The following is a 54,746-nucleotide window of genomic DNA, read 5'->3' on the forward strand; positions in this document are numbered from 1 at the left end:
GTGCGTCCCGACCGGGTACCGTCCGCTGGTCGACGATCTGTCCCTCGTAGTACGGCCGGTCCCGGAGCCACGAAATCGTATCGTCCACAGGCCGTATACGTGGACGAGAGGTATCGGTGTTGCTGTTTCTGCCGGAACTGGCTCGGCTGGCGGTGGACTCAGTCAGTGGTCGACTGATTGAGTGGCGGTGTCGCGTCGGGCTCCGCCGCGGACGGCAGGGACGCGACTGCCGCAGGGAGCGCAGCCAGCGGCACGGTGTCGTGACCGTTGCTGGTGTAGGCGCTCTCGTCTGTCTCGACGGCGAGACGGGGGCTACCTGCCTCAATAACCGCACTGTTTCCGTCACCGGTTTCGCCCGCTATCACGACGGCATCGGCCGCAGCGGCGAGGTCGGCGGCGCGCTGGCGTGCCGCGTCGTCGATGCCGGCGAAGGCCGGGACCGTGACCGCCTCGCAGTCGAGATCGGCGGCCCGCTCGGCAGCTGTGTCACCGGCGGGGACGACGCCGATGCTGACCCGACAGCCGGCCCCGACGAGCTTCGAGACGGCGGCAGCCGCTGGCGTGCCGGTCCCGACGACGTGGACGCGACGGGCGACCGACTCTTGTTCGGCCAGCGGGGTCACGAGCGGCGCGTCGGTGCCGGGCTGGGTCGTCACCAGCGTCTCCGCGTCGAAAGCGTCACGGAGCGTGTCGCTCGTGAGCACGTCCGCGGGGCGGCCCGCGGCGCGGACCCCGCCGCCGGCGAGCAACACCAGTTCGTCGCAGTACCGCGCGGCCAGGTTGAGGTCGTGAATCGCGGCGACGGCCGTCTTCCCGTCGTCGACGAGCGCTCGGACCAGTTCGAGCGTGCGGACGGCGTGGTTGATGTCGAGGCTCGCCGTCGGTTCGTCGAGCAGGAGGGCCGGTGTCTCCTGTGCAAGCGCCCGAGCGAGGAGGACCCGCTGGCGCTCGCCGCCCGAGAGCGAGGTGAACGGCCGGTCGGCGAACTGGGTGACGCTCGCACGCTCCATCGCTGTTTCGACGGCGTTCCGGTCGCTCTCGTCCATTCGGTCGAACCGGCCGAGATGCGGTGTCCGGCCCATCTCAACGGTCTGCCTGACGCTGAAGTCGAACGACAGCGCAGTGCCCTGTGGCGTGCTCGCGACGAGGCGGCTCACTTCCTTCGCGGACTTCCTGTGGATGGGTTCGCCGTCGACACGGACTGTGCCGGCGTCCGGGTCGAGCGTCCCTTTCACCGTCCGCAGGACGGTCGTCTTGCCCGCGCCGTTGGGACCGACGAGACCGACGAGCGACCCGCGGTCGACGCTGAACTCGACGCCCGAGACGACAGACTGGTCGCCGAAGGACACCGCGAGGTCGGACACGTCGAGCATCGGCCCGGAGCGGTCCCGTCCCGGGTCCCCACCGTTCGATGTAGCCGGCCCGCTCACAGCTCGTGCACCTCCCGCTTCCGGAGCAAGTACAGGAAGAACGGCGCGCCGAGGACGGCGGTGACGATGCCGACTGGGACCTCGGCGCTGCCCGAGCGTGCTAGCGTGTCCGTCGCGACGAGGAACGACGCGCCGGCGAGCGCCGCCGTCGGGAGCAGTATCCGGTGGTCCGGCCCGACGAGCAGCCGCATCACATGGGGGACGATGAGGCCGACGAAGCCGACGATGCCGGCGACGGCGACACCCGCCGCCGTGATGACTGCCGACAGCGCGAGCAGGACCCGCTTGGTCCGTTCGACCTCGATACCGAGGCTCTGAGCGTCCTCCTCACCGAGTAGCATGACGTTCAGATCGCGTGCGTAGGCGAGCAACACGACGAACGGGATGGCGACGAGCACGACGCTGCTGGTCACTTCGGGCCACGACGCGCCCTTGAGATGGCCCATCAGCCAGTACAGCGCCCGGCGGATGCTCTCGCCGCTGTGGAGCAACAGGAAGGAGACGACAGCGCCCAGAAACGTCTGTATCGCCACGCCGGCCAGCAACAGCGTCGCGACCGGCGTGCGGCCGTTTCGCGTCGCGATGAGATAGACGCCGAAGGCCGCGACCAGCGCACCCACGAAGGCCGCGCCGCGGAGGCCGAGTCCGAACGGGATCACGACCGGCGCGACGATGAAGCCGACCGCGCCGACCGCTGCGCCGGAGGAGACGCCGATAATAGAGGGGTCGGCCATCGGGTTCCGGAAGATCCCCTGCATGATCGTCCCCGCGGCGGCGAGCGAGAAGCCGACGACCGCGCCCAGCAGTATCCGGGGGAGCCGGACCTGCATCACAATCTGTGTCTGGAGGTCGCTCACGGCGTAGGAAAACACGTGGGCCGTGGTCACGTCGACGGCAGGGCCGGAAATCGAGACGCCAGTCGGGACGACGACGGCGTTGAGCAGCACTTTCCCGACGATTTCGGGTGGAATCCACACCGGGCCGATACCGGCGCTCGTCGTCACCACGGCACAGAGGACGGCGACGAGCCCCGCCGACCACCCGACAGTCCGACCCGCGAAACGCATGTATGAAAGCCCAGTTGCAGTAGATAAGTATTTATTGCTCCTGACACCCGCCTAGAGCATGCGACGACTTTCTCTCGTCTGCGTCTTTGTCTTGCTCGTGGGCTCGTCCGCAGGTGTGACTTCGGCCGCAGCAACAGCCGACACGCAGGCGGACGACTGCTCGTTCCCGGTCACGATGACCGACGCGACCGGGACCGAGGTCACTATCGAGGAGCGCCCGGAGCGAGTCACGACGACCAACCCATCGGCGGCACAGACGATGTGGGAGATCGACGGCCGCTCCCAGGTGGTCGGGCTCACCCAGTACGCGAGCTATCTCGACGGTGCTGAGAGCCGGGCGAACGTCTCGGCGAGCTTCGGCGTCAACGTCGAGCGCGTCGTCGGCACGAACCCGGACCTGGTGATTGCACCGAACGCCAGCGCCGGTGACGTGGCACCGCTTCGGCAGGCCGGTCTCACGGTGTATCACCTCCCCGCCGCGACAACTATCGAGGACATTCGAGCAAAGACGGCGACCATCGGTCGCCTGACCGGCAACTGCGAGGGCGCGAGTGAAGCGAACGCCTGGATGGACGCGAACGTCGACGCCGTTCGGCAGGTCACTGCGGACGCCGAAGACCGACCGACGGCGCTGTACCCGCTGGGCGGGGGGTACGTGGCGGCGGGCAACACCTTCGTCACGTCGCTCATCGAACTCTCGGGCGCGGAGAACGCCGCGGCCCGCAACCACACCCAGTACCCACAGCTCAGCAACGAAGTCATCCTCCAGTTAGATCCGGACGTGCTCTTTGTCACCGAGAACACGGCGACCATCGCGGAGACCGAGCCCTACGCCAGCACGACCGCGGGCGAGACCAACTCGACGGTCGCCGTACAGGTGCGGAACATCAATCAGCCCGCCCCGCGGAGCGTGGTCTCGTTCGCACACAACGCCACCGCACAGCTCTATCCGGACCGCTACGACGCCGACAGCTACGTTCCCCGGTCGGCTGTGACGCCGGCCGAGACCAAAACGAGCGAGCCCACACCCGCGGACCACACGCCGAGTACTGACCAGTCCACGACCGACGCCAGCGGTCCCGGGTTCACCGCCGTCGGGGCGCTTGTCGCACTGCTGGCGCTGGTCTGCACACAGCAGTTCCGCCGCCGGAGGCCGTAGCGCCATGGACAAGCAAACTATCCGCGAAACGGTCTGGGACGCGCTGGAAGAGCAGGGTATCGCCCGGTTCCCGTTCCCGCCCCACGACCGGATTCCGAACTTCGAGGGCGCAAGCGAGGCTGCACAGCGCCTGACCGAGACGGCGGTCTGGGACGCCGCAGAGACGGTCAAGGCGAACCCGGACTCGCCACAGCTCCCGGTCCGACGGGCGGCGCTGCGGGCCGGCAAGACGGTGTATATGGCCGTGCCACGGCTCCGGGACGAGCGGTGCTTCTACGAACTCGACCCCGACGAACTCGACGACATCGAGGCGGCACCGGCTATCTCGAACGTCGCGGACCACGCGCGACAGGTCGGCCCCGAGGCGGTCGGGAGCGTCGACCTCGTGGTGTCGGGCTCAGTCGCGGTCACCGAGGACGGCGCGCGAATCGGGAAGGGCGAGGGGTACAGCGACCTCGAATACGCCGTCCTCCGGGAACTGGGGCTGGTCGACAAGACGACGCCGGTCGTGACGACGGTCCACGAACTCCAGATTGTGGGCGGTCCAGAGGGCGTCGTCGATACTACCGTGCCCGTTGACGACCACGACGTGCCGATGGATTGGGTCGTGACGCCGGAGCGAACTGTCGAGACGGAGACCACGCACACGACACCAGCGGGCGTCGACTGGGACGCGCTTTCGACGGACCGCATCGACGAGATACCCGTACTTTCGACCCGCCGGCCCGACTGAGATTGTAGCCGCTATAGCTGGGTTAGAACCCTGGTAATGGAAGCTTACCGGCGGTACAACTTTACACCCACATGCCCTGAAACGAATATGGATACACCCGTGGCTACGCCGAACCGTCACGGGGCCGATGGGACCGCCGGTCGAGTGCGTGTCCTCTACGTCGACGAGGACTGCGACGACATCACGGCGGTCAAGGAGGCGCTGACTGGTAGCACTGACGAGTTCACGGTGACAGTGTGTGAGACGGCGGATGACGCGATCAGAACTATCGAGAACGCGTCGTACGACTGCGTCGTTAGTGAGTATCAACTGCCGGACCGAGACGGAATCGAACTGTTACGGGCCGTCCGGGACCGGTCCTTTGACCTCCCGTTTCTGCTCTTCACTGACGACGGCGACGAGAGCGTGGCCAGCAACGCAATCTCTGCCGGGGTCACGGACTACGTGACGAAGACACCCCTTTCGGAACAGACGGAACTGCTCCGACAGCGAATCACCGCTGCTGTCGCCCGCTATCAGGAGGACGCGGACATTCTCGACCGGATGACCGACGCGTTCTTCGCGGTGGACGAGAACTGGGAATTCACGTACGCCAACGAACGCGGCAGACGTGTCATCGGCCGTGCGATGGCGGTGGACGGAGATACCACCGACCTGCTGGGGCGAAATCTCTGGGAGGCGGTTCCGTCTCTGGAAGGCACGGAGTTCAGCAAGCAGTACCGGCAGGCGATGACACAGCAGGAGCCAGCATCCTTCGAGTCGTACTTCGAGCCGCTGCAGACGTGGTTCGAGGTGTCCGTGTACCCGTCCCCAACTGGGATTTCGGTGTACTTCCGCGATATCACTGAGCGCCACAAGCACGAGAAGGAGATCAGGGGCAGAGAGCGGACGCTCCGAGAGATTTACCGGGTCATCTCCCGCAAGGACCTCGATTTCGAGGACAAGGTCGAGCGCCTGCTCGAAATCGGGCAGCACGCCCTCGGGACCGAAACGGCCGCCCTCTCGCGCATCGATGGCGACATGTACGTCTTCGAAATCGTTCGCGACCGGACGGGGGCCATCGAGGCGGGCGATGCAGTCCCGCTGGACGCGACGAACTGCGAGCGGGCCGTCGTCGAGGAGAAGACGCTGGTGCTCGCTGATATCGCTGAAGACCGGCCAGAACTGACCGACAGAGCGGGCTACACCGAGATGGGCGTCTCCTGTTACCTCGGAACGCCCGTTGTCGTCGACGGCTCGGTGTACGGCACGTTCTGCTTCTACGGCACGGAGCCCCGCGATTCCTTTTCGGAGTGGGAAGTCACGCTCGTGGAGTTGATGGGGAACTGGGTCAGCTACGAACAGGAGCGCGAACGGCGCGAGCAGGAACTCACACGCGAGCGAAATCGTCTAGAAGAGTTCGCCAGCGTCGTCAGCCACGACCTCCGGAACCCGCTCAACGTCGCGTTCGGCCGGCTCACGCTCGTCGACGAGGCGTACGACGGGGACCCGGAGCACGTCGAGGCGCTCCGGCGGTCGCTCGAACGGATGGACGAACTCATCGACGACGTGCTCGCGCTCGCCCGTGGCGGTCACAAGGTCATCGACGCGACCGAAGCGTCGTTAGACGATATCATCACGGCCGCCTGGGATACCGTCGAGAGTTCGGACGCGACGCTGGAACGGCGCGACACGAACGTGCGAATCACGGGCGACCAGACCCGCCTCCAGCAACTGTTCGAGAACCTCTTCCGAAACAGTGTGGAACATGGTTCCACAAGCAGTCGGACGGAGTCCGACGACAGCGTGGAACACGGGCACAGTCTGACGGGGGCCGACGACAGCGACAGCGACGAACATGTGACCGTCCGAGTCGGGACGCTCTCGGACGGACGGGGGTTCTACGTCGCCGACGACGGCCCCGGAATTCCCGAGGACGAACGCGACGAAGTGTTCGAGCGCGGCTACACCACGAGCGACGAGGGGACGGGATTCGGGCTGGCAATCGTCTCCGAAATCGTCGACGCCCACGGTGCCCGAATCACCGTTTCAGAAAGCGAGGACGGCGGCACGCGCTTCGATGTCATCGGTATTCCGGTTGAACGACTATAGCTGGCTGACGCAGTCCCGGATGAGGCCGTCGACGTTTTCGGGGAGCGTCGGGTGGTAGGCCCGGTCCGGCAGGTCACGCACGTCGAGTCCCAGCTCGACGATAATCTGGAACGCCTTGGCGAAGCTGTCCGCGTGGTAGTGCATGCCCTGCCAGCCGAGCACTGTCCCGTCGTCGGCGTCGACGACGAGCTTCGCCAGCCCCTCGGGCACGTCCTTCGATTTGAACACGCCGTCGTCGCTGGCCTGTCGCGTCGCCGTGACGACGTCGTAGCCAGCCTCTTTCGCCGTCTCCTCGTTGTGGCCGACGCGGGCGAACGGGTAGACCCCCAGCCCGGAGAAGATGACGTGGTGGTGGACGTTCCGGTAGTCCTTGAGCGAGCCCCCGGCCTCCTGCCGGACGATGTTCTCGGCCGCGGTGAAGCCCTGCTCCTTGGCGACGTGGAGAATCGGCTCCTTGCCGTTGACATCGCCGACGCCGTAGATGTGGTCGGCGTCGCGGGTCTGCATCGTATCCTTTGCCCAGTCGCCCTCGACCGAGACGGACGTGTTCTCCAGGCCCAAACCGTTGACAGTCGGCCGGCGGCCGGTGAAGAGGAACAGCTGGTCGGCCTCGAACGTCTCCTCGCCCCCGTCGTCGTACTCGACGGTGAGGCGGACGCCGCCGTCCTCGGTCTCTTCGAGTTCCTGCTCGTAGCAGTTTGTCGGGATGGTCACGTCCCAGTTGTCCTCGTAGATGTCGAGTGCCGCGTCGCCGAACTCGGGGTCGCCTTCGTCAATTGGCCGGTCGTCGTGCTCGATGACGGTGAGTTCCATCCCGCCAGCCTCCGCCAGATACGGGACCATCTCCATCCCGATGTATCCGAAGCCCATCACGATGCCGGAGTCGGGGAACTCCGTGGCGTCGAGCACTTGGTCGCTGGTCATGAAGTCGACCTCGTCGATGCCGGGCGTGTCCGGGACGTTCACGCTGGACCCGGTCGCGATGACGACGTAGTCGGCCTCGTGCTCCTCGCCGCCGGCCCGGACCGTGTGCTCGTCGACGAACGTGGCAGTGTCGTGGATGAACGTCACGTCGTCGCGCTCGGCCATCTCGTGGATGGAGTCCCGCCGGTGGCCGGCCCAGTCGAGTACATGGTCGTCCTTGCGCTCGACGACGGCTTCCAGGTCAACCTCGGGCACGTCACCGACGAGCCGTTCGTCGTGGCGCGCCTGGAAGCGGTGGGCTCCCGCCGAGAGGACTTCCTTGGACGGCATACAGCCACGAAGAATACAGAGGCCGCCGCCGGGCTCGCCGTTGTCGACGAGCGTGAGTTCGATGTCTTCCTCCTCGACGAGGTCGCCGGCGACTGCGGCCCCGGCACTCCCATACGCGCCGATAATAACGACGTGAGTCATACCAGTGCTAGGACGATGCCAGCAAATAAAGGCTTCAGTGGCGTGTTTTGCTCGAACACGACCGGCGGTAGTTCTGCCGCCAGGGCCGCGGACTCAATCGTCGCCTTCGACGGGCGCGGGCGGACGCGACCGCCCGAACCCGAGTAGGCCACGAACCGACCAGTCAGCGTTGAACACCCGGTCCCAGACGACGAGGGCGGAGGGAATCACCAGGAGGGACGCGAGGAAGGCGTACCCGATTGATAACGCTGTCAGAATGCCGAACTGGCCGATCGCAGGGAACACAGCCAGGCCGAGCACACCGATGCCAAACGTCGTGGTGAGCATACTGCCAAACAGCGCGCCGCCGGTCCCGCGGACGGTCCGGTCCAGCGCCGTTTCGAGGTCGTTTTCGTCGAACTCGTCGGCGAACCGGTGGGTGACGTGGACCGAGTAGTCGACCCCCAGCCCGATAGTTATCGCCAGCATCGTCGCTGTGAGCGCGTTGAACGGGATGCTGAGCAGCCGCATTGTCCCGCCGAGCCACGCCACTGTGACGACGACGGGGATGATGTTCACGAGACCGAGCGACGGCCGCCCTTCCAGCATATTGTAGATGAGGACCAGAAACACTGACGCGCCGATAAGCGCAATCGCCAGGGACTGGATTGCGGACTCCAGAATCAGGTCCGAGACGGCCTGGAACACGACGACCGAGCCGGTTGCCGTCGCCTCGTACCGGAAGTCGTCGGCAACGTTTCTTGTATCGGCGGTCACCTCTGCGTCGGTTGCGTCCGATTCGACTGTGTAGACGACACGCGCGCTCCGGTAGTCCTCGGTGATGTACTCTAGCGCCGTACTACGGGCCGGCGAGTCGAGCAGATACTCGTAGATCTCTTCGAGGTTATCGTCCGGGACGCCGTTGTCGTTCTGGTCGTTGCGCTCGACCATCCGACGGAACTCGGGGTCGCGTTCCGCCTGGTCCTGAATGACTGTCACGATGGATGTCGAATCGGCGCGCCCGTCCTCGCGGACAAACGAGTCCGGCGGGTTGTTACCCGCCCGATACATCTGTTCGAGCGCCGCATCGTTCCGCATTGGCCCCTCTACGTACACCGTCGCCTGACTGGACTGGGTCGTGTCGAATCGCTCATCGAGGAAGTTCGTCACCTCCGTTACGGTGTATTCGCTCGGGGCGAACGGCTCCGGCAGGGCCTCGACGAAGTCCGGGTTCTCCTCGGGCGGCAGGAAGTCCTCCTGACTGAACGACGTCGAGACGCCGGTGGCGTAGTAGCTGGCGCCGACCGTGGACACGAGGATGAGAACGAGGAAGATGATCGGGGCGCGGTTCGCGATGACGACGCCGCCGCGCAACACGTCACTGAGTGCGGAATCCTCTGCACCCAGCGGCGTCTCGCTGAACGTCGGGATGGGGTAGGACTGTCTGAGCCGGTCCAGCTCCACCTTCGCGGCGGGCAGGAACACCCCGAAGATGAGGAACGTGAAGGTGATACCGACAGAGGCCACGTAGCCGAAGTCCTGAATCGGCGGCAGCGCGCTGGTGAGGTTCGCGGCGAACCCGATGACTGTCGTCCCGGTAACGATGAAGAAGGCGACAAGCAACTGGTCGGTCGTGATTCGCATCGACTTCTGGATGGACGCCCCGGTCTCGCGCTCCTCGCGATACCGGTTGACGGCGTGAATACCGAAGTCGATCCCGACCGCCAGCAACAGCGGTGGCACGGCGATGAGCATCTGCGAGAAGGGGATACCGGCAAGCCCCATGAAGCCGAACGTCCAGACGACGGCCATAAACAGCGCGAGCAGGCCAAGCGCCATGTCCGCGAGGTCGCGGTAGGCAATCGTCAGGAAAAACAGGATGAACAGCACTGCCGCGGGCACGGTCAGGATGAGCGAGTCGCCGACGACGTTCGAGAACTCGTCTGCGACGATACCGCTGCCGAACAGGGTGATGCCACCGTGGTCAGCGCTGGAGACAGTGAACCCGGCCTGTTTCTGGATGCTCGTCAGCGGACTCGAACCGCCCTGGCCTGACCCGGAGGAGATTCCGGCCGGGACCTCGTGCGTGACGACCCCGATGGTCGCCGACGCCGAGGCGGCTTTGCGGTTGAAATCCTTGCTCAGTAACGATTTGAACCGGGGGCTCTGCTCGGCCGCGCGCCCGACAGCGGAATCGATCTCACCCGGCGTCGCTGATTCGACAGCGTAGATCTGTTGTTCAGTCGTCGTCGCTTCCGGGTCTAGCTGCTGGGCGACAATGCTGGCGGCGCTTGCGGTCGACGTGACACGGAGTGCTCCGTGCTGTTCCAGCCGATGCTGTGACCTGAGCATCCGGAGCAGCGCCGGCTTCGAGAGCACGTTGTTCTCCTGCTGGATGAGCTGTGTGCTCCCTGTATCCGGCGAGAAGGTCGGCGAGAACTTGTCGTTGACCTCCTGCAGTGCCTCCTCGGCCGGAAGCCCGGTCGTAAACTGTGACGTCCCGGAGTTGGTCGAGACGCTCCCGAGGCCGGCGCTGAAGACCACCGTCACGATCAGGAAGAGGAGCACCACCTTCCGTGAATCGTGGACGATTCGGTCGTCCGCCCAATCGATGTAGCGCTGGTAGTCCATGCGTTAGCGGAACCTGAAGTAGCCGCCGATGGCCAGGGCGGCCACGAGTGCGACGCCGATAATCGCCGTCAGCGGCGAACTGCCACCGCCGGAGTTAGTCACGGAGACCGGAAGGCGGTAGGTGTCGGACACCGGCGTATCTCCGTCCGGCTCCTCGTACTGGAAGTCTACCGAGACGGGGTAGTTTTTCGTCATCGCGGCACCGCTTGCGCTGATACCGAACTCGATGGTCGTCGACTCGCCCTGGTCGAGGCTGTCGACGTACGCTTGGTCGTCCGACACGGAAATCGGTGACTCGGCGAACAGCTTTGCCTCGATATCGGTCAGTCGCTCGCCGGCGTCGTTGGTGATCGTCACTTCGAGTGTGCTGGATCCGCCAACGTCGACGGACGCGTTCGTCGTCTCGACGATGAACTCGTCAGCGCTGCCGTCGACGCTCTGCCGGATTTCGAGCGTGTCGCTCTCGCGCTGGTCGCCCTCGCTGTTGCGGTAGTTGGCGACGAAATCGAACTGTCGTGGGCCGGAGTTCGCGTTGTCCGACACGTCGGCGTCGAACGAGACGGTCGTGGACTCGCCCGGTTCGAGGTCGCCGACCGCGTACTGGGTCTCCTTCGGCGAGATGTTGTCGTGGGTGCTCGCCCAGTTCAGGACGACGTTACGGACTGTTCGGTCGCCGGTGTTGGTCAGTGACGCTTCGATGGTTCCGTCATCGCCCGCCTGGAGGGTCGACTCCACGTCGCCCATGGCGAAGGACTGTTCCGGCTCGGGCGTGAGTCCGAGCGAGATGTCGTCAGCGACGCCGGCATCGCCTTCGGGGTCGTCGTAGCTTACCGACGCCGACAGGGCGTAGCTCTGTGTCTTGGCGTCGTCGCTGGCGCTTGCGTCGACGCTCACCGTTCGCGTTTCACCGGGCTCCCAGGAGCCGACGAACTGCGACGTGGACTCGGACTGCCCGAACGTAATCGCGGTGTTCTGCGTGGCAAGCGACACTGTCGCGTCCGAGACCGTGACAGGACCGTCGTTGCGCAGCGTCACGTTGTACGTCCCGGAATCGCCGACAGCGACGTCACTGTCGGTACTTTCGACGGTGAACGTTTGCTCGGGGTCGGGCGTAATACCGAGGGAGGAGGCGGTCGTGCTCTTTCGCACCCCGTCCGTGTCGTCGAAGTCGACTTGGAGGTCGAACTGATACGGTTCGGCTCTCGTATCACCGCTCGCACCGACGCGGTACCGGAGGGTACGCTGTTCACCGGCCTCCCAGGTGTCGATAAACCGGGAGCTGCTGGCGTCGCCACCGACTGTGAGTTCGGAGTTCGTCGATTTCAGCGTTACCGAGGATTCTCGGGCCGGCTCGTCACCGGTGTTCTCGACAGTGACTGCGACCGTGCCGGTCGAGTCGACGCGCGCGTCGGAGTCGACGCTTACCACGTCAAAAGCCGCGTCGTCGTCGATGTCGAGTTCGAGTTCGATTCGTTCGGTGGTGGTCTCTTCGTCCCGTGCACCGTCGCTTTCCGAAATGTAGCTCGTGTACTCGTATTCGACGATGACAGGAACAGTGTAGCTCCCGGGACTTGCGTCGTCAGCGACGCTGATGTCGAATGAAATGGGTTGGGTCTTCCCTTCCGGGACGGAACCCACAGCCTGTTTGCTCGTTGTCACCGTAATCGGGGCGTCACCGTCGTTGACTTTGACTGTGGTCCCGCGGGCGGTCGTCACCTCGCTGCTCTGGACACCCTGGGTCGAAGACCCGGAGTCGATCGTGCCGCTGTTGACGAGGACGACGTCGAGTGTCGTCTCCTCACCGGGCGTGACGGTATTATCGACGAACGTTGCGTCGAAGTCGGGGCTCCCGGTTACGGCGGCGATCGCCGTTCCGGATGCCATGAGCAATGCGACAACTGCCAGCGTCAGTAATGTTCGTGGTTTCATGCGTAGGGACACTTCGGACATTCCTTGCCGTTGTTTCTGTCTGGAGCGGACGTCATGCTTGGGAGATCGGGATATGTACCCACATACGTCTGTGCAGACTCCCGCCCGAACCGTGTACATCGAACGAACGTTCGGTCGCCTATCAACGTTGTGGTTCCGTAACAGTGGGAAGATATTTACTGCCCGAACGAATATTCGGTCGGGATGACTGATGGAATTCCGTTCGCCGGGGAGCCAGCGGACTCGCACGAGGCGATAATGCGGGCCACGTTCCGTGCCCTCCGGGAATACGGGTACGCCGGACTTTCGATACAGCGAATCGCGGACGAGGCCGACCTCAGCAAATCGACGTTTTATCACCACTTCGACGGCAAGGAGGACCTCCTGCTGTCGTTCCAGGAGTTCATCCTCACGGAATTTAACCGCATCTTTCAGGTCGAATCGACCGGCGACCCCGAACAGGACATCAAGACGTTTGTCAGCCTCGTTCTCGACGATTTCCCGGACTGCGTCGAAACGCCGGACAAGAACGCCGTCCTCGGGTCGTACGTCGAGATGCGCGCCCAGGCGGTCCAGAACCCGGACTTCCGCGAGAAGTTCACTGAGACGGACGAGCTGTTCGCCCGGCAACTCGTACAGATCATCGAGGACGGCATCGAACAGGGCGTCTTCGCCGACGTCAACCCCGAGACGGTGTCGCGGTTCATGATTACGATACTCGACGGCGTGATTCTCCAGAGCGCAACTCGCAACGACAACCCTGTCGCCGAGGTTCGGGACACTATCGACGAGTATATCGAAGAGACGCTGATTCTCGGTACCTATAGTAGCCATTGAAAATCAATGCACACCTGATCGCGCGACGGCAGTGCGATCAGTGTGTACATCGTTTCAATTGTTACTATAGCTTCGGCTGATCGACTGGTACGTCTCTTTCAGCTCCTCGAAATCGTCGTTCTCGGCGTGCAACACCCACTCCAGTTCTCTGGCCCGCTCTTTCAGCCTGGTGTACTCGTCGCTCGCCTCCAGTTGTGACGTGGATTTCTCTCGTTCCAGCACGGAGAGTTTCGAGGAGATCCGGAAGTACTCGTCGAGCCTGTCGTCCTCGTCGGGCCTGTCGAGGTGCTGGTCGAGCGCCGACAGAAGCGTCGACTGGTCGACCGGCTTCTGGAGGTAATCGTCGAAGGGCATCTCCAGAATGTTCAGGTCGGCGTCGACCGCGGTCAGCATGATGATGATGCCGTCGTACCCCCGCTCGCGCAACCGCGAAAGCACGTCGTCACCGTGCACGTCGGGCATGCGCCGGTCGAGCAACACGGCGTCGAACTCCGGGCCGGCAGCGTCGAGCGCGGCCTGGCCACTGTACGCGACAGTCGTCTCGTAGCGCTCGCCGAGTTTCAGGGCCTGCGTGTCGGCGACGTCGTGCTCGTCGTCGACGACGAGCACCCGCGGCGGGCCGCCTGTAGTTCTTGACACGGTATTACACCGTTCTAGGGCTGGCAACTGTATATGTTTTATCGGCAGCCGCCTCTCGAAAAGCGTTAACCGATGGCCCATCGAGTGTGTACTGATGAGCAAGTCGTCGGCGGGCACAGGCGGTCGACATCGCCTTGGGAGCCTCGCGGCCGTGGTCGGTTGGATAGGGGCAGGAGCGGTCGTGCTCGCCACCGTCGCGCTGGTGGTGCAGTCGGTGTTCTCGCTCGGGCTCTCGGAACAGGTCACCGTGGGCCTCGGCCTGGCGCTCGGTGGAGGACTGGGTGGCGTCTCCTATCTCCTGGTGACTGATTCGCCCGGCGAGACGACCGACGAGACGATGACGGTGTCGGCAGATGTCGACCGAACACCGGAGCCACAACCGGTCGATCTCTTCGACGGTCATCCGGACCCGGTGTTGTACTTCGCCGACGAGGGCCACGGCCCGGTCGTGCGTGCGGCCAACGAGGCGTTCGGGACCACGTTCGACGTGCCGTCCGACCGCCTCGACGGAACGGCGCTCTCCGAGGCGCTGCTCGTGGCTGGTATCGACGAAGTGGACGCCGAGACAGTCAGTACAACTGACCTCGATGTCGTGGCCCTCTCGACGGCACTCGACGAACCGAGGCAGTTCCGGCTGCGGACGGCCGGCGTCCCATCGACCGGCTACCTCCTGCTCACACCATTGGGGACGGCGAGCGATTGAACGGTCGAACGCCGCCCGCAGGTCGGCGGCGTAACGGAACTTTAAAGATTCCATCCCGGCGAAATTCTGGATAGGAATGCTCGCGTCACCGCTGCAACTCATCGATAGTTTCCTGCTGAACTACACCATCGGTGATGTCCTGCTACTCGGCTTTGTCGGTGGGCTCGTCGCAATTCTCCCACAACGGTCGCTCCGGATGCTGGGGCTGCATACGATTGCGCTGGGCGCACTGCTCGTGATTACGCCGGCGTCGGCGATGGAACCAAGCAGTGCGAGCGTCCTCGCGTCGTCGTTCCAGTACAAACTGTTCGGCCTGGTGCTGCTCGTCCTCGCACCGGTGCTGTACGCCGTCGGTCGGCGTTAGGCTAGCTTGTCCAGTGCGGTGAAGAAGTCAAGCGGCGGCCCGGCGAGCCGGACCGGTTCGCTCGCACGCGAGACCGTAATTCGCTCCGGCGGGACCACGTCTTCTCTGACCCGTCCGTCGCTGACGACGACGCCACTGTCGGCGTCTCTGAGTTCGACGACGATTTCGCTGTCGACGTCGACGACCAGCGGCGGCGTCCCCATTTCGTCTGCCATCCCGGTGATGATGAGGCCGGCCACGTCGGGATGGACGAGCGGGCCGCGTTCGCTGAGGTTGTACGCCGTCGAGCCGGTGGGTGTCGCCACCAGCACGCCGTCGGCGTGACCGGACGTGTACAGCGAGTCGTCGATGTACACGTCGAGCGTCGCCCCGCCGCCGTGACCGCGGCGCTCGCCCTGGACGACGACTTCGTTCAGCGCCGGCGATAGCTCCCAGTCGTCGCCGCTGGCCTGGAGCCGCGGCTTGGCCCGCGTTCTGGCGCTGCCGGTCTTCTGGATGTGTTCGACCTCCGCGACGACTGTCTCGACGGCTTCTTCGGGTGCGATAGCGTTCAGAAAGCCGACCTCGCCGAGATTGACGCCCAGGATCGGCGTCGACCCCGCGCCGCGGGCCGCGTACAGAAACGTCCCGTCGCCGCCGATGCTCACGACGAGGTCACAGGCGGACATCTCATCGACCGGGGCCGAATCGGGTACGGCGGCCTCCCACGCGTCGTGGTCTCCCAGCGCCCCGGCGGTCGTTTCGTCCACCACGACGGCCGCCGACGTGGCGCGCAGTCGGTCACACAGTGTACTCGCAAGCGACATGGCCCGGTCGTTGTCCCGCTGCGCGACGATACCGACAGTCATTGCCGGACGTTCCCGCCGGCCGCATATAAACCCTCTACGACGGCAATTATATCCGTCCCGACGCGTATCCACTTCCATGAGCCGTTCGTGTGGCTGGTGGTCGTGCGTATGAGCGGGGACGACGGGTCCGACGACGACTGGTTCGAAAGTGCGCTGGACGACGAGGACGGCGACAGCGAACAGACGGATACCGACGATACTTCGGCGATACAACCCGAAAGCGACGCAGCGGAGTCCACATCCGCGGACACTGGGCCGTTCGACGCCGACGGCGACGACGGGCAATCCAAGCGCAGTGGTGGCGACAGCCCCTTCGACGACGATGGGGGCACTCCCTTTAGCGAGGAGAGTGACAGCAGCCCGTTCGACGACGGCGGCGATGACCCCTTCAGTAGCGAGAGTGGTGCCTCCGATACCGACGCCGGGTCCTCCGGTGACGACGGCGGCGGTGGACTCTTCGACGACGACTTCGCCACCGCGTTCGAGTCTGCCGGCAGCGGTGACGGTGACAGCGGTAGCGACTTCGAGGAGGAGTTCGAGTCCGACATCCCGCGGGTCGACATCGGTATCGAGGGGCTCGACCAGATGATTCAGGGCGGGATTCCACAGCGCCATCTCATCGTCACTATCGGCTCGGCTGGAACCGGGAAGACGACGTTCGGGCTGCAGTTCCTTCACCACGGCCTCCGGAACGGCGAGAACGCGGTGTTTCTGACGCTCGAACAGTCCCACGACGCGATACTGGACACTGCCAGTGAACGCGGCTGGGGGTTCGAGGAGTACGAGGAACAGGGCCAGCTAGCGATTGTCGACCTCGACCCGGTCGAGATGGCGAACAGCCTCGACAACATCCGGGGCGAACTGCCGGCGCTCATCGAGAAGTTCGGCGCCGACCGGCTGGTGCTTGACTCCGTCTCCCTGCTAGAGATGATGTACGACGACCAGTCCCGGAGACGCACCGAAGTGTTCGATTTCACCCGGTCACTGAAACAGGCCGGCGTGACGACGATGCTCGTCTCCGAAGCCAGCGAGAACAACCCCTTCGCGTCCAGACACGGTATCATCGAATACCTGACTGACGCGGTGTTCATCCTTCAGTACGTCCGGTCGGACACCGGCGAGACGCGACTCGCCGTCGAGATTCAGAAGATACGGAACGCGAACCACTCGCGGGAGACGAAACCCTACGAGATAACGAACGACGGTATCTCGGTCTACCAGCAGGCCAACATCTTCTAAGCCGTCGCCGTCCCGACCGACTCCGGTTCGTCCCGCTCGTCGAGTGCGGCGTTGTAGCCGCCGGCCCAGAGGTCCGTCGCGACGACCAGCACGTAGAAGGTGGCGAACGGGCTGAGAATCACGGCGAGGAGCGAACCGAGGAACGGTATCACATTGAGCAAGTTCACCACGACGTTGACGGCGATGAACAGCGCAATCGAGACCAGCCACGGCGTCGCGTACTTCGGGGACAGGACTAACTTCCGTAGCGTCCCGAAATCGAACCCAGCACCGAACTCGCCGGTACAGGCGAAGTGGATGATGGCGGCCGTCGCCACGTAGCCGAACACCAGCGACAGGACGAACGAGATCACCAGCCCGCCGAAGAGGCCGGCCAGGCCGGCACCCGCTCCGGCGCGGGTCCCCGTCGCCATCGCGAACAGGCTGCCGCCGACGGTCACCCCGAACACGACGAGCGGGACGAGCATGTACACGATGCCGATGACCCAGGCCTTGAGGCCGCCGACGAACAGTTCGCCCCAGTCCTCGAACGCCGGCGGCTCTGTCGCCCCGTCTGCCCGTTCGCGGACTGCCTGAACGAGATAGCCGTACACGAGGATACCGGGTACGAGGAGAAAGGCGAGGAGGCTGAGAACGCCGCCGATGAGAACGGTCACGGTCCAGTCGTCGTCTTCCATGGGATATCTGAGTGTCTCTTCGAGTGATTCCATGTGTCTTGGTCACGCCCTACATAATTAGTTACAGACACCTTGCCGGGTTATTCGCTCGGCTTACCGCAGGACTGCGATGTGTCGATTCCAACACGATTCCACTCAAATCGCGCCAGCTTGCGGAACCAATAAATCACAACCGGGCGACAGGAGGGATATGGTACTACTCGTGCCCTTCGACGGTTCGGACCTGTCGAAAGCCGCGCTAACGCGGGCGATGGAGTTCGCGGACTATCGCGACGAGGACATCACTGTGCTGTCCGTTATCCCGGACGATGCGGCGTACGCGCGGGAACGCGGCTGGATCGATGCGGACGAGGTGTTCGATACTGGGACCGTCGCCGACCGAATGCGAGAGCAAGCCGAGTCGGTCGCCCCGACGGCGTCGTTCCGCTACGAGGTCCCGGAAGACGTGAGCTCGATGGCATCGACGACGACGGACATCACCCGGACCATCAGAGAAGTCGCTCACGAAGCGGGGGCCTCAATCGTGTTTATCGGCAGTGAGAACGCCGGACGGGTGTCGACACCGGTCTGTAGTGTCGGCTCACCGGTGTCGGAAGACCCCGAGTACGACGTCCATATCGTCCGGCACCCGTAGCACTATCTGACGACGGTTACGGGGACGGACGCTCGTCTGACGACGATTTCGGCGACGCTGCCCAGCAGGATGCGGGACATCCCCGAGCGGCCGTGGCTTCCCATGACGATCTGGTTGATGTCGTGTTCGTCCGCGTACTCCACGATGACCTTCGTCGGTCGCCCGACCTCGATGACGCGTTCGACGGACTCGACACCGGACTCGGCCACTTCAGCTTCGAGTTCGTCGAGCAGGTCCTCCGCTGTGGCTTTCTGTTTTTCGTACCACTCCTCGGAGAAGGATGGAATCGAGGCCTCCGCGCTGTAGCCGGCCTCTGCGGGGTTGATGACGTGCAGGAGAACGACCGTCGCGTCCGGATACTCCTCGGCCGCGAATTCACAGGCTACTGTTGCTTGATCTGAACTGTCGACCGGAACGAGGATTCGCTTTGCCATATGCCCACTTCCGCTGGGGCCGGTTTGAATCTTCGGCCCGCTGCAATCGGTGAGCGGGCCGTCGGTTTGTCAGTCTCGCCCGTGACGGGTCACACACGTCGACAGACCGATCAGTTCGACCGGTTCGGAGTTATCCGGCGAGTAGACGACCCGCTGGCCCTTCTCCATATAGGGAACCTTCGATTCGAGGTTGCTGGGAATGTTTACCGCCGAGATGGCGTCTTCGTCGCCGAGATTGAGCACCATCGTCGTGTTGATCTGCTTGAACACCGGGTCGGCGATGTCCTGGGGGTCCTGCGTGATGAGGTACAGGCCGAGGCGCTCCTTCCGGCCCTGTTTGGCGGCCTCGGTGAACTTCCCGATGACCTTGCGGCCCTGGACGCTGTCGGCGTCGGTGAGGAAGTTGTGGGCCTCGTCCATCCCGAGCACGAGCGGCGTCTCCTTGATGCGGTCGTAGTCCGGGTCGTTCGAGAGCTTCTGATCGATGAGCAGGCTGGAGACGGCCAGCACGATGGTCGATGCGGTCCGGGAGTCCGTGATGTGGTACGTCGGGATGACCGTCAGCCCGCCGTCGCGGACGAACTGCGATATCTGGTCGGTGATGGGGCGGGCGTCCTGGTCGAAGACTGCGCCGAAGCCCTGAACGCGGCGCTTGACGGCGTCGAACGTGGCCTCGTGCACGTCGCCCGCCTCGTCCAGTTCCTCCTTGAGTGCGGGGTCCCCGAGGAAGGTCCGGAAGTCGCTGTACGTCCCACTCTCGCCGTATTCGCGCTCGAACCGCGGGAGCAGCGTGTTCACCAGCGCGCCGTACTGGTTGTCGTTCAGGCTGGACCCGGCGATGAGCCAGGGGTTGTCGTGGACGAGCGAGAACGGGATGGTGAACTCCACCTGCTCGGCGCGGTGGTGGCTGGCGTTGTAGTCGGCCCCGGCCACCTTCGGAACGAAGGCGATAGTGTCGTCGTGCCCGCCGTAGGCGACGCCCTCCCGCTCGCAGCGGCGCTCAAACTCGTCGGTCATCGCGGGGTTGTCGTCGTGCATCTGGGCGTACTCGTCCTGGGGGTCGAACTGGACGACGGCGAGTTCGGGCGTGCGGCCGTCGCCCATCTCGTAGGTCCGGCCGAGATACTGCCGCAGGACGTTCTTGGAACTGTGGGTCTTCCCGGAGCCGGTCCCGCCGGCGACGAGGGTGTGGCGGAACACGAGCGGGTCGCCGGCGTCGTAGTCGTCTTTCAGCCGGTAGTCGATGGTCGGTGGTTCGGCGGCCGTTCGGACCTTCTCGCCGCCGACGGCGAGATGGCCCAGGAAGACGCCGTCCTCGGGAATCTTCAGGCCGGTCTTGATCTCGGATTTGTCGGTGGCCTCCCGGACGACGGTTTCGGGTTTGGGCACCCGGTCAGTCATCCGCCGCTTGAGTTCGCCACCGTCGCTGTACAGCACTGCAACCGGCTCAAGCTCGGCGATGAATTTGAAATCCCGCTCGTCGATGCCCCGCTCGCGCATCGCTCGCCGGGCGTGGATTTCGGTCGCGTCGTCGGCGTGGAACTCCTGTGCGTACTCCAGGGCCTTGATGCGACAGAACAGGCGCTCACCGCCTGGGTATGGGACGAGTAGATACGTGCCGATGCGCAGACGCGAGCGGTTCCGCGCGGTGACGTACGCCCGGAGGACCGTTTCCTCCGCTTCCTCGCTGATTCGGAGGCCGTTCGCCGCCGAGAGGACACCGAGGCCGGTGTCTGTGCCGGCCGGTGTCACGTCCATATCTTCGAAGTCGTCGTCTGTCGATTGTGTTGTCGGGTCGGTGCTCCCCGACGCGTCGACAGCCCGGTCGCTGTCGTCGGTCGTCTCGGCAGAATCGGCGGCCTCGTCGTCGGCCGCCGCATCGTCGCCGTCGAAATCAGTGAAATCCCCGAGGTCGGACATACCCCACTCCAGGGTAGCCGGGGATTAACACCTTTCCCCAGCAGCATGAATGTGAAACCTTACCCGGATGGCTGTCAACGAACGCATATGAAGCCGACGCGGGTGATGTCTTTCAATGTGCGGTACGACACCGCCGGGGATGGGGTAGACGGGTGGCCTCACAGGCGGCGGCTGGTGGCGGGGATAATCCAGTACCACAACCCCGATATTATCGGGGTTCAGGAAGCGATGGCACACCAGCTCCGGGAGCTAGAGGTGTTGCTGGACGGCTACGAGTGGGTCGGTGACCCACGGGAATCCGTCGATGCCGGCGGGGAGCACACGGCCATCGGCTACCGGGCCGAGCGCTTCGACTGTGCGGCCACGAACACGTTCTGGCTCTCCGAACAGCCCGCCGAGCCGAGCAGCGTCGGCTGGGACGCCGCCTACCCCCGCGTAGCGACCTGGGCCCGCCTTCGTGACCGCGACACCGACGATGACCTCCTGTGTCTGAACACGCATCTGGACCATCAGGGGGCTGACGCGCGTGTCGAGGGTATCGAACTGGTGCTTGACCACCTCGATTCCATCGCCCGCGAGGCCCCCGCAGTCGTGACCGGCGATTTCAACTGTGTCGTCGGCGAGCCGGCCTACGAGCGGGCCGAGGGCCACGAACTCCCGGACGGCCGCACGCTCGTCGACGCCCGCGACACAGCGACCGTCACTCACGGCCCGACGACGAGCCGGACCGATTTCCACGCTCTGCTCCCCGAGATGGGGATCGACCATGTGTTCGTCAGCGAGGACGTGGCCGTCGACACCAGAGCGGTCATCGCCGACCGCGACGACGACCACTACGGCTCCGACCACCTGCCTGTCGTGGTCGACTGCGAGCCCTGACCTGGGGGAGAATCTTTTGCCTGTGTGGCCCCTACAGTGGGCTATGTTGCTTATTCGGGGGACAGCAGGCGGGACGGCGCTGACCGGGACGCTGTACGAACCGGGCGAGGAGCCGCCCGAGTTCAACGGCGCGCCGGACGAGGGGACGCCCTACGTCTGGCTCTGTGACGCCTTCTACGAGGTCGAAAGCGGCGGTCAGGTCCAGTCTATCGGCGACCGCGAGATCCGGATTGCTTTCGAGTCCCCGATGCCCCGCGGCTTCGAGACGCGCGATGCGGCCATCGACGCGGCCAAGGAACACGTCAGAACGCAGTTCGCCCGGCTCGGCGTGGCTGGCGAGACCGTTGACGTGACGGTGCAGCAAGCTGAGACGGCGTAGCTGCACAGGTCCGCTGTAATCGACCGTCCGTTTTCTGAGTCAGCGAACGACCAGTGAGTTATACCAATGTGACGGGTGAACCCACTGCGCGTGGCCGAGGACCCGTCCCCGACCGAGGTGTTCGCCCTCCTCGACGATGACTACGCTCGCGCGCTCCTTGCAGCCACGAGTCACAGACCGATGACTGCAACTGAACTCAGCAACGACTGCGACATGTCACTCTCGACCGTGTATCGCCGCCTCGACGCCCTCGAGGACTGCGGCCTCGTCGCCGCTCGAACGCAAATCGCGGACGATGGGCACCATGTAGACGTGTACGAGGCACAGATGGACGAACTCACCGTGTGTCTCACCGACGGGACCTTCGATGTCAGCCTCTCCGTCGAATCGACGACACACGAGTTCGCCGACGCGCTGGTGGATCTCTGGGAGGGGCTCTGATGGACGTTGCCGGCCTCTCCGCCGAAACGTGGGTTACCGTGAACACTGCTTTCCACCTCGCACAGACGGGGGTCGGGCTGCTCATTGCTGCATTGGCGCTCGTCGGCTACCGTCGACAGCGGACCCGCTCCATGCTCGCGCTGGCCGTCGGAATCAGCCTCCTCACCTTCGTCTCGTACCTCGTTACCCTTGGTGCCGTGCAGGTCTTCCCGCGAGTGGTGTTTCCCCTTCCGGGCACTATCACAGAACTCGTCGGGCTCCTCGTCCTCCTGTACGCCATCGTTCTGGCCCGCCGCGGATAGCACGCTTCAGAACGATTCTTCGACGGCTCCCCACCGGATATCGTTGAACTCCCGCTCGCGGTCGGTCTCGAAGGTCCGCTCGATGCGGCGGGTGAGTTCCTCGCTGCCCTGGCGGTCGATTTTGGCGAGTTCGTCAGCCTTCCCGATAGCCAGCGGCGGCCCCTGTTCCCGGGCCACGTCGTGGAGTATCTGCCGTGTGAGTTTGGCCCGACACTCCGGGTCTTTGGTGAACGCGTACGGGGCCTCGACGCGGAACACGAGGTCCGAGCGCGGGTCGTAGAGAACGAAAAACGTCACCTCGTAGGCCTCGGGGTCGAGCGACCGCTCAATGCCCAGCGCGTCGCCGTCGGCGGCCATGATGCCGTCGGTGCCGCCCCGCGAACGGAACCAGTTCGTCGCGGTGAGACAGTCGGTCTGCCGCTCACCATCGTCGTCGCGACGCTCCAGGATTCGGCGGAAGAAGGCGGTGTCGTTCACCCACGGCGCGTTTGTCTTGCGCCGGAGCGCCCGCGTGAGGGCCTTCGTTGAGGAGTTCTTGATGAACCCCACCATCGGGACGTCCCGCTCGACGAACCGTTCGACGAGGTCGACGTAGTTGTTCACCACCGTCTTGGGCCGGTCGTCCTCCGCGAGTAGGTCGGCCAGTTCGGTGTCGCGGTCGGCCCAGCGGAGCACGCCGGTCGGGTAGATCGGCCCGTCGAGAATGAACAGGTCCTCGACCACGTCGGCGTTTGTCAGCGCGTGCTGGCTCTCCGCGAGGTACAGTGCCAGCGCGTGGACGACCCGCTGCTCGTAGCGGTCGACCTGGGGCACGTCGAGGACGCGCCGCTTGGCGTAGCCGCGGTCCCCGCCCTGCCAGTCGCCGTCGAACCCCAGCGTCGCGTCGTTCGAGTGGACGGCCATGATGATCGTCCGGCCGCGATGCAGTTCGACGTCGGATGGCACGCTGCCCATCGCCGCCTGCGCCACGTCCAGCACCAGTCCGTTCTTGAATGTCGTGGGATTGATAGTCCCCGAATCCAGGCCGTGCTGGGTTGGAAACGGCGGGTCCGCCAGCGCGATGTCCTCGATGGGAACCTTCCGGCGGCGCTGTTCGTCTAGCGGTTCCAGAATCTTCGTCCCGTCCTGCCACAGCGGGTCGAGAAAACTGTCCCAGACTTCCTCGGCGGCCGCCTCCTGGTCGCTCGTCTCGACGGTCTCGCGCACCTGCCCGGCGAGCTTGGCGATGCCGTCGACGTGGACCGGGTCCAGCGTCATGCCCGTGCGTTCGCGGGGACGGGGATAACCCTTTGGTCACCTGCCGATTCGGTGGTTACTCCTTGCCCGACTCCTCGCGGAGCAGGCGTTCGATGGCCTCGGCGATCTCCTCGTAGGACTGCATCGTCAGGCCGTCCGTGGTGATGAGCACGCCCTGGCGCTCGGTCGTCGCCCGCAGGAGGTAGCCGTTAGAGAACGCGCGGACGGTGAAGCGGTAGTCGCCCAGTTCGGACTCCTGATATGCGTTTTTCGTTTGCTTGTACCCCTGCCATTCGTGGCCCACGAAGTCGTTGAGGTCGGCGTCCTGTTCAAGGTCCTCCCGCAGGTAGAGTTGCTCGAAGTTCGCACGCGTGAAATACGTCACTGAACGGAGCGAGTCACCCGTCGCTGTCCGGGCTGTCGTGACGATTGCGTCGGCCAGATCGTCCGAGAGAATGTTCCGAGTCATGCCAGACCGAAGGCGGGCCACCCTCTTAATTTCAGGGTTCCCGATACCGGCAGCGATAGCGGAGTAGCGACATGGAGTACCGACACCAGAGCCGCCGAATTTCGCATTATCGACCGTCACGTTCGGGACTGACCGACAGTGTATTAGGCCGGTCGCGTGACCCACCGGGTATGGACGTCGGACTTATCATCTTAGACGGCTGGGGCCTGAATCCGGACGACGATGTCCGGGATGCCGTCGCCGCCGCCGACACGCCGAACTTCGACCGCTACCGAGACGCGGGCGCAGCGTCGACGCTTGCCACCCACGGCCGCCGGGTCGGCCTCCCGGAGGGCCAGATGGGCAACTCCGAGGTCGGCCACCTCAACATCGGGGCCGGCCGCGTCGTCAAGCAGGACTCCGCTCGCGTCAGCGATAGTATCGCGCGCTCCCGGGGCGAGTCGCCGCCCGATGACGCCGCACAGGACCCGCCATTCTTCGAGAACGAAACGATTCTGTCGGCCTTCGAGCACGCCGAGGACCACGGCGGTCGGGTCCACTTCATGGGCCTCGTGTCGGACGGCGGCGTCCACTCCTATCAGGACCACCTCCACGCGCTCATCGAACTCGCTGGCGAGCGTGGGACTGACGCCGTCTCGCACGCTTTCACCGACGGCCGCGACACCTCGCCGACCGGCGGCGAGGACTACCTCACCGACCTCGAAGCCCACGCCGAGGCGCACGGAACTGGCCACGTCGCCACCGTCTGCGGGCGCTACTACGCGATGGACCGCGACCAGAACTGGGAGCGGACCCGTCGGGCCTACGACGCCATCGTCCACCGCGAGGGCGACCACCACGCGGATGACGCCGTCACGGCCGCTACGGAGTCCTACGCCCGCGACACCACGGACGAGTTTATCGAGCCGACGACCGTCGGCGACCACGCCGGTCTCGAAGACGGCGACGCGGTCATCTTCTTCAACTTCCGCTCGGACCGCGCCCGACAACTCACCCGGATGCTCGGCGACATCCGCCCGGACGACTGGGGGGCCGACACCGAACCGCCGGACACCCGACTGGTGACGATGACGCAGTACGACGAGACGTTCGACCTGCCGGTCGCCTTCCCGCCGAACCAGCCCGAGGACGTACTCGGCGAGGTGCTTTCTGAAGCCGGGAAGACACAGATCCGGCTGGCCGAAACGGAGAAGTACCCCCACGTCACCTACTTCCTCAACGGCGGCCGTGAGGTCGCGTTCGACGGCGAGAGCCGCGAAATCGTCGATAGCCCTGACGTGGCGACCTACGACCTCCAGCCAGAGATGAGCGCGCCGGAACTGGCCGACACCGCTATCGAGTTCATCGAGACTGAGGACCCCAGCGCGATGGTCCTGAACTTCGCCAACCCCGACATGGTCGGCCACACCGGCGACTTCGACGCGGCGGTGACTGCCGTCGAGGCCGTCGACGAACAGCTCGGCCGGCTGGTCGCGGCGATTGGGGCCGCCGGCGGCCACGTCCTCATCTGCGCCGACCACGGTAACGCCGACGATATGGGGACCGAAGACGACCCGCACACAGCCCACACGACCAACCCCGTCCCGTTCATCTATCTCGCCGCCGACGGGACCGCCAGTGGCCGGACCGCCCGCGACGGCGGGACGCTGGCCGACCTCGCGCCGACGATGCTCATGCTCATGGGCATCGACCAGCCGGAGGCGATGACCGGCACGCCGCTTGTCGAGTAGGCGGCGGCGCAATCGCGCTATTTTTCCAGCAGCGAGAGGTACTGCGGCGGCACGCGGTCAGTCGTGTACGTCTCGGTCCCGCGCTTGACGATTCGGCGGTCGTCGGCTTGCATCGCCGCGGCGTCGACGACGAACACGACGGGGTCGGCGGCGTGGCGACGCCCCACCTCGCGGGCCGCCGCGACGGAGTCCGAGAGGTGGACCGTCTGTCGCCCCATCGGCTTCAGTCCCGCGTCGCGTATCGAGGCGACGTTTCGCGGGGCAGTTCCGTGATACAGCGTCGCCGGGATGGGGTCGTCGGTCGCATCCAAGGTTACGTCGACAGAGTGCCCGTAGGCCGCCCGAACGCGGCCGCCAGCGGCCACTGTACTTGACTCGTCACTGGTTCCTGTCCGCTCGAACCGCCCTTTCGGGTCCGTGGCGATGACTCCAGCCAGCGCCTCGCCGTCGGCCCAGTCGTACTTCCGCTCGACTGCGGCCTGGAGGGACGCGAACGCCGTCCACCCCGCTTCGTCTACCTCGATGCCTGCGTCTTCGGGAAAGTGTCTGAGCGCTCCCGAGGTGAATTTCGAGAGCTGTCGCCGCCGTTCGCCGTCGAGAACGAGGGTCCCCTCTCTGTCACAGACCGGGCACGCATCCCCCTCGAAAAAGCCGTCCTCGGAACAGCGACGGACCGCGTCTGGCATGGTCGAGAATGAGCCACGACCATACAAAAGCGTCACGCGGACGTGACGACGGCCCGCGTATCGACAGCTGCCAGACGCTTTCACCGGCGGCCACGGCATCGCTGCTGGCAAGTCGACATAAGCTCTCAGACTAACTTCTCGGGAATTTTCAAGTGGATACAGGCATCAGTGAGCCATAGCGAAATGCCGTCCCCAACAGACCTCGAACTCGGCGGTGAGCGGTCCGACGTGTATCGGTTCGTGGAGCGGAACGGCCCCGTCGCGCCCGCCGAGGTGGCCGAAGCCATCAGCGTCGATCCCGAGCGGTTCCAGCACCATGTCTCCATTCTCAAACGGGACGACCTCATCGAGTCCACCGAGGACGGGAAGCTGACCGTGGCGCTCCACCACGGCGAGACGGCCGAACACTACGAGGCCGGCGTCAGCTACGAGATACGACCTTCCCGGCCGTCGGACCTCTCCGGCGTCGTCGGCACGATACACGACGTGACCAGCGAGGCACCGTACATCATCGCGGCCGGTGTCGCCGAGCAACTGGCCTACGAGGACACGCTCGTCCGCTGGGGTCCCAATCGCTGTCGCGTCGTCTTCGTCGCCACGGTCGACGACGACGTCGTCGGCTGGGTCCACGTCGCCATGTCCGAGGTGGCCGAACTCGCGTCGACGGCCGAACTCACGCTCGGAGTAATGGAGACGTACCGCCGCCACGGTATCGGCAGCCACCTGCTCCACCGCGGGGTCGAATGGGCCGCGAGCCGCGGCTGTCGAAAGGTGTACAACAGCCTGCCGGCCACAAACGAGCGGGCCATCGACTTCCTGAAGGAGACCGGCTGGACGGTCGAGGCTGTCCGCGATGGCCACTACGAGATCGACGGCGAACTGGTCGACGAGGTGATGCTGGCGCGCCGGCTGGACTGAGACGGACTGACGGCAAGGGCTACCCTTGTGAGCGGAGAACCCGGGGCTAGCGCCCTATGGCTTTATGATTATCTACCGACAAGTGATGACATGACAGTTACCGAACTAGAAGACTACGGAATGCTCCGGATGAACGTCGAGGACATCGAAAAGACCCTCGAACGGAAGAGCATTGGCGTGCTTGGCGTCCCGACCGATTCCGCGCCGCTACTGCGCCCGCTTGGTTTCTGGTACGACGGCGAGTCCGCGCTCTACTTCGTCTACGTTCTCGGTGCCGACAGCCGGAAAGTGACGGCAAGCGACCACGCGGACGTTGCCCGGTTTCTCATCTACGACGTCGAAACGACGTTCAACTGGCGCAGCGTCCTGCTGACGGGGACCATCGAACGAGTCCCTGACGACGAACGCAGGGCAATCGAAGAACAGATAGACACTTCCTGGACGCCCGACGTGTTCGAACGGGCGGCCGAGACGGAAGCCACAGCGCTGTATCGGTTCCGGATCGACGACCGGGTTGGTATCAAGCAACTCGAACTCCCGCCGGAACTCAGAACCGAATTCTCGACGAGCGGGCCGGATTGACCGGTACCTAGCCCGTGCGGAAAGAGAAATCCAGCGTCGGCGCGGAGTGGGTCAGCGACCCCATCGAGATGATGTCCACGCCCGTTTCGGCGTAGGCCGGCACGTCCGCAACTGTGATACCGCCGCTAGCCTCGGTGAGCGCGCCGGAAGTAGACGCTGCCACTCTGTCGACGGCCCGCTCAGTTTCCGCGGGGGACATGTTGTCGAGCAGGACGATGTCCGCGCCGGCCTCGGCGGCCCGCGGGGCGTCCTCCGGAGCTTCGACCTCGACGTCGAGTTTCGTCGCGAAGGAGGCCCGCTCGCGGAAGTGCTCGATGGCGTCGACCAGTCCCATCTCGGCGATGTGGTTGTCCTTGACCATCACCATGTGCGAGAGGTCCAGTCGATGGGTGTCGCCGCCGCCGGCCGCTACCGCCCGCTTCTCGATGCCGCGCAGGCCGGGAGTCGTCTTGCGCGTGCCGGCGATACGAGGGGTGGAATCTGTCGCAGCCGATTCCGCCGCATCGACGGCGGCCCGTGTCTTCGTCGCCACGCCCGAGGCATGGCCGGTGATGTTCACGGCGACGCGCTCGCCGCGGAGGACCGACTGCGCGGGGCCGTCGACGCGAAGCACTACGTCGCCGGCGTCGATGGCCGCCCCCGAGTCGACCGGTGTCTCAACCGCACAGTCCAGATACTCGAACACCGCGGTGGCGGCGTCAAGGCCGGCGACGACGCCGGACTCTTTCGCTACCAGTCGCCCTCGGTCGTGCCGGGCACGTCGTTGGTCACGTCGTGGTGGCCCACGTCCTCGCGGAGCCACCGCTCGATGTCGCTGTCGGCGAGCATCAGTCAGCCGTGGACTCCGGTGGTTCCTCGCTCGCATCCACGAGATTGTGCGTGCCGACGCTCTCCTCGTTCTCGGCGGCGTGGCGCGCGATCAACAGGGCGGTGACGCTGGCGTGGCGGAGTTCGTACAGCGAGCGACTGGTCCGCGTGCGGACGTAGGCGTCGACCTCGCCCTTGAGCCGGCGGAGGACGGCCATCGCCCGCTGGAGGTCGGCCGGGTCGCGCTCGACGCCGACGTTCTCGTCCATTACGCGGGTCAGCCGCTGGAACTTGTCGCGGGCGAACCGCTCGGGCAGGTCCGGGTCGCGTTCGAGCAGTTCCGGCGCTTCGATTGGTTCGGGTTCGGCCCCGGCGGCGTCTTCGCCGGCGCGTAGACCCCAGACCAGCCCTTCGAGCAGGGAGGTGCTGGCGAGGCGGTTCGCGCCGTGGACGCCGGTCCGGGAGCATTCGCCGACGGCGTACAGTCGGTCCAGCGTCGTCCGGCCGCGGTCGTCGACGTTGATGCCGCCACAGAGGAAGTGCTCGGCGGGCGCGACCGGAATGCCGTCTGTCCAGTCGATGCCGTGCTCTTTACAGCGGTCTGCGAGGTTCGGGAACTCTTCGGCGAAGTCAAGCGGCGAGACATCCAGCGTCACCTCACCGGTCGCCTCTCGCTCCGCCTTGACTGCCCGGGCCACCACGTCGCGGGGCGCGAGTTCGGCGTCCGCGTGGTAGTCGGGCATGAACCGCTCGCCCTTGTCGTTGCGTAGCAGGCCGCCCTCGCCGCGGACGGCCTCGCTGACGAGGAAGGCGACCTCAGCGCTACCGGAATTACCTTCGAGTACGCACGCCGTCGGGTGGAACTGCACGTACTCCATGTCCTCGACCTCGGCCCCGGCGAGTGCGGCCATCCCGATGCCGTCCCCAGTGGTGTTGTCGGGGTTCGTCGTCCGCGGGTAGAGGTCGCCGATACCGCCCGTCGCCAGCACGACGCTGCCGGCGAAGTACGGGTCGACCTCGCCGTCGGATTCGAGCATCGCGCCGTGGACACGGCCCTCGTGACGGATGAGTTCGAGCGCGGCGGTGTCGTCCAGAATCTCCACGCCGTCGTGGTCGTCGATGTAGTTCAGGAACGGGACGTGGATGTGTTTGCCCGTGGAGGCATCGACGTGGAGGATGCGGTCTTCGCTGTGGGCGGCCTCGCGGGTGAAGTCGTGGCCCGAGCCGTTCTGGTCGAACTCGACGTCCAAGGTCTCAAGCAGCACGTCCTCGACGGCCTCGTTGGCATTCTCGACCAGCACATCGACGGCGTCGGGGTCGGCGGTGCCGTCGGAGGCGGCCATGATGTCGTCTTTGAATTCTTCGGGCGTATCTCGGGAGATGGCGATGCCGCCCTGAGCCCACCAGGATGAGGAGCCTTCCGGACGGGTCGCCTTCGTGGCGAGCGTCACGTCGTCGCCTTCACGGGCCGCGGCGAGCGCCGCCGCCAGCCCGGCGATGCCGGAGCCGACGACCAGCACGTCCGTCGTAATCGGGTCGTCCGTCATGGTTAGATCTCCAGCATTCGGTCCATCGCGACCTGTGCCAGTTCCTTCTCCTCGGGCGCGACCTCGATGACGTTGCGCTCGCGACCTTCGACCAGTTCCTCAAGCACCCACGCGAGGTAGTTCGGGTCGATCTGGCGCATGGCATTGCAGTCCATGCAGGCGTCGCCACACAGCGGGACGACATCCACCTCGGGGTGCCACCGCTGGAGGTGGTGGGTGAGGTGAATCTCGGTGCCGATGGCCCACGTTTCGCCGGGATCAGCCTCGGCGACGGACTCACAGATAGTCGACGTAGAGCCGGCCACGTCGGCGGCCTCGACGACCTCGCGGCGACACTCGGGGTGAACGATGACGTTCGCGTCGGGGTAGTCCTCGCGGATCGATTCGATGTGGTGCTCGCGGAAGCGTTCGTGAACCTGACAGTACCCCTCCCAGAGAATGACGTCGTTTTCGACGGCGTCAGCGGCGTCGGTGCCCTCGGCGTCCCACGGGTCCCACTCGACGGTTTCGTCGGCCATGCCGAGCCGGTGGGCCGTGTTCTCGCCGAGGTGCTTGTCGGGCAGGAAGAGTACTTTGTCGCCCTTCTCGAAGGCGTACTCGAAGGCCTTGTGGGCGTTGGAGGACGTACACACCAGGCCGCCCTGCTCGGCACAGAAGGCCTTCAGGTCGGCGTAGCTGTTCATGTACGTGATGGGGATAATCTCTTCGTCGTTGTCGAGCGCCGCGGTCAGTTCTGCCCACGCGGCGTCGACCTGCAGCGCCTCGGCCATGCCCGCCATCGGGCAGGACGCCTCCATCGACGGGAGGATCACGGACTGGTCGTCGTCCGTGATGATGTCCGCGGATTCGGCCATGAACGTCACGCCGCCGAAAATCACGTAGTCGGCGTCGGACTCGGCGGCCTCCTTCGAGAGCTGGTAGGAATCGCCGATGAAGTCGGCGTGTTCGACGATCTCCCGGCGCTGGTAGTTGTGGCCGAGGATGACCACGTCGTCGCCGAGGGTATCGAGCGCGCTCTCGATGCGCTCGGTCCGCTCGTCCGCCTCGAGGTCCCGGTACGCCGGCGGGAGTTGCTCGAGGTTGTCGTACTTGAAGAGGCTGAGGTCCGTCTCGAACGCGGCGGTTTCCATTTCGGGCACGATGTATCCACCTGTCGGTACTCACACTTCAGAACTCCTTCGTGAAAAGATTTTATCTTCAAAGTCGAGGGTTGGTGGGCAAGGAAATTGTATACCTGATATTGGAGGTAACTACAGTTCTGTTTCAGGTGTTGGTGGCCTATCGGGTTTTATATCCGGGTTTGGCGATCTAACTGCTTCTATATCCCGTACTGTCGAATTATGTTGTTTGTTACCGAGAAACAGGAAACGTGACGCGTCGATACTGCCGTCTGTCGGACTTACTCGCCGGAATCGAACACGACCTCGCCGTCGCTGACGGTCAGCGTGACGGCTACGTCCGAGATATCACCATCCGGTACGCTCCACGGAGAGGCCGATAGCACGGCGAAATCCGCAACCGATCCCGGCGTAATCGTGCCCATCCGGTCCTCGTCGAAGCCCGCGTACGCGGCACCGCTGGTGTACGCTCGGAGCGCCTCGTCGACTGTCAGGCGCTGGTTCGACTCCGGCGCGGTGACGGCCTGCTGGACGCCATACAGCGGGGAAAGCGGCATACAGTCGCTCCCGAAGGCCAGTTGTGCGCCGGCATCCACGAGGTCGCGGAACCGGTTCGTCAGCGCGCGGCGCTCGCCGAGTCGCTCGTCGTACAGGCCGCCCGGCACCGCCCAGCGGTGGAAGTTCGGCTGCGCCGAAACGACCAGTGGCGACGCCGCCAGTCGCTCCGCCAGGTCGCCGGTGAGCACCTCGGCGTGTTCGACGCGATGGCGCTCGTCCGCGGCGTCGACTGATTCGATAGCCGAAAGCAGCGCGTCGATAGCCGCGTCGCCGATGGCGTGAGCGGCGAACTGGAGGCCCGCGTCGTCGACCGCTGACACGAGTTCCCGGAGGGCATCTGGGTCCGTTCGCCACTCGCCGACGCTGTCGCTGTCGGCGTACGGCTCCCGGAGCCGCGCGGTGCCGGCCCCGAGCGACCCGTCGATGTACGTCTTGATCGCGCCCGTTTGCACTCGGTCGCTCCCGTGGTTCGTCACCAGGCCAAGCTCCCTGACTGCGTCGAGGTGGTCTGCCCAGTAGTTGAGCCGCACTCGCAGGGAGAGTGCGTCCTCGGTGTCTAGGTCGCGGTACACCCGCGGGGCGTGAGACTGCCGCACCATGTCGTGGACGGCGGTAATTCCTTCCGAGAGCGCCACCTCCTGTGCAGCCAGCAGATACTCCCGTGTCTGTGTGTAGTCGGGCGCGATGGCGTCGAAGACGGCCTCAGCGGCTTCCTCGACGAGCACACCGGTCGGCGCGCCGTCCTCGGTGCGGACACCGTTGTCGGGCAGATCCAGTACGTCCAGCGCGGCGTGGTTCACCGACACCGTGTGGATATCTTCGCGTGCGGCCGCGACCGGACGCTCAGCGCTCACCCGGTCCAGCGTCGCCGCCTGCAACAGGTCTCCGTCCCAGTCGCTCTCGTCGTAGCCAAAGCCCAGAACCCAGTCCTCGCCGTCGTCGGCCGCCAGCAGCCGGTCGATGCAGTTGTCCGGGCTGTCCGCCCCGGCGAGGTCGGCTTCGACCGCACGCCGGCCGACGATGTCAAGATGCGTGTGGGCGTCGACGAAGCCGGGCAACAGCACGCCACCGCGACAGTCGACGGTCTCGGCACCCGCGGTCGAGAGGTCATCCGGGTCGCCGACGGCTGTGACAGTTCCGTTCGTCACTGCGACCGCCGATGCCGGACCGTCGCCGGACAGCGGCCGCACCTCACAGTTCGTGAATACGCGGTCGACCATACAGACTCCGGGCGCGGCGACTGCAAAACGCTTGGCCTGCCAAGAGCAACTGTTAGGAGTCCCGAAGCCACACCGGTCAGTATGACCGACTCCGACGCTACGGCGCTCGCGGAGCGCGTTCGTGACGGTGAGTTGCGGCTCTACGAACTGGAAGACCACGCCGACCCCGACACTGCGGCGGCGGCCCGTAGACACCTGCTGGCCGAGGAGACCGGCGCGGACCTCTCAGCGGTCGGCGACTACACCTTCGACGCTGCCGACGCCGAGAGCAACATCGAGAACATGGTCGGCGCGGCGCAGGTCCCGATGGGTGTGGTCGGCCCGCTGCCCGTCGACGGCGGGGCCGCCGAGGGCGACCACCACCTCCCGCTGGCGACCAGCGAGGGCGCGCTGCTGGCCTCCGTCAACCGCGGCGTCTCGACGATTCGCAACGCCGGCGGTGCAACCGCTCGCGTGCTCAAATCCGGGATGACCCGCGCCCCGGTGTTCCGCGTCGAAGACGTGGCCGAGGCGGGTGAGGTGTCGGCCTGGGTCCGCGAACACGTCGACGTACTCGCCGATGCCGCCGAGTCGACGACCAGCCACGGCGAACTGCAGGACGTGACACCCTACGTCGTCGGCGACAGCGTCTTCCTGCGGTTCTCCTACGACACCAAGGATGCGATGGGGATGAACATGGCCACCATCGCGACGGAGGCGGCCTGCGACGTTGTCGAGTCCGAAACCCCGGCCGACCTCGTGGCGCTGTCGGGCAACCTCTGTTCGGATAAGAAGCCCGCCGCCATCAACGCCGTTGAGGGCCGCGGCCGGACCGTCGCCGCGGACGTGCTCATCCCCCACGAGCAGGTGGAGGAGCGACTCGATACGACTTCCGACGCTATCGTCGAGGCCAACACCCGCAAGAACCTCGTCGGCTCGGCGAAGGCCGGCGCGCTGGGGTTCAACGCCCACGCTGCCAACGTCGTCGCCGCCGCCTTCCTCGCGCTCGGGCAGGACATCGCGCAGGTGGTCGAAGGGAGCAACGCTATCACGACGGTCGACGCCCGCGAGGACGGCCTGTACGCCTCGGTCACCATCGCATCGCTGGAAGTCGGGACCGTCGGCGGCGGGACGGGCCTGCCAACCCAGTCCGAAGCGCTGGACGTGCTGGGGTACAGCGGTGGCGGCGACCCCGCCGGGAGCAACGCCGACGCGCTCGCCGAAGTTATTGCCGCCGGCGCGCTGGCCGGCGAACTCTCTTTGCTTGCGGCGCTGTCCTCGCGCCACCTCTCCTCGGCGCACGCTGACCTCGGGCGGTAGCGCCGCTCCTGTGTCAGTGCGCTACCGCTGCCGGCGCTGACTCACCAGAAATCCCGCTCCGGCCACCAGCACGACGACGCCGGCGAGCAGGAGTGCTTCCTGCCCAAGCAGTGGACCCAACACCAGCAACGCCCACGCGACGGCGAAGACACCGTGTGCGATGGCGAACAGCCGCTGGCCCCGCCGGGCGAACACGGCTGTACCCAGCGCGAACCCGAGCGTGAGAACGACCGCCGAGAGCGCGACGGTGCTCACCTGCAGTGAGCCGACTGCGACGGGGTCAACGACCGGTGTGAGGAGAAACAGCAGTCCCGAGAGACCGACAAGAACTCCGACCGCGACCGGGCCGCGCTCCAGATCTAACGTCGCGGTCATAGCAGCCGGTACTGCCCCCGACTCTCCGATGCCTTGCCGGCACGAACCAGCTTTGTCAGTGCCTTCCGGGTGTACGACGCCGGGACGCCGCGTTCCTCGGCGTAGGCCACGATGTCGTCCTCGGTCGGCTCGTCGAGGTTCCGGAGCGCGTTCGTGACCGTCTCCTTACGGCTCGACCCTCTTGTCGCCCCTTGCTCGGCGCGGTCGGCAGCCGCCGACACGGCGTCGGTGTCCACCCCCGAATCTTCGAGATACGTCTCGTCGTCCACGCCCGCGTCGTCGACCTGCCGCTCCATTTCGGCGTAGGAATCCAACTCCGCGAAGGCGTCACCCTCCCCCTGCCGGTTCGCCAGCATCGACGCCCGGACCTCACGGGCGTGGGCCTCGTCGTCCGTTTCGACGAACTTCCGCCGCTTCTCGTGTTTGCGGCGCGTGCCACACCGCGGGCACTGTGTTGTCTCCGGTCGCCCCTCAGTGACCCACAGCGCGCTGCAATCACTACACCCGACGACCGCGTACATACCTCTCTGTCAGGGCCGGACGGTACTGAATCCACCGACGTCCGATGCCGGGGGACGAAGGCTTAGGTGCGGTGGACATGACATAGCTGAGCATGGAAGAAGTACCACAGGCGGCCTGTGAGACAGTCGAAGCAGTCGACGGCGTGCACCTGACACAGTTGGCGGTCGGAGAGCAGATGAGCGTCCAGCAGTTCCACATCGACCCCGGTGCGGCCGTCCCGGAACACAGCCACCGCCACGAGCAGGTCGGCTACGTTGTGAAAGGGACCTTTACCTTCCACGTCAACGGCGAGGAGTACGTCATCGGCCCCGGGGACTCCTACGTGGTCCCGAGTGAGGAGCCACACGAAGCGCGCAACGACGGCGAGGAACCGGTCCGGGGTATCGACGTGTTCAGTCCGCCCAGATCGAACCCGGACTGGCAGGACTAGCCACAACTGTTTGGGGCCGGCGGCCGTAGCGCAATCAATGACGCGAGCAGTGGCTGCTGTCGTGACGCTCACGCTCGTACTCGCCGGGTGCTCGGGCTTCGTCCAGCAGGACAGCCCCGAAACAGTCACGCCGGCAGCGGTGCCGACCGATGGGGTCGGGTATCCGCCGGGCGTGAGCGACGAGGCAGTGGTGCCGCCAGTGCTGGCCAGCGCCCACGCGCGGACGCTCGCGACGACAAACTACACGCTGGTCTCCCGCCAGCGGGTCACCGACAGCAACGGGACGGTACTCCGGCGGTCCGACCACACACGCCACGTCGCGGCGAACAAGACGACGTACGCCGGGCAGTTCCGCCAGAACGGCACCGAACTGAACACTTTTACGACCCGCATTGATTACTGGACCAACGGCTCCATCGTCGCGGCCCGGTACGACGAGCGATCGAACCGGCCCCAGCGGGTCAAGTGGACTGTCCGCGACGACGGCCCGGTCTCAGACCTCTCGGAGCGGCGGATGATACGCGGTATCGGGGAAGCCGTCGATCTCTCCGTTGCTGACCGGAGCGACGGCAGCGTCGTCCTCGTCGGCACCCGTTTCACGGACCCTGACAGGCTCAGTACACCCCTGTTCGTGAGCGCCCCTCGCAATGTCTCTGTCCGGCTCCGCGTCAGTCACGACGGTACCGTCTCGGCGCTTCGGCTGGCATTCGATGCCGAACGGAGCGACCAGCAGGTCCGTGTCACGCAATACCTGCGGCTACGAAACGTCGGGTCTACGACAGTGACACAGCCGGTGTGGGTCGCGAACACGACCCAGCGGTCGCTTCAGGAATAACCGCCCGCAACGAACGAATTCAGGCGCTACCGAGCGCGGGCAGGACTCGGCGGGAGGCGAGCATATAGCCGGCGTACAGGAGGACCAGCCCCATATATACTTCCCACGCAGCGAACGCGGAGATGCCGCCGGACAGGTCGGCGAGAGCGGCCTGTTCGGTGAGTGCTCCTCCCACAGTTAGCCCGGCCGCGAGAACCGTCGAGAGAAGGAGTTCAAGTAGCTCCGGAAGCGATTCTGAAACCATGTATGCGCAGATATCAGTGTCAACCCGCTTGTAGCTCTTTCGATCCGAGAGAGCTTTGTAGGCTCGCGAGAACGGACCTGTATGAGCCAAAACTGGAACGCGGACTACGCGACACTCGCAAAGCGCGGGTTCATGCTTGGGGCGGGGCTGTTCCTCCTCGGCATCGCGGGGGAAGTCGCCGGAAGCGCCGTTCTCGGGACGCTCCCCGCCTGGGGCGACACGCTGCTGGTCGACATGGAAATGCTCGGTATTCTCGTCGGTCTCCTCTCACCGCTCGTGTTCGGTGTGGTCCTTCCGCTGACGGAGTAACCCTTCTCTGACGGATACGCTCGATAAAACGACTCCCGAGCTACGGCCCCGTTCTCCCGACAGCACGACCGCTCGTCTCGCCAGTCCCGGCTGTTGTGCGCAATAAAAATGTAGAGTTTGGGTGATCAGCGCGACTCGCTTACGCGAGCTTCTCTATATTCTCGACGACCTTCTCGGCGAACTCGCTGGTGGCGAGCTTGTTGCCGCCCTCGATCTGGCGTTCGAGGTCGTAGGTGACGTCGCCCGAGGAGATGGTCTCCTCGACGGCGTCACGAACGAGCTGGCCGGCGTCCTTCCAGCCCATGTATTCGAGCATGAGTCGGCCGGAGAGAATCATCGCGGTTGGGTTGACCTTGTCCTCGCCGGCGTACTTCGGCGCGGAGCCGTGGACCGGTTCGGCGAGACAGCGGGCCGAGCCGAAGTTCGCACCGGGGGCGATGCCGAGCCCGCCGATCTGTGCGCCGGCGGCGTCGGACATGTAGTCCCCGTTGAGGTTCATCGTCGCGATGACGTCGTACTCGTCGGTACGGGTCAGGAGCTGCTGGAGCATGTTGTCGGCGATGCGGTCGTTGACGACCAGCGCGTCCTCGGGCGCTTCGCCGTCGTACTCGTCCCACAGCTCGTCCTCGGTGATGACGTGCTCGCCGTACTCCTCTTCGGCGACCTCGTAGCCCCAGTCGCGGAAGGCACCCTCGGTGAACTTCATGATGTTGCCCTTGTGGACCAGCGTAACGGAGTCGCGGTCCTCTTCGAGGGCGTAGTCGATGGCCTCGCGGACGAGGCGCTTAGTCCCGAACTCGGTGATCGGCTTGACGCCGATGCCGACCGGGCCGTCGTGGATGGTCTCGTCGAAGTCCATCTCGTCCTCGACGAACTCCTTGACTTCCTCGACTTCGTCGGTGCCGGCCTCCCACTCGATGCCGGCGTAGACGTCCTCGGTGTTCTCCCGGAAGGTGACCATGTCCATCTCCTCGGGGTCCTTGACCGGTGACGGGACGCCCTCGATGTGGTAGGTCGGGCGGACGTTCGCGTAGAGGTCGAGCGTCTTCCGGAGCGCGACGTTCAGCGAGCGGAAGCCGGCGCCGACCGGCGTCGTCAGCGGCCCCTTGATAGCGACGTTGAACTCCTTGATCGCCTCGACGGTGTCGTCAGGGAGGTTCTCGTCGTACTTGTCCCGGGCGGACTGGCCGGCGTAGACGCGCATCCAGGAGATGTCACGGCCGGTGGCGTTCGCGGCGGCTTCGAGCACCTTCTGTGCGGCCGGACCGACGTCCGTCCCGATACCGTCCCCGTGGATGATGGGGATGATCGGGTTCTCCGGAACGTCGAGTTCGTCGTCCTCCGTGACCTGAATCTGCTGTCCCTCGTCGGGAACCTCCACTTTATCGTAATCGTAGCCCATATTCCGCCAATTGACAGTCGCCCCTAAAGGCGTGCCGCTTTCCCTCAGACATGGTAACACAGTCCGTAAAGAAAGGGCTTCGACCGAACGTCGGGACGACACTAACGTCATAGCCGGAGGTGATATGCCGTTCGTGTGTCAACGGGGTTGCATGCACGTCATCGTCCACGGCGGCGCGGGCAGTCCACCGGAGTCACCGGCCACTCGGCAGGAAACACTCACCGACGCCGCTGAACGGGCAACGGCGGCGGAGGGTCCGATGGACGCAGTGCTAGCCGCGCTTCGACCGCTCGAATCCGATCCGGCGTTCAACGCCGGCGTCGGTGGGGCCGTCCAGAGCGACGGCGAGGTCCGGACCGACGCTGGACTGATGACCGACGCCGGCCAGGTCGGGGCGGCGTGTGCAATGTCTGGCGTTGTACACGCCACCGATGTGGCCCACAGTGTGGGAACCGAGACGCCACACGTCTTGCTGGCCGGTGACGAGGCCGTCGATTTCGCGGCAGGCATGGGTGTCGAAACCGGTCGCGACCTCACGACTGCGGAGACACGACAGCGATACGAGGCCGCTGACCCTCCTGATGGCGGACCCGCAGATCATCTTGAATGGGTCCGTGAGCATTTCAGCGGCACTGACACCGTCGGCGCGGTCGCGACCGACGGGGGCCGGCTCGCGGCGGCGACATCGACCGCCGGGCGCTGGTTCGCGCTGGCCGGTCGGGTCGGCGACGTACCGCAGATCGGCGCTGGCTTCTACGCGGACGACCGCGGTGGCGCGAGCGCGACCGGCGAAGGGGAGGCTATTGCCCGGTTCGGCCTAGCCCGCCGCGCCGTCGAACTGCTCGACACGTACGGCCCGCGACAGGCCGCCGAGGAGGCGATTGCGGCGTTCGAGGACGCTACTGGCAGGCGCGCCGGCGTAATCGTCCTCGACCACGCCGGCCACACCGGAGCCGAACGCAACACCGCCGCGATGCAGACCGCGAGGCGATAGCCAGAGGGAAACCCCTTTGCCCGCCACCGACTAACCGCCGTGCATGACTGACGTGGACTTCGATTCCGAGCAGTACGAGAAATGCCGTGAAGCAGGCGAGATTCTAGCACAGGTACGTGACGAGGCAGCCGAACGCGTCGAGGTGGGCGTCTCCCATCTCGAAGTCGCCCAGTGGGCCGAGGACAAAATCAAGGAGTTGGGCGGCAAGCCGGCGTTCCCGGTGAACATCTCTATCGACGAGGAGGCGGCCCACGCCACGCCCGAACGCGACGACGACGCAACCTTCGGCGAGGAAATGGTCAACCTCGACATCGGCGTCCACGTCGACGGCTGGCTCGCCGACACCGCCGTGACGGTCGACCTCTCCGGGCAGGACGAACTCGCCGAAGCGCCCGCCGAGGCCCTGGACGCCGCGCTGGACGTTGCCGGCCCCGGTGTCGATGTAGGCCAGATCGGCGCGGCCGTCGAGGAGGTCATCGAGGGGTACGGCTACAACCCCGTCGTGAACCTCACCGGCCACGGACTGGGCCACTGGGAGCAGCACACGTCTCCGAACATCCCGAACCGCGAGGTGGCACAGGGTGCAACGCTCGACGTGGGCGACGTGGTCGCCATCGAGCCGTTCGCCACCGATGGCCGCGGTAAGGTGCAGGAAGGGGCCGACGAGGAGATTTTCGCCCTCGAACGGGAAGGGTCAGTTCGGAACCGGCAGGCTCGACAGGTCCTCGAACAGATTACCGAGGAGTATCGGACCCTCCCCTTCGCGGCCCGCTGGCTCGATTCGCCGCGAGCGGAGATGGCGCTTCGCCGCCTGAAACAGCAGGATATCGTCCACGGTTATCCAGTTCTTAAGGAGCAGGACGGGGCCTACGTCAGTCAGAAGGAACACACCGTTATCATCACCGAGGACGGCTGTGAAGTGACGACCCGTTCGCGGTAGCGTGAACACCGGCTTCGAACCCGCTGGACTGACACCGGACTCCGCTTCTTGAGCATCCACAGCGACATCTCTCTGTGGCCGGTGTGAAAGGGTGTGATGGGTGGGGGGTGTGGCCACGCAGTCAGAGACCGCGCGGCGTATGGAAACGGTGGGGTGGGGGGTGTGTGGCCACGCAGTCAGAGACCGCGTGGCGTATGGAAACGGTGGGGTGGGGGGTGTGTGGCCACGCAGTCAAAGACCGCGTGGCGTATGGAAACGGTGGGGTGGGGGTGGGGTGTGTGGGATGGTCAGGCGTTGTTCATCCGCGTTGACGTGGTTGTACCACAGATCTGACACTCGCTGACCCGATACGGCTCTCGGGAGAACGCCGCGTTCTCGCGTTTATCGGACTCTGTCTGTATCTGGACACGCACGGCGTGCGGTGTCTCGCGGTCACACGTCGAACAGTGTTCAGCCATGTCAACGCCGTCGTTTATCGCTGCCATCCCGCCTGATACAAGCCGGGTACGGAGTATAAAAACCACCTTCAGTTCTGGTCCGTTCAGCACTGTTTATCGCCAGACAGCGGCCGATTTTTTCGGATTGCTGCCTTAGAGAATACGAGAATGTTTAAAAGCCCATCTAAGGCTATAGAATCCGGTCTACGACCGTGAACGGCCAACACTTTTATATAGAGCTTCTGCGGCAACAGTCACGTTGTTTTTGCTGGTGGGTCGACAACTGGCGGTATGGACAAGGTGTTCGCGCCGTGGCGCATCGAGTGGGTCGAACGCGAGGAGACGAACCCCGATGTCGACTGCGTGTTCTGTGCGTTTCAAGCGGGGGACGACGACCGGGCGAACAACCTCGTGGCACGAAGCGACCACGCCTTCGTCCTCCTGAACAACTACCCCTACAACCCCGGGCATGTGATGGTCATTCCCCACACCCACACCGGCGAGTACGGCGACCTCGACGACGAAACCCTGCTCGATCACGCCCGACTGAAACAGCGGACCTTCGATGCTCTCGAAACGGCGCTGTCCCCGGACGCGTTCAACGCGGGGCTGAACCTCGGTGGCTCCGCGGCCGGCGGGTCGATTGACGACCACCTCCATACTCACGTCGTCCCGCGGTGGAACGGCGACACCAATTTCATGCCGGTCATCAGTGACACGAAAGTCATCGTCGAGGCCGTCGAAGAGACGTACGACCGGCTCTACGCTGCGTTCGCATCACAGGACGGGACAACCGCTCCTGACGACGGGGCTGTCCGAATCGAGTAGTTCGGCCGGCCGTACCGACAGAGACGCGGTCTTCGTCCGTGGGACTGTGGTGAAACGGCCGATTTCCGGTAGCTGAAAAGCATCGGGTGGGCCTTTTTCAGTAGACGCCAAACTGTCGTATGGTCCCATGACGCAAGAAGCCCCTCCAAATCACGGCCAGCGTGATAAGTACCCAGCCCCGTCCGGTCGCCGCCGCTTCGTCAAAGGACTGGTCGGTGCCAGTGCATTGTTGGGAGTGACGACTGTCGGCGGCTTCGCAGTCGACGCAGCGACTGACCAAGGCGGTGTCGGTGGTGGTACCGTGTCCTATATCGGCATCCAGAACATCGCTGGCCCGGCGAACCGACCGATGCCGCTCGTTCCGCTGGAGATATCCGATGGCGCACTCCGCGGAAAGTGGCCGTCCGTCTCGGAAGTGACCACGGGCGGTGATACTTTCCGTATCGCCAAAGCGGAGTTGGGCGGCGTGACGTATTCCCAGCAGTGGTTCCAGTACTGCGGGCTCGAAGTCGCCGCGGGACTCGAGCCAGACCCCGAGCGTGACGGGTTCCTCAGGTCGAAGGCGGCATATGACTGGCAATCACAGCTGAATGACGGAGATAAACTCCGTGTCGAGCACTTCGAGGACTACGAGTCTTGGGGAAACGATATCGGTAGCGACGGTCTCGGCAAGCCAGCGGTCGCGACCTGGCGTTCACAGGGCGAGGACGTCAAAGAGATACAGGTGCAAGTGTTCCGGACACCTGCTGTCTCGAAGATGGTCGCCGGTGACGACGAGTATGCCGACCTCGCCGGTGAGATACGCGAGTTCCTGGACGCGGCCACTGCTAAGGATTTCATCGCATGGGTGAACCGCTGTACGCACCTCTGCTGTAATCCCGGGTATAAGACGATGCCCGGAAGCGCGAAGTTCGAGGCTGCCGACAAGGTGTACTGTAACTGCCACCAGTCGGTATACGATCCGTTCTCGCCGACGACGGCAACTTTTGCGTCGCGGCCTCGGCCACAGGGATAGCTCAGTGTCGAAGCGGCTTTGACGGCGGCCCGACAACGGGGGAGCAATGTCACGCCGCGCGACGCTCAGGCGGGTCGGCCTGCTCGTTCTCGGCGTCAATCTCCTCCTCGTGCTGCTGAAAGCCAGCGTCTGGCTCACCACCGGGAGCTTCGCTGTCCAGTCCGAGGCGGTCAACAGCGCCGCCGACACCGCCTACTCGCTGGTCATCGTCGCTGGGCTGTACCTGACGACGCGCCCGCCGGACTTCGAGCATCCCCACGGCCACGAACGTATCGAGCCGTTCGTCTCGCTGTTCGTCGCCGCGGGTATCTTTTCCGCTGGCGGGTTCGTCCTCTGGAACGCCGGTACTGCCCTGCTGACCGGGAACATCTCGGTAACACAGGGGCCAGCCGCCGTGCTCGTGCTCGCCTTCTCGGCCGTCGCGAAGTACGCCCTCTACCGCTACTGTCTCCGCGCGGGCACGGACCGTAACTCCCCGGCGCTCATTGCGACGGCGAAGGACAACCGCAACGACATCCTCACCGCGGGAGCGGCGCTGGTCGGCGTCGGTGGTGCGATGGCCGGTTACCCCATTGCCGACCCGCTGGCTGCGCTCGTCGTCGCCATCGGCATCATCTACACCGGCATCGAGGTCGTACAGGAAAACGTCACCTATCTCGTTGGCGGCGCACCACCGGAGGACCTCCGGCGCGAAATTCTTCGCCGCGCGCTGGACCACCCGCAGGTCCGAGGCGCACACGACGTTATCGCCCACTACGTCGGCCCCGAAATCGACGTGAGCCTCCACATCGAGGTGGAAGGCGACCTGACGCTGTTCGAGGCCCACGACATCGAGACGGCGGTCATCAAGTCCATCGAGGAACTCCCGGAGGTCGACGACGCGTTCATCCACGTCGACCCGAAGGAACTCGGCGAGTGGAAAGACGACGAGGAAGTGGAACGACTCGCTGACCTGGAGTGACGTTTTAGTAGCTTCCGTGCCATGCCGTAGCATATGAGTGACGACTCATCACGTAGCTGGCTCGCGCTTGGACGACTGTTGTTCGGCCTCGGTGTGGCCCTCCAGGCCGCTGAGGACTTCCGCGACATGGAGGATGCAATCGAGTACGCTGAGTCTGCGGGTGTCCCCGCGCCGGACCTGCTGGCCCCGCTGGCCTCGGGGATGATGCTGGTCGGCGGGCTGGGGACGGCATTCTGGCGGCTCCCGCGCGTTTCGACCGGTGCCGTCGCCACGTTCCTCGCCGTCGTTACCCCGACGATGCACGACTTCTGGAACGCCGACCCGGACGACAAGAGTGGTGAGCGCCTGGCTTTCTTCGGCAACCTCGCGATGTTCGGCGGAGCGATAGCGTTCCTTCGTGAAGCCTACAGCGGTGACTGACGGCTCGGTCGATTCCGACTGAAAATTCGGGCTGCCGACCCGCTCAGTCCGCGACCTGCGCCCGCTCGATCGGCTCGCCGAAGGCGTAGACGGTGTTGTGGCTCGTGATCTCCACGTCGACCGTGTCGCCGATTTTGAGCCCGCGCTCCTCTGCGTCGGCGATGACGACCTGCCGGTAGGCCTCGTCGTAGCCCACCAGCGACTCGTCGGTGCCGTCCTCGACGAGCAACACCGACGAGGTGCGCCCGACCATCTCCTCGTAGGCTTCGGCCATCAGTTCCATCTTCGCCTCGCTCATCTCCTTCGAGCGGTCCTTCTTCGTCTGGCCGCCCAGGCCTTTCATGTCGGCGGCGTCGGTCCCGGGCCGCTTGGAGAAGCGCGTGACGTTGATCTTCTCGGGCCGGGTCTCGCGCAGCAGCGCCATCGACTCCTCGTGGTCGGCCGGCTCCTCGGTCGGGAAGCCGACGATGAAGTCCGTCGACAGCGTCCAGTAGTCCAGGTGGTCGTCCAGCGTCTCGACGACCTCCAGATACTCCGAGACGGCGTGTTGCCGGCGCATATCGGCCAGCACGTCGTCGCTGCCGGACTGGACCGGCGCGTGGATGAAGTTGTACAGTTCGTCGTGCTCGGCGAACACCGCCGCGAGTTCCTCGCGGACGCCGTGGAGGCCCTTCGGGTTCGCCATGCCGACGCGTACCCGGAAGTCACCGTCGATGTCGGAGCAGATGCGGTCGAGTAGCTCCGGCAGCAGGCTCGTCCCCTTGTTCGTGTCCCAGCCGTAGACGCCGGTGTCCTGGCCCGTGATGCGGATTTCCTTCGCGCCGGCGTGAACGAGCGCGCGGGCCTTCTCGACATTCTCCTCGACCGAGGGCGACTCGATTCGACCGGTCGCCTGCTTCGTGATGCAGTAGGAGCAGTCCGACATACACCCCCGTGCGATGGGAAGGATACCAACGACGCCGTTGAGCACCGTTTCGGTGTCCGGCGTGATTGTCGGGCACTCGCCGTTGAGGACGTACTGGGGCACGTCGTCCCAGTGGAGTACCTCCGCGTCGACGTCGGCGGTCTGGAACTCCTCGCCCTGTGCGAGCGCCATACAGCCCGTGATGACGAGGTCGGCCGGCGTTTCTTTGTCGAGTTCTTTGGCCCGTGCGAGCATGTTCCGCTCGGTTTTCTCAAGCACCGTACAGGTGTTGAGAATCGCTACGTCAGCCGACTCCGGCCCGTCGGCGGGATGGTGCCCGCCCTCCCGGAGCGCCTGCTCGATCTGCTGGGTCTCACCTCTGTTCGAGGTGCACCCGTACGTCTCGATATGATACCGGGCCATTCATCCAGACACTATCGCCAGGACGGCAAAAGGGCGACGGATTAGACCGGTCAGTAGCCGTCGGTTGTGTCCGCGTCGTCTCGGTCTGTCTCCGGTTTGGTTGGAGTTTCGCCCTGCCACTCTCGGACGATAGTATCGCCGCTAGAGGCCCCGATACGCTCGGCCCCGGCCTCGAACATCGCCTCGGCGTCGGCCCACGACCCGACGCCGCCGCTGGCTTTCACCGGGAGGTACTTGCTGAGGATCTCCACGTCGTGGACTGTCGCGCCGCCCTCGCTGAACCCCGTCGCGGTCTTGAGATACGCGGCGTCAGCGTCTGCGACCAGTTGGCCGACCCGTTCGAGTTCGTCGTCAGAGAGCAGCGGCGCTTCGACGATGACCTTCACGGGAACCGGGACGCTGGCGACGACCTCGGTGATGTGGTCCCGGACGGCGTCGTCCTCGCCGGCCTTGAGTAGGCCGATGTTACACACCATATCCAGTTCGTCGGCCCCGGCGTCCCAGGCCAGTTTGGCCGCCTGACAGACGCTGTCGGTCTGGCCCTGGCCGTGAGGGAAGTCGATAACGGCCGTGAGTGGGACGTTCGCGTACTCCGTCGCCAGCGGGAGGTAACACGGCGGAATACACGCCCGCATCCCGTACTGCAGCGCCTCGTCGAGGCAGGTTCGTACGTCGTCCGGTGTCGTCGTCGGGCCGAGGACTGTATGCTCGATGCGGTCTGGAATGTCGTCCATACCGCGGGGTGACACGCGGTGTCTACGTAAAGACGGCGGGCGGCGGACGGTGCGGGCCGGGTGTCCCGCTGTAGTGGCTGTCCGCGATAGCCGCTCGTACCGGTGTGCCCTCCGTCGGTCTCGTTCGGAAGGTTTTCCCTCGTCGGCGTCGGCGTGAGGGACATGGTACTGCCTTCGGGGTTAGCGCTCCCGCCGCTTGAGTACACCGTGGCGCTGCTTGCGGGCACACTCGTGGTGACAGCGCTGTTGTACGCCCTCGAACCACCGATCGACCAGCGGACCGTGGTCGCCCTGACGCCGTGGATGGCACTCGGCGGCGCGCTCCACGCGTTCCACCAGCCACCGATTGAAGCGTACAGGCCCGTGGTCGCACCGCTGTTCGGCGCACCGGCGGTGTACCTCACGACGTTCGTCACACTGGGTGTCGTCTGGATCACGCTGACGCTGTTCAGCGTCCGGCGCGGCCACAGCGAGACGATATCGCGCAATCTGGGGTACATCGGCATTGGACTCCTGACTGTGTTGCTCGTCATCGCCGTCGTGATGGCACTGGAGTCCGGCCTGCTGGGGCTCATCTGGCCGACTGTCGCCGTCGTCGTCGCGACTGTTGTCACCGCTGTAACGGTGCTTGCGGTCGCGCTGTGGCGGACGCCGGTCGTGGTTCGGATGCGCTATGCGGCCCCGACTGTCGTGTTCGCGCATATGCTCGACGGCGTCTCGACGGCGGTCGGCGCTGACGTTATCGGTATCACGGAGCGAACGCCGATCCCCGCCCGTATCATGGAGTTTGCCGGGACACTCCCGACAGCGCTGTATCTCGGCAAAGGCTGGCTGTTCGTGTTCGTCAAACTGCTCGTGGCGATTGCGGTCGTCTTCCTGCTCGATGACTACCTCGAAGAGGACCCGGTCGAAGCGAGCCTCCTGCTCGCGCTCGTGACCGCCGTCGGTATCGGCCCGGCCACGAACAACATCGTCCTGTTCCTGTTCAGCCCGGTCTGAGGGCGGCGTTATTCTGCCACCGAATCGCTGCGTCGCTCCTGCCGTTCCTGTTCGAGCCGCTGACACCCGAACACGAGCGGCTCCGGCATGTCCGTCGCGTTCGACTGCAGCGATTCGAGCACGACGGCCACCTCCTCGAACCGTGGTCCGCGACCGGCGACCAGTGGCTCTGTATCCCACGTAATGAACTCGTGGTCGGACAGCATCGGCAGGTGACAATGGTACAGTTCCTGTCGAAGGACCGCCGGGTCGCGTGGGACGTTGGGGTTTACGGCACTTTCGGGGAGTGGGACGGTCTCGTCGGGGTGGGCGTCTGACAACGAGATGACGAGCTGCCGCCGCGGCTCGGCCGTAACGGCCTTGAAAACCTCGTCCCAGCGTCTAATCACCTGCTTCCCGTTCTGGTAGCGTTGCTGTGTCATAGTATAACTTACCACATATAACTGGCCGGCGACATATATATCACTGTGGTGTAATATATTGAGTGAATTGAACGGCGAGGACAGCCATCCCCGATTGACCCGAAACGACACAGCTGAGGGTGTTGAAACGGGTGTGATAACACCTGGGTCCGCATACCGTACTGTCTCATCACTCTATGTACCCTGCCAGACTCTGCGGTACTACACTCGACAGTGCCAGAGCCGTCGGTGATATCTCGGGAGGGTATCCTCGCAACGGACTATCCCGCCACCAGACCTGTCGTTTCTGCTCTCCCCAGCCGCATGACACAAGGCTCATTGGCACTGCGAACAAGGGACGATACGTGCTTGACTACCCCCTCACGCAGTGGGCGTGCGTCTGTGTCGTCGCCGGTGCGGTCGTCGGTCTGTTGTTGAACATCCCGATGATGACACAGGACCAGGGGTACCTGCCGGCGCACGTCGCCGCGGCCGGCCTCACTCGTGCTGACCCGGCCGCAGTGGGCCGTCCGCTCGCCGCCGTCGTGCATCACGGCACCGCCCTCGTTGCGGCACTGCTCTACGGCGCGGTCGTTGCAGGCCTCTCGTCCGTGCTTCCGACGGCAGTCTCGCTCAACGGCGTCCCGCTGCTACCGCACATTATCGGCGTTGCGGGCGTCACCGCGTTCATCTACTACTTTTTCGCCCGCATCGCCATGCCTCGCTTCGGCGGCAGCGTCCGGGACGATGCCGACGAGATCATTCGACAGTGGGCGCTCACGGCGTTCATCTTCGGGACGGCGCTCGCGCTGTTCGTCCCGGTGCTCGTCACCTGGCTGTAAGCTACGTATCCTCGACCCGCTTCGAGAGGTTTCTGTAGGCTCCGAGATACAGGAATACGCTGGCAAGGAGCGCGAACGGGACGACGAGGGTCCACGAGGGGCCGTCCGGCGTTCCCGCGCCGACGGTGTAGCCGGTCAGCAGTCCGAGGACGACTCCGGCGGCGAGAGCGATACCCGCCGGTCCTCGCATCCGCCTGTCGAACAGCGAGAGATCGTCTGCCATACGTCCGCTCTCGCGGCCGTCCTACCTCACTGTTGTGAACGACGGGAATCCACTGACTACTAAATAGTTCCGTGCGACTGGCCTGTATGGCGAAACAACCGCATCTACTCGTCGAACCGGGTGACCTGACAGACATCGCGCTCGTGCCGGGTGACCCCGGGCGTGTCGACCGCATTGCGGGCCTCTGTGACGACCACGAGGTCGTCGCGGAGAACCGCGAGTACAAACTCGTCAATGCGACCTACGACGGCCGCGAACTGACGATCTGTTCGACCGGCATCGGGTCGCCCTCGACGGCCATCGCCGTCGAGGAACTGGAAGCTGTCGGCGTCGAGACGCTCATCCGCGTCGGCACGACCGGCGCGCTTCAGGAAGGCATCGAAATCGGCGACATGGTCGTCGCTAACGGCGCTGCCAAGGACGAAGGAACGTCCCAGCGCTACGAATCGAAGTCCGTCCCGGCCGTCCCGGATTACGACGTGCTCTCGTCGCTGGTCGACGCCGCCGAGGCGAACGACGAGGACGTCCACGTCGGCCCCATCGCCACGGACGACGCCTTCTACGCCGAGACGGACGAGTACATCAACGACTGGGAGGCCGCTGGCCTGCTGGCCGTCGAGATGGAGGCCGCCGCGCTGTTCTCGCTGTGTCGTCGCAAGGGCCTGCGCTCGGGCGCTATCTGTACCGTCGACGGAAACCTCGTCGAGGGGACACAGAAGGGCGAAACTGAGGACGAGGAACTCCCCGAGAAAGCCAAGAACAACGTCGAACGCGCCATCGAAATCAGTCTGACGGCGACCACGTCGCTGTAAGCGTCGGAACCGCTGGGTTCTGCGAGCGCCCGTCGGGGGTGTCCCGTGTGATCGGTCGGTCGCGCCGCTTCCCGGCGGAGGGCTTAACAGACGTTCTCCCGTGGGAAACTGTATGCTCGACCAGTTCCGGAAACGACTCCGCGCGGCGGTCAGACGGCTCCGGCGGGTCGAGCGCCGCGAACTACAGGACTTCAGACGGTGGGCCGAGGTGACCGAAAACCTCGTCCACCTCTCCATGCTGGTGTTCGTCCCGCTGGCTATCGTGCTGGTGACGACGCTGGCGAACGCCGTCCCACAACTGAGCTTCCTGCTGTTCCCGCCGCTTGCAGCGGGGTCGTACACGCTCTTCGTCGATCCGACGAGCAAGTACTCCGACCCGAAGCGGTTCGTCGCGGGACTCACCATCGGTGCGGTCTGCGGGCTGGGCGCGCTCGCCGTCTCGAACAGCTACCTCACAGCCCCGGGCGGCCAGTTCGGCGTCAGCGCGCTCGGTGCCGGTCTCGCCGTCTTCGCGACCGGCGTGGTCACCTGGCCGCTCGACATCGAGGAGCCGTCGTCGTACTCCACCGCCCTGCTGGCGCTGCTGGTCGAACCGAGCCAGCGGGCGGCGTTCGTTGTCAGCATCTTCCTCGCGAGTTCGCTCGTGGCAGCCCTCTTCGTCGTCTGGCGCGAGGAGTTCTACGAGCAGCGGGCGACGTACCTGTACGAGTCGATGTCCGGCGACGACCACGTCCTCGTCCCGATGCGCGGCGACTCGGCTGGCCAGACAGCGATGCTGGGCGCGCGGCTCGCGGCTGCCCACGAAGCCGGGAAAGTCGTCTTGCTGGACATGGTTTCGGACAGCGACGCCGCCACAACCCAACAGTCGCTCATGCGGGACACGATACAGATGGACATCCGGTCGGAGAACGGGTCCGGCTCGCCATCGGCCCGGACTCGTCCCGTCGCTGACGGCGGTGACCCAGCCAACGCGTCGGTATCACCCGACCAGACTGACCTCGAAGCGGAGGTCGACTGGCTGGAGACCCACGCCGACCGCATCGAGACGCGAACGGGCGTCTCCTGTCAGGTCGTCGTCGCGAGCGACGACGGGTCACCGGCGAAGACGACGCTGCAGACCGCGGCCGAAACCAACTGCGACCTCATCGTCGCGCCCTACGAGAGTCGACACGGGGCGCTGACGTCGTATTTACAGCGGCTGTTCCGAAGTGAGAGCGACATCGTCGTCCATCGGTCACGGAGCGACCGGACCCGCTGGAAGCAGGTCATCGTCCCCGTGCGGTCTGTCAGCGACGTGGCCCACAATATGGTCGACTTCGCCACGCGACTGGCCGGCCGGAGCGGGCGGGTCGCCGTCGCGACCTGTATCGGCTCCCGCGGGGACCGCCGCCGGGCCGAAGAGATGCTCGCGGACCTCATCGAACCGTACGAGGGGGCGTTCGAGACGCGAGTCCCGCGGACGGATATCCAGACGTTCCTGACCGATACCGCCCCACAATACGACCTGGTCATGATCGGGGCGAGCCGCGACCGGAGCAAGGCGTCGCGGTTCATCTCGCCGCCGACGTTCGAACGGTTGGAGGACGTGGAGACGGACGTCGCTATCGTCGACCGCGGCCGGGCCTAGATATCTGCGTCGTCCTCGTCGTTCACGTCGAGCAGGTGGTCGGCGATGTTCTCCATCCCCTCGCGACCCAGTGCAGACTGGACGATGAGGTGCCCGCCCAGCACCGCCGGGCTGATGACTGTGTCCGCGCCCGCCCGGCGGAGCTTCTCGATGTTTTCGCGGTCGGTCGCCCCGGCGACGATGTTGACCTCCGGATTGAGCGTCTGTGCCGTCAGTATCGCCAGCGCGTCCTGTGCGTCGTCGTTCGTCGCCGCGACGACCGCCGCGGCCTCCTCGATACCGGCCCGTTGCATCGGCTCTTCGTCGCTCGGGTCCGCGGTCAGAACGGGGATGTCCTGTTGTTGGAGCCGCGTGGCCGTCTCCGTGTCCGGCGTGATGACCACGAAATCGATTGCGCCGGTCAGTTCCTCGATGATCGGTTCCGTCAGGTCGCCGTGGCCGAGCACCAGTACGTGGTTCTCGAGCAAGTCCAGTTGTGCGTCAGTCATGTTTCCGAGTGCCTCCGAAAGCCGCTTCTCGATTGCCGGGCCCAGCAGCGACCCCAGCGCGATGGCGAAACTGGCCGTCCCGAGGACGACCACCGACATACCGAACAGTATCGCCTGCTGGCTCTGTGGGGTCATGTCGCCGTACCCGACGGTACTGGCCGTGACCAGCGTGTAGTAGAACGCGTCGGTCGCCGTCGAAAGATTGGTGAATTCGTCCCGGAGCGCGTACGATCCCGCCGTCCCGTACATGAGCGAGCCGAGGAGTGCCGCGCCCGCGGCCAGTTGCGCTGTCGAGAGGTCGACCGACCGGTCGAACCGCCGCCGGTTCAGCAATATTACTGGGAGCGAGAGCAGCGAGAGCGCGACGAGCGGTATCGACACCGCCGAACTCGGCACTGGGCCGATAAACGGGAGCGGCACCTCCGAGTTCTGCACCAGCCCTTGAACCGCCGCGACGGGAAGTAAGACGACGGTCGCGTACCACGCGACCCGCAGGCGGCGACGGAGTCCGACGACGCTAACGAGTAGCGTGAATCCCGTGAGCGCACCGGTAAACCCGGCGGTGCGCTGGATGCTTCGCGGAATGAGGTCCCCGAGCGGCCCGCTGATCGACACGGCACTGATGTTGACCACACCAGTGACGAACGACAGCACTGCCACCAGGACCGGCAAGAGTATCGTTGCGCGCGCTCCCAACCAGTTCCGCGGCCTGTCCATACCCATCCAGATTACAGCGGTGGGTGTAAATGTACTGTCCGCGGGCCGGAAGCGATTTACTACCGGCCACGCAGGATGTGGACATGGCTTCGCTCCCGGTCGAGGTGCTGATGGGGATCTATCTGGGGCTGTTGGTGGGAGTGATTCCCGCGCTCGTGTCGTGGGCGCTGGGGTTCAGTTTCAAGTACTTTACCGGCATTACCGTGCCGGGGTTCGGTGTTGTCGTGCTGGCAATCGCACTTGCCGGCGTCAGCGGGGGCCTCATGGCACTGGCGGACAAGTCGATTACGCAGGCCCCCAACGCCGAGCGAATCATTACTGCAATCGTTCTCGTCGGGATGGTGTCGCTGTACGCTCACAGCAAGGGCGACCAGCTCGGGGCGGAGTTCCCGAAGCGGCTCTCTTTCCAGGGGCTACGCGAGAAGAAACTCTCGGCGGACGTGGCCGAATTTGTCGGTGGCCGCGACGAGGTTCGTATCCGCGTCGTCGGCGACGTGGCCGACATGGAAGGGTATCCGCCGCTTTCGGAGCCACTCCGGGCCGAGATACGCACCGAAGAGTGGCGGTTCCCGGCGGACCTCCGTATCGGCGAACTCGAACGCCGGATGGAGGAGCGCCTGAAATCGGAGTTCGACCTCGGCGACGCTGCCGTCTCGATAGACGAGCAGGGGCGGGCGACAGTCGTCGCCGCGCCGCCGTTCTCCGGCCTCTCGAAGCGTGTGGGCGACAACCGCCACGCCGTCTCGGTAGACGCCCTGTTGCCGACCGGGCTGGCCCGCAACGACGAGGTGACGGTGCTGACTGAGGACGCACAGGTCCGGGGGACCGTCGTGAGCGCGCGGTCGACTCCGTCGGCCGACGAGACGCCCGCCGAGACGCCGACGGAACCGGAGATCGCTGACTCCGAGACGCCCCCAACGCCGGTACAGGCACCGACGACTGACGGCGGCGAGGGCCGGCTCACGGTCGCCGTGACCCGGACGGACGTGCAACCACTCCTGCGGTCGGCTCAGCCAAAGGTCGTGGTCGAACCCCGCGGAACCCATCGGGAGTACGAACTTGTCTCCCTGCTCCGTCGGGCCGGAAGCCGGTTTCGCCGTCTCACAGTTCGCGCCGACGGCCCGCTGGATAGGACGACGCTCCGGGACGCCAAAGTTCGGGAGGTCTACGACGTTGCCATCGTCGCTATCCGGACGGCGGACGGTTGGCAGGTCGCGCCACGCGGCGACGCGGCTGTCGAGGCCGGCGACGAACTGTACGCGATTGGCCGCCGCGCCGACCTCGACGCCTTCGCGGAGGCGGTCGCATGACGCCGCTCAGCCTGACACTGCTCGCACAGGTCGGTGCGAACCTGCAACTGGGGACGGTGTCGCGGGCGCTGGTCGAGGGCGTTGTCTGGCTCCTCGTCATCACGCTGCTCGCCGCGACGCCGGCGGGCGCTATCGCCGTCTTCTATCGCTGGTACGTCCGCGAACGCATTCAGACCGGGCTGGCGGTCCTGTTCGGCCTGACCGCGGTCGTCCTCGTTATCGGCGCGACGACGGCGCTCAGCGAGGTCATCGCCCAGCGCGAGGACGTGCTGGCGGCCGGTGCAGTCCTGTTGAACCTCGCTGCGTTCCTCGCCGGCGGCGTCGGGGCCTACGGCGGGATGCGTATCGGGGACCGACTGGGCGTCGACCTCTTCGCCGCGACCGGCGGCCGGAACATCGACGCCGACGTGAGCGAAATCGTCCAGACCGTCGGCCGCGTCACGTCCGTTCGCCTGCCCGAGGATATCGACGACATCATCGGTTACGACCCGATGCCAGACGAGACCAAAGAGACGCTCGCGAACCGGCGCTTTCTCTTCCCGCGGCGGCTGACGAAAGACGAACTCCGGGACCGCCTGGTCGTCCGCCTCAAGACCGATTACGGCGTCGGCCACGTAGACGTCGAACTGGCCGACGACGGCAACGTCGACTACCTCGCCGTTGGCTCACGGGCG

At 65.2% G+C, this 54,746-nt stretch carries 58 protein-coding genes and 1 pseudogene (2 of these 59 cut by a window edge); 31 read left to right on the forward strand and 28 right to left on the reverse strand.

Translation table 11 applies throughout. The features are described 5' to 3' along the window. The 3 genes from SG26_RS10875 to btuC all read right to left on the reverse strand — a co-directional run. On the reverse strand, positions 1 to 88 hold the beginning of the coding sequence (locus tag SG26_RS10875; RefSeq protein WP_050037571.1) for a DEAD/DEAH box helicase. 2,375 nt of this gene lie to the left of the window's left edge; only the first 88 of its 2,463 coding nucleotides appear in the window; its start codon is at positions 86 to 88; its stop codon lies beyond the left edge, outside the window. Between the two features lie 70 nt (positions 89 to 158). Next, positions 159 to 1,373 (reverse strand): ATP-binding cassette domain-containing protein, encoded by a 1,215-nt coding sequence (locus SG26_RS10880; protein ID WP_050038272.1) that lies wholly within the window; start codon positions 1,371 to 1,373, stop codon positions 159 to 161. Positions 1,374 to 1,426: 53 nt separating this feature from the next. Further along, a complete protein-coding gene (gene btuC, locus SG26_RS10885; RefSeq protein WP_050037572.1) occupies positions 1,427 to 2,497 on the reverse strand; it encodes a vitamin B12 ABC transporter permease BtuC in 1,071 nt (356 codons plus the stop codon). A 58-nt stretch (positions 2,498 to 2,555) separates the two neighbouring features. Here btuC and SG26_RS10890 point away from each other — a divergent pair, with 58 nt between their 5' ends. From SG26_RS10890 to SG26_RS10900, 3 genes are all read left to right on the forward strand, one after another. Beyond that, complete coding sequence (locus tag SG26_RS10890) at positions 2,556 to 3,656, forward strand: PGF-CTERM-anchored ABC transporter substrate-binding protein (protein ID WP_050037573.1); 1,101 nt, start codon at positions 2,556 to 2,558, stop codon at positions 3,654 to 3,656. 4 nt (positions 3,657 to 3,660) lie between these two features. Next, positions 3,661 to 4,389: a 5-formyltetrahydrofolate cyclo-ligase gene (locus SG26_RS10895; protein ID WP_050037574.1), complete on the forward strand. Its 729-nt coding sequence runs from the start codon at positions 3,661 to 3,663 to the stop codon at positions 4,387 to 4,389. Between the two features lie 87 nt (positions 4,390 to 4,476). After that, positions 4,477 to 6,480 (forward strand): ATP-binding protein, encoded by a 2,004-nt coding sequence (locus SG26_RS10900; protein WP_050037575.1) that lies wholly within the window; start codon positions 4,477 to 4,479, stop codon positions 6,478 to 6,480. On the opposite strand, the gene SG26_RS10905 is transcribed toward SG26_RS10900, so the two are convergent. The 3 genes from SG26_RS10905 to SG26_RS10915 all read right to left on the reverse strand — a co-directional run bounded on the left by SG26_RS10905 (position 6,475) and on the right by SG26_RS10915 (position 12,414). Then, the gene (locus SG26_RS10905; RefSeq protein ID WP_050037576.1) at positions 6,475 to 7,875 is read right to left on the reverse strand and encodes an NAD(P)/FAD-dependent oxidoreductase; all 1,401 of its coding nucleotides are present in this window, start codon (positions 7,873 to 7,875) and stop codon (positions 6,475 to 6,477) included. The two genes, SG26_RS10900 and SG26_RS10905, sit on opposite strands and share 6 nt — an antisense overlap. Positions 7,876 to 7,968: 93 nt before the next feature. After that, a complete protein-coding gene (locus tag SG26_RS10910; RefSeq protein ID WP_050037577.1) occupies positions 7,969 to 10,485 on the reverse strand; it encodes an RND family transporter in 2,517 nt (838 codons plus the stop codon). 3 nt (positions 10,486 to 10,488) lie between these two features. Further along, positions 10,489 to 12,414 (reverse strand): COG1361 S-layer family protein, encoded by a 1,926-nt coding sequence (locus SG26_RS10915; protein ID WP_050037578.1) that lies wholly within the window; start codon positions 12,412 to 12,414, stop codon positions 10,489 to 10,491. A gap of 204 nt (positions 12,415 to 12,618) precedes the next feature. Here SG26_RS10915 and SG26_RS10920 point away from each other — a divergent pair, with 204 nt between their 5' ends. Continuing rightward, the gene (locus SG26_RS10920) at positions 12,619 to 13,251 is read left to right on the forward strand and encodes a TetR/AcrR family transcriptional regulator (protein ID WP_014039578.1); all 633 of its coding nucleotides are present in this window, start codon (positions 12,619 to 12,621) and stop codon (positions 13,249 to 13,251) included. A gap of 54 nt (positions 13,252 to 13,305) precedes the next feature. On the opposite strand, the gene SG26_RS10925 is transcribed toward SG26_RS10920, so the two are convergent. Then, positions 13,306 to 13,860: a response regulator gene (locus SG26_RS10925; protein WP_014039579.1), complete on the reverse strand. Its 555-nt coding sequence runs from the start codon at positions 13,858 to 13,860 to the stop codon at positions 13,306 to 13,308. A 124-nt stretch (positions 13,861 to 13,984) separates the two neighbouring features. Between SG26_RS10925 and SG26_RS10930 the strand changes: the two genes are divergently transcribed. Together SG26_RS10930 and SG26_RS10935 are read left to right on the forward strand one after the other, a co-directional pair. After that, on the forward strand, positions 13,985 to 14,593 hold the full coding sequence (locus SG26_RS10930; protein WP_023843132.1) for a hypothetical protein: 609 nt from the start codon (positions 13,985 to 13,987) through the stop codon (positions 14,591 to 14,593). 76 nt (positions 14,594 to 14,669) lie between these two features. Continuing rightward, positions 14,670 to 14,957 (forward strand): hypothetical protein, encoded by a 288-nt coding sequence (locus tag SG26_RS10935; protein ID WP_008310747.1) that lies wholly within the window; start codon positions 14,670 to 14,672, stop codon positions 14,955 to 14,957. On the opposite strand, the gene SG26_RS10940 is transcribed toward SG26_RS10935, so the two are convergent. Next, positions 14,954 to 15,805, reverse strand: coding sequence for an NAD(+)/NADH kinase (locus SG26_RS10940; RefSeq protein WP_008310745.1), 852 nt, complete (start codon positions 15,803 to 15,805; stop codon positions 14,954 to 14,956). The two genes, SG26_RS10935 and SG26_RS10940, sit on opposite strands and share 4 nt — an antisense overlap. A 108-nt stretch (positions 15,806 to 15,913) precedes the next feature. Here SG26_RS10940 and SG26_RS10945 point away from each other — a divergent pair, with 108 nt between their 5' ends. Then, a complete protein-coding gene (locus SG26_RS10945; RefSeq protein ID WP_050037579.1) occupies positions 15,914 to 17,044 on the forward strand; it encodes a KaiC domain-containing protein in 1,131 nt (376 codons plus the stop codon). Here SG26_RS10945 and SG26_RS10950 read toward each other — a convergent pair. Beyond that, the gene (locus tag SG26_RS10950) at positions 17,041 to 17,754 is read right to left on the reverse strand and encodes a DUF4013 domain-containing protein (protein WP_014039582.1); all 714 of its coding nucleotides are present in this window, start codon (positions 17,752 to 17,754) and stop codon (positions 17,041 to 17,043) included. The genes SG26_RS10945 and SG26_RS10950 overlap by 4 nt on opposite strands. 157 nt (positions 17,755 to 17,911) lie before the next feature. On the opposite strand from SG26_RS10950, the gene SG26_RS10955 reads away from it, so the two are divergent. Beyond that, positions 17,912 to 18,355, forward strand: a complete 444-nt coding sequence (locus SG26_RS10955; protein ID WP_014039583.1) for a universal stress protein — start codon at positions 17,912 to 17,914, stop codon at positions 18,353 to 18,355. Positions 18,356 to 18,357: 2 nt separating this feature from the next. On the opposite strand, the gene SG26_RS10960 is transcribed toward SG26_RS10955, so the two are convergent. Both SG26_RS10960 and SG26_RS10965 read right to left on the reverse strand, forming a co-directional pair. Next, the gene (locus SG26_RS10960) at positions 18,358 to 18,789 is read right to left on the reverse strand and encodes a universal stress protein (RefSeq protein ID WP_014039584.1); all 432 of its coding nucleotides are present in this window, start codon (positions 18,787 to 18,789) and stop codon (positions 18,358 to 18,360) included. A gap of 69 nt (positions 18,790 to 18,858) precedes the next feature. Further along, a complete protein-coding gene (locus SG26_RS10965) occupies positions 18,859 to 20,709 on the reverse strand; it encodes an ATP-binding protein (protein ID WP_050037580.1) in 1,851 nt (616 codons plus the stop codon). A gap of 87 nt (positions 20,710 to 20,796) precedes the next feature. On the opposite strand from SG26_RS10965, the gene SG26_RS10970 reads away from it, so the two are divergent. The 4 genes from SG26_RS10970 (at position 20,797) to SG26_RS10985 (ending at position 22,710) form a co-directional block, all read left to right on the forward strand. Continuing rightward, on the forward strand, positions 20,797 to 21,588 hold the full coding sequence (locus SG26_RS10970; RefSeq protein WP_079980821.1) for an endonuclease/exonuclease/phosphatase family protein: 792 nt from the start codon (positions 20,797 to 20,799) through the stop codon (positions 21,586 to 21,588). Between the two features lie 43 nt (positions 21,589 to 21,631). After that, complete coding sequence (locus tag SG26_RS10975) at positions 21,632 to 21,967, forward strand: hypothetical protein (protein ID WP_014039587.1); 336 nt, start codon at positions 21,632 to 21,634, stop codon at positions 21,965 to 21,967. Between the two features lie 90 nt (positions 21,968 to 22,057). After that, complete coding sequence (locus SG26_RS10980; protein ID WP_044951683.1) at positions 22,058 to 22,408, forward strand: winged helix-turn-helix domain-containing protein; 351 nt, start codon at positions 22,058 to 22,060, stop codon at positions 22,406 to 22,408. Then, positions 22,408 to 22,710, forward strand: coding sequence for a hypothetical protein (locus SG26_RS10985; protein ID WP_014039589.1), 303 nt, complete (start codon positions 22,408 to 22,410; stop codon positions 22,708 to 22,710). The genes SG26_RS10980 and SG26_RS10985 overlap by 1 nt, the downstream gene beginning before the upstream one ends. Positions 22,711 to 22,716: 6 nt before the next feature. On the opposite strand, the gene SG26_RS10990 is transcribed toward SG26_RS10985, so the two are convergent. Then, positions 22,717 to 23,967, reverse strand: coding sequence for a DNA double-strand break repair nuclease NurA (locus SG26_RS10990; RefSeq protein WP_050037581.1), 1,251 nt, complete (start codon positions 23,965 to 23,967; stop codon positions 22,717 to 22,719). 55 nt (positions 23,968 to 24,022) lie between these two features. Next, entirely contained in the window at positions 24,023 to 24,415 is a 393-nt protein-coding gene (locus SG26_RS10995) for a hypothetical protein (protein WP_004593761.1), read from the reverse strand. A gap of 170 nt (positions 24,416 to 24,585) precedes the next feature. On the opposite strand from SG26_RS10995, the gene gpmI reads away from it, so the two are divergent. Continuing rightward, on the forward strand, positions 24,586 to 26,145 hold the full coding sequence (gene gpmI / locus SG26_RS11000) for a 2,3-bisphosphoglycerate-independent phosphoglycerate mutase (RefSeq protein ID WP_050037582.1): 1,560 nt from the start codon (positions 24,586 to 24,588) through the stop codon (positions 26,143 to 26,145). A gap of 17 nt (positions 26,146 to 26,162) precedes the next feature. Here the strand turns inward: gpmI and SG26_RS11005 are convergent, their stop codons facing one another. After that, positions 26,163 to 26,831 (reverse strand): RNA 2'-phosphotransferase, encoded by a 669-nt coding sequence (locus SG26_RS11005; RefSeq protein ID WP_050037583.1) that lies wholly within the window; start codon positions 26,829 to 26,831, stop codon positions 26,163 to 26,165. Between the two features lie 183 nt (positions 26,832 to 27,014). Here SG26_RS11005 and SG26_RS11010 point away from each other — a divergent pair, with 183 nt between their 5' ends. Continuing rightward, positions 27,015 to 27,749 carry a bifunctional helix-turn-helix transcriptional regulator/GNAT family N-acetyltransferase gene (locus SG26_RS11010; RefSeq protein ID WP_050037584.1) on the forward strand — a complete coding sequence of 245 codons (735 nt, stop codon included), beginning with the start codon at positions 27,015 to 27,017 and terminating at the stop codon, positions 27,747 to 27,749. Between the two features lie 90 nt (positions 27,750 to 27,839). After that, positions 27,840 to 28,331 carry a pyridoxamine 5'-phosphate oxidase family protein gene (locus SG26_RS11015; protein ID WP_023843134.1) on the forward strand — a complete coding sequence of 164 codons (492 nt, stop codon included), beginning with the start codon at positions 27,840 to 27,842 and terminating at the stop codon, positions 28,329 to 28,331. 7 nt (positions 28,332 to 28,338) lie between these two features. Here the strand turns inward: SG26_RS11015 and nadC are convergent. The 4 genes and pseudogenes from nadC to SG26_RS11035 all read right to left on the reverse strand — a co-directional run bounded on the left by nadC (position 28,339) and on the right by SG26_RS11035 (position 33,581). After that, positions 28,339 to 29,159 (reverse strand): annotated as a pseudogene (gene nadC, locus SG26_RS11020) (carboxylating nicotinate-nucleotide diphosphorylase). Beyond that, positions 29,159 to 30,685: an L-aspartate oxidase gene (locus SG26_RS11025; RefSeq protein WP_014039596.1), complete on the reverse strand. Its 1,527-nt coding sequence runs from the start codon at positions 30,683 to 30,685 to the stop codon at positions 29,159 to 29,161. The pseudogene nadC and the gene SG26_RS11025 overlap by 1 nt, the downstream one beginning before the upstream one ends. Positions 30,686 to 30,687: 2 nt before the next feature. Further along, positions 30,688 to 31,815, reverse strand: a complete 1,128-nt coding sequence (gene nadA, locus SG26_RS11030) for a quinolinate synthase NadA (protein ID WP_175055167.1) — start codon at positions 31,813 to 31,815, stop codon at positions 30,688 to 30,690. Positions 31,816 to 32,084: 269 nt separating this feature from the next. Then, positions 32,085 to 33,581: an amidohydrolase gene (locus SG26_RS11035; RefSeq protein ID WP_050037586.1), complete on the reverse strand. Its 1,497-nt coding sequence runs from the start codon at positions 33,579 to 33,581 to the stop codon at positions 32,085 to 32,087. Positions 33,582 to 33,662: 81 nt separating this feature from the next. Here SG26_RS11035 and hmgA point away from each other — a divergent pair, with 81 nt between their 5' ends. Further along, on the forward strand, positions 33,663 to 34,880 hold the full coding sequence (gene hmgA / locus SG26_RS11040) for a hydroxymethylglutaryl-CoA reductase (NADPH) (protein WP_050037587.1): 1,218 nt from the start codon (positions 33,663 to 33,665) through the stop codon (positions 34,878 to 34,880). Positions 34,881 to 34,901: 21 nt separating this feature from the next. Here the strand turns inward: hmgA and SG26_RS11045 are convergent, their stop codons facing one another. Together SG26_RS11045 and SG26_RS11050 are read right to left on the reverse strand one after the other, a co-directional pair. Continuing rightward, positions 34,902 to 35,255, reverse strand: a complete 354-nt coding sequence (locus SG26_RS11045; protein ID WP_050037588.1) for a hypothetical protein — start codon at positions 35,253 to 35,255, stop codon at positions 34,902 to 34,904. Then, positions 35,252 to 35,776, reverse strand: coding sequence for a DUF5817 domain-containing protein (locus SG26_RS11050; RefSeq protein ID WP_050037589.1), 525 nt, complete (start codon positions 35,774 to 35,776; stop codon positions 35,252 to 35,254). The genes SG26_RS11045 and SG26_RS11050 overlap by 4 nt, the downstream gene beginning before the upstream one ends. Positions 35,777 to 35,868: 92 nt before the next feature. Here SG26_RS11050 and SG26_RS11055 point away from each other — a divergent pair, with 92 nt between their 5' ends. Next, complete coding sequence (locus SG26_RS11055; RefSeq protein ID WP_014039602.1) at positions 35,869 to 36,207, forward strand: cupin domain-containing protein; 339 nt, start codon at positions 35,869 to 35,871, stop codon at positions 36,205 to 36,207. Between the two features lie 37 nt (positions 36,208 to 36,244). After that, positions 36,245 to 37,042: a hypothetical protein gene (locus tag SG26_RS11060; protein WP_050037590.1), complete on the forward strand. Its 798-nt coding sequence runs from the start codon at positions 36,245 to 36,247 to the stop codon at positions 37,040 to 37,042. A 19-nt stretch (positions 37,043 to 37,061) separates the two neighbouring features. Here SG26_RS11060 and SG26_RS11065 read toward each other — a convergent pair whose 3' ends face one another. Then, a complete protein-coding gene (locus SG26_RS11065; RefSeq protein WP_014039604.1) occupies positions 37,062 to 37,286 on the reverse strand; it encodes a hypothetical protein in 225 nt (74 codons plus the stop codon). A gap of 81 nt (positions 37,287 to 37,367) precedes the next feature. Here SG26_RS11065 and SG26_RS11070 point away from each other — a divergent pair, with 81 nt between their 5' ends. Beyond that, complete coding sequence (locus SG26_RS11070; RefSeq protein WP_008310699.1) at positions 37,368 to 37,595, forward strand: hypothetical protein; 228 nt, start codon at positions 37,368 to 37,370, stop codon at positions 37,593 to 37,595. A 139-nt stretch (positions 37,596 to 37,734) separates the two neighbouring features. On the opposite strand, the gene icd is transcribed toward SG26_RS11070, so the two are convergent. Continuing rightward, positions 37,735 to 38,997 (reverse strand): isocitrate dehydrogenase (NADP(+)), encoded by a 1,263-nt coding sequence (gene icd / locus SG26_RS11075; protein WP_014039605.1) that lies wholly within the window; start codon positions 38,995 to 38,997, stop codon positions 37,735 to 37,737. Between the two features lie 151 nt (positions 38,998 to 39,148). Between icd and SG26_RS11080 the strand changes: the two genes are divergently transcribed. Beyond that, positions 39,149 to 39,991 carry an isoaspartyl peptidase/L-asparaginase gene (locus tag SG26_RS11080; RefSeq protein WP_050037591.1) on the forward strand — a complete coding sequence of 281 codons (843 nt, stop codon included), beginning with the start codon at positions 39,149 to 39,151 and terminating at the stop codon, positions 39,989 to 39,991. A gap of 43 nt (positions 39,992 to 40,034) precedes the next feature. Continuing rightward, a complete protein-coding gene (gene map / locus SG26_RS11085; protein WP_014039607.1) occupies positions 40,035 to 40,931 on the forward strand; it encodes a type II methionyl aminopeptidase in 897 nt (298 codons plus the stop codon). A gap of 287 nt (positions 40,932 to 41,218) precedes the next feature. Here map and SG26_RS11090 read toward each other — a convergent pair whose 3' ends face one another. After that, positions 41,219 to 41,416 carry a hypothetical protein gene (locus SG26_RS11090; RefSeq protein ID WP_004518623.1) on the reverse strand — a complete coding sequence of 66 codons (198 nt, stop codon included), beginning with the start codon at positions 41,414 to 41,416 and terminating at the stop codon, positions 41,219 to 41,221. Positions 41,417 to 41,659: 243 nt separating this feature from the next. On the opposite strand from SG26_RS11090, the gene SG26_RS11095 reads away from it, so the two are divergent. From SG26_RS11095 to SG26_RS11110, 4 genes are all read left to right on the forward strand, one after another. Continuing rightward, the gene (locus SG26_RS11095) at positions 41,660 to 42,196 is read left to right on the forward strand and encodes an HIT domain-containing protein (RefSeq protein WP_050037592.1); all 537 of its coding nucleotides are present in this window, start codon (positions 41,660 to 41,662) and stop codon (positions 42,194 to 42,196) included. Between the two features lie 127 nt (positions 42,197 to 42,323). Next, positions 42,324 to 43,211, forward strand: coding sequence for a Rieske 2Fe-2S domain-containing protein (locus tag SG26_RS11100; protein ID WP_050037593.1), 888 nt, complete (start codon positions 42,324 to 42,326; stop codon positions 43,209 to 43,211). A 46-nt stretch (positions 43,212 to 43,257) separates the two neighbouring features. Beyond that, positions 43,258 to 44,172 carry a cation diffusion facilitator family transporter gene (locus SG26_RS11105; RefSeq protein ID WP_014039610.1) on the forward strand — a complete coding sequence of 305 codons (915 nt, stop codon included), beginning with the start codon at positions 43,258 to 43,260 and terminating at the stop codon, positions 44,170 to 44,172. 33 nt (positions 44,173 to 44,205) lie between these two features. Further along, positions 44,206 to 44,592, forward strand: coding sequence for a DoxX family protein (locus tag SG26_RS11110; protein ID WP_050037594.1), 387 nt, complete (start codon positions 44,206 to 44,208; stop codon positions 44,590 to 44,592). A 43-nt stretch (positions 44,593 to 44,635) separates the two neighbouring features. Here the strand turns inward: SG26_RS11110 and SG26_RS11115 are convergent, their stop codons facing one another. Beyond that, a complete protein-coding gene (locus SG26_RS11115) occupies positions 44,636 to 45,919 on the reverse strand; it encodes a tRNA (N(6)-L-threonylcarbamoyladenosine(37)-C(2))-methylthiotransferase (RefSeq protein WP_050037595.1) in 1,284 nt (427 codons plus the stop codon). A 50-nt stretch (positions 45,920 to 45,969) separates the two neighbouring features. Then, a complete protein-coding gene (gene deoC / locus SG26_RS11120; RefSeq protein WP_014039613.1) occupies positions 45,970 to 46,653 on the reverse strand; it encodes a deoxyribose-phosphate aldolase in 684 nt (227 codons plus the stop codon). Between the two features lie 162 nt (positions 46,654 to 46,815). On the opposite strand from deoC, the gene SG26_RS11125 reads away from it, so the two are divergent. Beyond that, the gene (locus SG26_RS11125) at positions 46,816 to 47,652 is read left to right on the forward strand and encodes a DUF63 family protein (protein ID WP_050037596.1); all 837 of its coding nucleotides are present in this window, start codon (positions 46,816 to 46,818) and stop codon (positions 47,650 to 47,652) included. A gap of 8 nt (positions 47,653 to 47,660) precedes the next feature. Here SG26_RS11125 and SG26_RS11130 read toward each other — a convergent pair whose 3' ends face one another. After that, complete coding sequence (locus SG26_RS11130; RefSeq protein ID WP_044951686.1) at positions 47,661 to 48,074, reverse strand: hypothetical protein; 414 nt, start codon at positions 48,072 to 48,074, stop codon at positions 47,661 to 47,663. Between the two features lie 344 nt (positions 48,075 to 48,418). Between SG26_RS11130 and SG26_RS11135 the strand changes: the two genes are divergently transcribed. Then, positions 48,419 to 48,895, forward strand: coding sequence for a hypothetical protein (locus SG26_RS11135; protein WP_175055154.1), 477 nt, complete (start codon positions 48,419 to 48,421; stop codon positions 48,893 to 48,895). Position 48,896: 1 nt separating this feature from the next. Here the strand turns inward: SG26_RS11135 and SG26_RS11140 are convergent, their stop codons facing one another. Next, positions 48,897 to 49,118, reverse strand: coding sequence for a hypothetical protein (locus SG26_RS11140; RefSeq protein ID WP_014039617.1), 222 nt, complete (start codon positions 49,116 to 49,118; stop codon positions 48,897 to 48,899). Positions 49,119 to 49,204: 86 nt separating this feature from the next. On the opposite strand from SG26_RS11140, the gene SG26_RS11145 reads away from it, so the two are divergent. Together SG26_RS11145 and SG26_RS11150 are read left to right on the forward strand one after the other, a co-directional pair. Beyond that, complete coding sequence (locus SG26_RS11145) at positions 49,205 to 49,930, forward strand: nucleoside phosphorylase (protein WP_004518634.1); 726 nt, start codon at positions 49,205 to 49,207, stop codon at positions 49,928 to 49,930. 112 nt (positions 49,931 to 50,042) lie between these two features. Continuing rightward, the gene (locus SG26_RS11150) at positions 50,043 to 51,557 is read left to right on the forward strand and encodes an HPP family protein (protein ID WP_050037597.1); all 1,515 of its coding nucleotides are present in this window, start codon (positions 50,043 to 50,045) and stop codon (positions 51,555 to 51,557) included. Here the strand turns inward: SG26_RS11150 and SG26_RS11155 are convergent. Then, a complete protein-coding gene (locus SG26_RS11155; RefSeq protein ID WP_050037598.1) occupies positions 51,554 to 52,762 on the reverse strand; it encodes an NAD-binding protein in 1,209 nt (402 codons plus the stop codon). The two genes, SG26_RS11150 and SG26_RS11155, sit on opposite strands and share 4 nt — an antisense overlap. A gap of 29 nt (positions 52,763 to 52,791) precedes the next feature. Between SG26_RS11155 and SG26_RS11160 the strand changes: the two genes are divergently transcribed. Next, entirely contained in the window at positions 52,792 to 54,072 is a 1,281-nt protein-coding gene (locus tag SG26_RS11160) for a potassium channel family protein (protein WP_023843136.1), read from the forward strand. Then, positions 54,069 to 54,746 carry the beginning of a TrkA C-terminal domain-containing protein gene (locus SG26_RS11165; protein ID WP_050037599.1) on the forward strand. Its footprint extends 1,125 nt past the window's final position, so 678 of the gene's 1,803 nt are visible here — the first part of the coding sequence; its start codon is at positions 54,069 to 54,071; the stop codon falls past the right edge of the window. Before SG26_RS11160 ends, SG26_RS11165 begins: the two co-directional genes overlap by 4 nt.

The organism is Haloarcula sp. CBA1115 (genome assembly GCF_000827835.1).
In the GTDB taxonomy this organism is placed as follows: domain Archaea; phylum Halobacteriota; class Halobacteria; order Halobacteriales; family Haloarculaceae; genus Haloarcula; species Haloarcula hispanica.

Coding starts and splice junctions, on each gene's coding strand:
- SG26_RS10880 (WP_050038272.1), bottom strand. CDS start 1,373: ATGCTCGACGTGTCCGACCTCGCGGTGTCCTTCGGCGACCAGTCTGTC.
- btuC (WP_050037572.1), bottom strand. CDS start 2,497: ATGCGTTTCGCGGGTCGGACTGTCGGGTGGTCGGCGGGGCTCGTCGCC.
- SG26_RS10890 (WP_050037573.1), top strand. CDS start 2,556: ATGCGACGACTTTCTCTCGTCTGCGTCTTTGTCTTGCTCGTGGGCTCG.
- SG26_RS10895 (WP_050037574.1), top strand. CDS start 3,661: ATGGACAAGCAAACTATCCGCGAAACGGTCTGGGACGCGCTGGAAGAG.
- SG26_RS10900 (WP_050037575.1), top strand. CDS start 4,477: ATGGATACACCCGTGGCTACGCCGAACCGTCACGGGGCCGATGGGACC.
- SG26_RS10905 (WP_050037576.1), bottom strand. CDS start 7,875: ATGACTCACGTCGTTATTATCGGCGCGTATGGGAGTGCCGGGGCCGCA.
- SG26_RS10910 (WP_050037577.1), bottom strand. CDS start 10,485: ATGGACTACCAGCGCTACATCGATTGGGCGGACGACCGAATCGTCCAC.
- SG26_RS10915 (WP_050037578.1), bottom strand. CDS start 12,414: ATGAAACCACGAACATTACTGACGCTGGCAGTTGTCGCATTGCTCATG.
- SG26_RS10920 (WP_014039578.1), top strand. CDS start 12,619: ATGACTGATGGAATTCCGTTCGCCGGGGAGCCAGCGGACTCGCACGAG.
- SG26_RS10930 (WP_023843132.1), top strand. CDS start 13,985: ATGAGCAAGTCGTCGGCGGGCACAGGCGGTCGACATCGCCTTGGGAGC.
- SG26_RS10935 (WP_008310747.1), top strand. CDS start 14,670: ATGCTCGCGTCACCGCTGCAACTCATCGATAGTTTCCTGCTGAACTAC.
- SG26_RS10940 (WP_008310745.1), bottom strand. CDS start 15,805: ATGACTGTCGGTATCGTCGCGCAGCGGGACAACGACCGGGCCATGTCG.
- SG26_RS10945 (WP_050037579.1), top strand. CDS start 15,914: ATGAGCGGGGACGACGGGTCCGACGACGACTGGTTCGAAAGTGCGCTG.
- SG26_RS10950 (WP_014039582.1), bottom strand. CDS start 17,754: ATGGAATCACTCGAAGAGACACTCAGATATCCCATGGAAGACGACGAC.
- SG26_RS10955 (WP_014039583.1), top strand. CDS start 17,912: ATGGTACTACTCGTGCCCTTCGACGGTTCGGACCTGTCGAAAGCCGCG.
- SG26_RS10960 (WP_014039584.1), bottom strand. CDS start 18,789: ATGGCAAAGCGAATCCTCGTTCCGGTCGACAGTTCAGATCAAGCAACA.
- SG26_RS10965 (WP_050037580.1), bottom strand. CDS start 20,709: ATGTCCGACCTCGGGGATTTCACTGATTTCGACGGCGACGATGCGGCG.
- SG26_RS10970 (WP_079980821.1), top strand. CDS start 20,797: ATGAAGCCGACGCGGGTGATGTCTTTCAATGTGCGGTACGACACCGCC.
- SG26_RS10975 (WP_014039587.1), top strand. CDS start 21,632: ATGTTGCTTATTCGGGGGACAGCAGGCGGGACGGCGCTGACCGGGACG.
- SG26_RS10985 (WP_014039589.1), top strand. CDS start 22,408: ATGGACGTTGCCGGCCTCTCCGCCGAAACGTGGGTTACCGTGAACACT.
- SG26_RS10990 (WP_050037581.1), bottom strand. CDS start 23,967: ATGACGCTGGACCCGGTCCACGTCGACGGCATCGCCAAGCTCGCCGGG.
- SG26_RS10995 (WP_004593761.1), bottom strand. CDS start 24,415: ATGACTCGGAACATTCTCTCGGACGATCTGGCCGACGCAATCGTCACG.
- gpmI (WP_050037582.1), top strand. CDS start 24,586: ATGGACGTCGGACTTATCATCTTAGACGGCTGGGGCCTGAATCCGGAC.
- SG26_RS11005 (WP_050037583.1), bottom strand. CDS start 26,831: ATGCCAGACGCGGTCCGTCGCTGTTCCGAGGACGGCTTTTTCGAGGGG.
- SG26_RS11010 (WP_050037584.1), top strand. CDS start 27,015: ATGCCGTCCCCAACAGACCTCGAACTCGGCGGTGAGCGGTCCGACGTG.
- SG26_RS11015 (WP_023843134.1), top strand. CDS start 27,840: ATGACAGTTACCGAACTAGAAGACTACGGAATGCTCCGGATGAACGTC.
- SG26_RS11025 (WP_014039596.1), bottom strand. CDS start 30,685: ATGACGGACGACCCGATTACGACGGACGTGCTGGTCGTCGGCTCCGGC.
- nadA (WP_175055167.1), bottom strand. CDS start 31,815: ATGGAAACCGCCGCGTTCGAGACGGACCTCAGCCTCTTCAAGTACGAC.
- SG26_RS11035 (WP_050037586.1), bottom strand. CDS start 33,581: ATGGTCGACCGCGTATTCACGAACTGTGAGGTGCGGCCGCTGTCCGGC.
- hmgA (WP_050037587.1), top strand. CDS start 33,663: ATGACCGACTCCGACGCTACGGCGCTCGCGGAGCGCGTTCGTGACGGT.
- SG26_RS11045 (WP_050037588.1), bottom strand. CDS start 35,255: ATGACCGCGACGTTAGATCTGGAGCGCGGCCCGGTCGCGGTCGGAGTT.
- SG26_RS11050 (WP_050037589.1), bottom strand. CDS start 35,776: ATGTACGCGGTCGTCGGGTGTAGTGATTGCAGCGCGCTGTGGGTCACT.
- SG26_RS11055 (WP_014039602.1), top strand. CDS start 35,869: ATGGAAGAAGTACCACAGGCGGCCTGTGAGACAGTCGAAGCAGTCGAC.
- SG26_RS11060 (WP_050037590.1), top strand. CDS start 36,245: ATGACGCGAGCAGTGGCTGCTGTCGTGACGCTCACGCTCGTACTCGCC.
- SG26_RS11065 (WP_014039604.1), bottom strand. CDS start 37,286: ATGGTTTCAGAATCGCTTCCGGAGCTACTTGAACTCCTTCTCTCGACG.
- SG26_RS11070 (WP_008310699.1), top strand. CDS start 37,368: ATGAGCCAAAACTGGAACGCGGACTACGCGACACTCGCAAAGCGCGGG.
- icd (WP_014039605.1), bottom strand. CDS start 38,997: ATGGGCTACGATTACGATAAAGTGGAGGTTCCCGACGAGGGACAGCAG.
- SG26_RS11080 (WP_050037591.1), top strand. CDS start 39,149: ATGCACGTCATCGTCCACGGCGGCGCGGGCAGTCCACCGGAGTCACCG.
- map (WP_014039607.1), top strand. CDS start 40,035: ATGACTGACGTGGACTTCGATTCCGAGCAGTACGAGAAATGCCGTGAA.
- SG26_RS11090 (WP_004518623.1), bottom strand. CDS start 41,416: ATGGCAGCGATAAACGACGGCGTTGACATGGCTGAACACTGTTCGACG.
- SG26_RS11095 (WP_050037592.1), top strand. CDS start 41,660: ATGGACAAGGTGTTCGCGCCGTGGCGCATCGAGTGGGTCGAACGCGAG.
- SG26_RS11100 (WP_050037593.1), top strand. CDS start 42,324: ATGACGCAAGAAGCCCCTCCAAATCACGGCCAGCGTGATAAGTACCCA.
- SG26_RS11105 (WP_014039610.1), top strand. CDS start 43,258: ATGTCACGCCGCGCGACGCTCAGGCGGGTCGGCCTGCTCGTTCTCGGC.
- SG26_RS11110 (WP_050037594.1), top strand. CDS start 44,206: ATGAGTGACGACTCATCACGTAGCTGGCTCGCGCTTGGACGACTGTTG.
- SG26_RS11115 (WP_050037595.1), bottom strand. CDS start 45,919: ATGGCCCGGTATCATATCGAGACGTACGGGTGCACCTCGAACAGAGGT.
- deoC (WP_014039613.1), bottom strand. CDS start 46,653: ATGGACGACATTCCAGACCGCATCGAGCATACAGTCCTCGGCCCGACG.
- SG26_RS11125 (WP_050037596.1), top strand. CDS start 46,816: ATGGTACTGCCTTCGGGGTTAGCGCTCCCGCCGCTTGAGTACACCGTG.
- SG26_RS11130 (WP_044951686.1), bottom strand. CDS start 48,074: ATGACACAGCAACGCTACCAGAACGGGAAGCAGGTGATTAGACGCTGG.
- SG26_RS11140 (WP_014039617.1), bottom strand. CDS start 49,118: ATGGCAGACGATCTCTCGCTGTTCGACAGGCGGATGCGAGGACCGGCG.
- SG26_RS11145 (WP_004518634.1), top strand. CDS start 49,205: ATGGCGAAACAACCGCATCTACTCGTCGAACCGGGTGACCTGACAGAC.
- SG26_RS11150 (WP_050037597.1), top strand. CDS start 50,043: ATGCTCGACCAGTTCCGGAAACGACTCCGCGCGGCGGTCAGACGGCTC.
- SG26_RS11155 (WP_050037598.1), bottom strand. CDS start 52,762: ATGGACAGGCCGCGGAACTGGTTGGGAGCGCGCGCAACGATACTCTTG.
- SG26_RS11160 (WP_023843136.1), top strand. CDS start 52,792: ATGTACTGTCCGCGGGCCGGAAGCGATTTACTACCGGCCACGCAGGAT.